This is a genomic window from Pseudomonas serbiensis, assembly GCF_030580745.1.
Classification (GTDB): domain Bacteria; phylum Pseudomonadota; class Gammaproteobacteria; order Pseudomonadales; family Pseudomonadaceae; genus Aquipseudomonas; species Aquipseudomonas serbiensis.
The window spans coordinates 1-57,671 of record NZ_JAUQOO010000007.1; the positions used below are offsets into that span (position 1 = coordinate 1).

The following is a 57,671-nucleotide window of genomic DNA, read 5'->3' on the forward strand; positions in this document are numbered from 1 at the left end:
GCAAGCGGGCTTATCACAAGACCACTCATAGCCATCATCGCTTTCGCCGCCATCCCAACCTGCTCAAGGCAGGCCCGGACCAAGTAGTGGTCAGTGGACCCGAACAGGTCTGGGTTGCAGACATAACCTATCTGCCAACGCAGGAAAGTGTGGCCTATGTAAGCCTTGTAACCGATGCTTACTCACGCAAGATCGTTGGCCATCACGTGCATGAAAGCTTGCATACGGAATCGGTGATTAAGGCGCTGGAAAAAGCGGTTAGTAAGCGAGAGACCGAACAACTGCTGATTCACCACTCAGATCGTGGCGTCCAGTACTGCTCCGACCTGTATCAGCGGTTGCATGCGAAACACGGGATCAGGTGCTCTATGACCGATGGTTATGACTGCTATCAGAACGCTATGGCCGAACGAGTAAACGGGATTTTGAAAACCGAGTTTTTACTCCATCGGCCTAAAGATCTGGCTGATGCAGTGAAAATGGTGGATGAGTCAGTGCTGATCTATAACGAAGAGCGGCCTCATCTGGCCTTGAAATACAAAACGCCCGATGCGGTGCATCGGGCGTTTTGAGACTGAAACAGGTGTAAACCTATTTCAGGACTAGACAGTTCAGACTTAGAAGCGGAACACTTCAAGGTCTGTACGTATCGGTGAAGCCATCGGGATCTTCGGCTTGTCGGGCTCTTTGGCCTTCACAACCGGCACCTTCTTCGGCTCGTCGACGACTTGCCAGGAAATCGGCTTGACCGCGACGCTGACCTGTTCGGCAAGACGTTGCAGCAGAATACCCTGCGCCCTGACCTGATCGGCAGAGCCACCAGTGTGAACCTCTTCCAGGTGGACCAGACGGCTGTCGCGAACATTGCCCTTGCGGTCCAGCAAACGCCATTGCGCATCGAGCACGGCAGGTTGCTTGGCCCCCGAATCAAGGCGGGTGATCGACAACACGATCTGTACATCCGGCTTGAAATTCGCGACAGCAGGAGCGAGTACGACTCGCTGGCTATCGAGCTTCCAGGCCAGTTGACGCAGAAGAAGCTGGTCAATGTCCGAAGACAGGTTGCCAGCCCAACGGCCATCAGGTGAAGCCGTCAATGTACCGTCAGGTTGACGTTGCAGCAGGGTTTCACGTTGCAGGTAGTCAGCAACTGAAACCGGACCCAGCAAAACAGCAAGCCCCGTGCTCTGTTTTGGCTGGCCCGGGTCACCACTGTCCAGCTGATACAGCGCGGTAGGCTGATGCATACTGCAACCAGCCAACCCCAAAACGCCCGTCATCAACAAGACAAAGGGAAGGCGTAGAAAATTCATCGTCCCATCCAGGTGGCCGCCTCAGGCGGCCACAGTGTAGATACTTATAGGCTCATGCAGGCACTGCGCCACGCCGAGACCCCAAGACACCATATCATCCGTGAATATTCGCCATGACTCCAGCGATTATGCGTCGATCTTCATGGCGAAACGAAGACCGCTGGCTCTAAATGAATATTCCTAGCTGTTTTCCACCAACAGGGCATCCACACGCTGGAAGCCTCTTGGCAGTTTGTTCCCTCGTCGACCACGCTCTCCTTTGTAATGTTCAAGGTCTTCGGCCTTGAGCGACAGAGTACGCTTGCCAGCCTGAAGCACCAGCGTAGCGCCTTGCGGGATTACCGCCAGATCTGTCACATACTCTTCCCGGCTCGCAACACGCTCGCCTGGAATACCGATGATCTTGTTGCCTTTGCCTTTACCCAACTGAGGCAAGTCGCTGACTCTGAAAACCAGTAATCGGCCTTCAGTGGTCACGGCTGCCAGCCAGTTATGTTCACGATCTGCCACAGGCCGCGGCAGAATGACTTTCGAGCCTGTCGGCAGGCTCAGCAATGCCTTGCCAGCCTTGTTCTTGGCCTGCAAGTCTTCACCTTTTACCACAAAACCGTAACCGGCATCCGACGCGATAACGTACAGCGCTTCATCTTCCGGCAACAGCACGCACTCGAAGGTCGCGCCTGGCGGTGGTTGCAGTTTGCCGGTCAATGGCTCGCCCTGACCACGCGCATTCGGCAAGGTATGGGCTGCCACCGAGTAGCTGCGCCCGGTCGAGTCGATAAAGACGGCAAACTGGTTGGAGCGCCCGATGGCCGAGGTCTTGAAGCCATCGCCTGCTTTATAGGAAAGCCCTGTGGCGTCGACATCATGGCCCTTGGCGCAACGCACCCAGCCTTTTTCGGACAATACGACCGTCACCGGTTCGGTCGGCATCAGTTCGTTTTCGGACAACGCTTTGGCTTCGGCACGCGCAACGATAGGCGAGCGACGGTCATCGCCATAGGTTTCGGCGTCGGCAATCAGCTCGCTACGCACCAGTTTGCGCAGCTTGGACTCGCTGCCCAGCAGGGCCTGAAGCTTGGCCTGCTCCTTGAGCAAGGCATCCTGTTCACTGCGCAGCTTCATCTCTTCCAGACGCGCCAACTGACGCAGACGGGTATCGAGAATGTAGTCAGCCTGGATTTCTGTCAGACCAAAGCGCGCGATCAGCTCTGCACGCGGATGTTCGGCGGTACGGATGATGTGGATAACTTCATCCAGGTTCAGATACGCCGTGAGCAAACCGTCCAACAGGTGCAGGCGATGCTCGACCTTGTCGAGACGGTACTGCAAACGACGGCGAACGGTTGCGATACGGAATACAAGCCACTCGTTGAGCAGTGCTTTCAGGTTCTTGAGCTGTGGCTTGCCGTCCAGGCCGATGATGTTGATGTTCACCCGATAGCTGGACTCAAGCTCGGTCGTGGCGAACAGATGCTGCATCAACTCGTCGAGTTCGACCCGGTTGGAGCGCGGGATAATCACGATGCGGCACGGGTTTTCGTGGTCCGACTCGTCACGCAGGTCTGCGACCATCGGCAACTTCTTGGCCTGCATCTGGGCCGCGATCTGCTCCAGCACCTTGGCGCCCGATACCTGATGCGGCAGCGCGGTGACCACGATGTCGCCATCTTCAACGCGATACACGGCACGCATGCGCACCGAACCGCGACCGGTTTCGTAGATTTTCAGCAGGTCGGCGCGTGGCGTGATGATTTCCGCCTCGGTCGGGTAATCCGGGCCTTTGACGTGCTCACACAGGTCTTCGATGCTGGCCTTGGGGTCATCGAGCAGATGCACGCAGGCACTGGCCACTTCACGCAGGTTATGCGGCGGCACATCAGTGGCCATCCCCACGGCGATACCGGTGGTGCCATTGAGCAGGATATTCGGCAAACGTGCTGGCAAGACAGCAGGTTCATCCAGGGTTCCGTCAAAATTCGGAACCCAGTCCGCAGTTCCCTGGCCCAGCTCGCTGAGCAGCACTTCGGAATAACGCGACAAACGGGCTTCGGTGTAACGCATGGCCGCGAAAGACTTGGGATCGTCCGGCGCACCCCAGTTACCCTGCCCGTCCACCAGCGTGTAGCGATAGCTGAATGGCTGGGCCATAAGGACCATGGCTTCGTAGCAGGCCGAGTCGCCGTGCGGGTGAAACTTGCCGAGCACGTCGCCCACGGTACGCGCCGACTTCTTGTGCTTGGAGTCAGCACCAAGGCCCAACTCGCTCATGGCGTAGACAATGCGTCGCTGTACAGGCTTGAGGCCGTCACCGATATGCGGCAAGGCACGATCCATGATTACGTACATGGAGTAATTGAGGTAGGCCTGTTCGGTGAAGTCAGCCAGTGATCGGCGTTCTACGCCATCCAGGCTGAGGTCAAGGGAATCGCTCATGCGGGCCTCATCATTTTGTCGTCTGACGCAGCAGCAAGGTGCCGCCGCGCTGGGTAAATTCGAGTTGTTTCATTGCACTCATGCCAAGCAATATCTGTTCGCCCTCAAGGCCGGGCGCTACAAAGGCACGCACGTTGCGCAGGACGATATCGCCCACTTGCAGGCTGTCGAGCACTGCCCGATAGCCACGGCTTTCGCCATTGGCGGTGCTCACCGTAACCGGTACGCCTCGTGACAGGCTCAGCTTATCGGCCACCTCAGAGGGTATCGCCACATCGGTCGCACCGGTATCGATCATGAACTCCACTGGCCGACCGTTGATCTGCCCGGTACTGACGAAGTGCCCCTGACGATTGGCCAGCAATTGCACTTCTATATAACCCTTGCCGTGTTGCGAAGCGACATGGGTATTGGGGTTCTGTTGCCGGTCTTCCCAGTCGCCGAAAAAGCGCGTGGCCAGAAACAGCCCGGCGCCCCAGGCAAGGAACATCAGGATCTTGCCAGCACGCTTGCCGGGAAGCGGCTGATTCATTGCGTGGCGCTCCAGCCACCAGCCGGCGCTGCAAAGCGCCAGACAATCGGGCGTTTCTCGCCGTCGGCACGGGCGCTGAAGTTATTGTCGATACCGATCCAGGCACCGGTTTCATCCACCACCAAGGCCTCAGTCAAACCATAAGGCTGATCGTAGACACGCTTAGGCAGCAAGGCTTCACTGGCGAAGGACCAGCAGCGCTCGACCTTGGCCGTTTCCAGCGTCCGGCGGCAGATGCGATAGACCGAGCGCTCAAGGGTGTACAACTTGCCGTTGAACAGTGAAATATCCGAGAAATCCTTTGTGGATAACTTGTCGCCCTTCAACTGCGGTGGAGGGGTGACTTGTCCGGGATCTGCAAGCAACACGCAGCTTTCCTTGCAGCTCCACTTATCCTGTTCACGCCGCACTACTAATAAGCCGCGACTCTCGCGTTCGGCCGCCAGCCAGATCCGGTCACCCGCCGCATTGACGGCAATGCCTTCGAATATTGCATTGAAACGTTGCAGCATGCCTTGAGCGCGAGCCTGATCCACCATCGCTTCTGGCAGATCGAGCCAGACAGGCTCACCCGTGACAGGCACTTTCAAAACCGTGCCGTGAGCTTCACTGACCAGATAGCGATTACCAGCGGCATCGCAGCTCACGCCTTCAAAGTCCATGCTGCCGCCACGCACTACCGACGACAGGCTGGCCATGGAGCGCAGATTCAAGGGCAAATAGCTGACCGGCTCAGGCACGACCATAGTGTGCGGCTCAGCCACCCAGGTGGTCTTCGAGGTATCGAGACTATAAAGCAGGGTGTCGTCACGATCCGAGACAGTCCACAGCCGCCCATTGCACATCGCCAGCCCTGACAGATTGCCACCAGTCATGCCATCAACCGGATGCTCGGACACCAGTTTCAGCTCTTCAAAGGGCGCAGCAAAAGCCGGTGCAGTCACCAGCATCAGGGCGGCAAGCCAATTTCTCGTCAAGTCAGGACCTCGGCAAGGTTGCCTTTGGATTCAAGCCAGGTCTTGCGATCGCCAGCGCGTTTCTTGGCCAGCAGCATGTCCATGATTTCAGAGGTCGCGGCGAAGTCATCCAGCGTGAGCTGCACCAGACGCCGGGTGTTCGGGTCCATGGTGGTTTCACGCAGCTGTGGCGGGTTCATCTCGCCCAGGCCTTTGAATCGGGTGACCTGTGGCTTGCCACGTTTCTTCTCGGCCACCAGACGATCCAGAATGCCGTCACGCTCGCTTTCATCCAGGGCATAGAAGATTTCCTTGCCCAGATCGATGCGGTACAGCGGCGGCATGGCGACATACACATGACCCGCATCCACCAGAGGGCGGAAATGCTGGACGAACAGCGCACACAGCAGCGTCGCGATGTGCAGCCCGTCCGAGTCGGCGTCGGCGAGGATGCAGATCTTGCCGTAACGCAACTGGCTGATATCGGCAGCCCCCGGATCGACACCGATGGCAACCGCGATATTGTGGACTTCCTGGCTGGCCAATACTTCGCCACCATCGACTTCCCAGGTGTTGAGGATCTTGCCGCGCAACGGCAGGATCGCCTGGAATTCCTTGTCCCGCGCCTGCTTGGCTGAACCACCTGCGGAATCACCTTCCACCAGGAACAGCTCGGAACGCGCCGGGTCCTGTCCGGCACAGTCGGCCAGTTTGCCGGGCAGCGCAGGCCCTTGAGTGATGCGCTTGCGCTCGACTTTCTTGCTGGCTTTCAGGCGACGACCGGCGTTGTTGATCGCCAGATCCGCCAGTTGCAGGCCCAGTTCGGAGTGAGTGTTAAGCCACAGGCTGAAAGCATCCTTCACAACGCCGGAAACAAAGGCTGCCGCCTCACGGGACGACAGACGCTCTTTGGTCTGGCCTGAGAACTGCGGCTCCTGCATCTTCATCGACAGCACGAAGGCAATCCGCTCCCAGACGTCTTCCGGTGCCAGCTTCACGCCACGCGGCAGAAGGTTGCGGAACTCACAGAACTCACGCATCGCGTCCAGCAAGCCCTGGCGCAGTCCGTTGACATGGGTACCGCCCTGCGCGGTCGGGATCAGGTTGACGTAGCTTTCCTGAACACTGTCGCCACCCTCGGGCAGCCAGAGCAAAGCCCAGTCCACGGCTTCCTTGTTACCCGCGAAGCTGCCGCAGAACGGCTCGTCCGGCAGGCGCAGGAACTCGGTGACCGAATCCTGAAGATAGGAACGCAGGCCGTCTTCATAATGCCACTCGACCTTTTCGCCAGTGGACTTGTCCTCGAAGCTGACCAGCAGCCCCGGACACAGTACCGCCTTTGCCTTGAGCACGTGCTTGAGGCGGCTGACGGAGAATTTGGGGCTGTCGAAATACTTGGGGTCCGGCGCGAAATATACGCTGGTGCCGGTATTACGCTTGCCCACAGTGCCGACAACGGCCAGTTCCGAGGCCTTGAAGCCGTCGGCAAAGGTCATCTCGTACTCATTGCCATCACGCTTGACCCGAACCCGGACCTGAGTCGAAAGCGCGTTGACAACGGAAATCCCGACACCGTGCAGGCCGCCGGAAAACTGATAGTTCTTGTTGGAGAACTTGCCCCCGGCGTGCAGCTTGGTGAGGATCAGTTCAACACCGGACACACCTTCTTCGGGGTGAATGTCCACCGGCATGCCGCGACCGTCGTCGGACACTTCCAGCGAGTTGTCGGCGTGGAGGATCACCTGGACCGATCTGGCATGGCCAGCCAGCGCTTCGTCGACACTGTTGTCGATCACTTCCTGGGCAAGGTGATTCGGCCGCGCGGTGTCGGTGTACATGCCCGGACGCTTGCGAACCGGGTCGAGGCCCGAGAGGACTTCGATGGCGTCTGCGTTATAAGAGCTAGCGCTGGGATTGGCCATGGGTTCTCATCATCAATAATTCATGGATATGCAGGAGCGCGTTTGCTTGCACAACAGCGCGGTGTCTGGGACACAGCGCAATTTCCTGCGATTACAACCTGGATAGATCAATTGCCCGCAACAGATCGGGCGCAAATCCGGCAAAACTCAGCAAAGCCGGCATCTGCTCGGCAAAGCCTTGATAACTGTGGTCGCCACCGGCCTGGATACGCAGTGCGCAGGCGCGGTAAAACGCTTCGGCGCGGCGGTAATCAAGGGTTTCATCACCGGTCTGCAACCATACCTGAATACGCTCAGGGTCCAGTGGAGCCGGTACTTCAAGCTCCGCCAATGCCGTTATGTGGTCGCGGGTCAATTCCCAGCTCTCACCGGTATACAGGTTTTGCTGGGTACCGAGGTAGCCATCGAACAACTGGTGCGGATTGACAGCCGGATTGATCAGGACCGCCTTGAGGCCGTGCCGATGCGCCAAATGAGTCGCATAGTAGCCGCCGAGCGAGCTGCCGACCAGCAAAGGCCGCCCAAGCGCCTGGATTGCGGACTCCAGTTGAGCCATGGCCTGACGTGGATGGTGGTGCAGTTCAGGTACAAGCAGTTGCTCCCCCACACCCAATGAGTTCATCAGGGCGATCAACAGGGTGGCCTTTTTCGACAGAGCCGAGCTGTTCAGGCCATGAATGTACAGCAATGTTGGTGTGTCGCTGATCAAGCCGTCTCTCCCGAAGCCCGGAACAAAACCACGTAGTTTACAGGGATGTACGACTCAAGGCCTTACTGGAATGCGTCGTTCGACAGCGCTCAATAGCCGGTGCCGCCATAGTCGACTTTGAATTGCATGCCGACAACACGGGAAACGCCGGTTTCAAGCTGCCCGTCATCATGCAGGCGCAGCCAGCGATAGCCCGGCGCGGCGGTATCGAGGGTGAAATCCACACTGCCCGGCGCGAACTGGATACAGGTGGACGGCGAAGCCAGTAGCCTCACCCCGTTACGCTGCTGATCGAACGCCTGATGCACATGCCCCCACAGCACGGCACGTACCTGGGGAAAGCGGTCCAGCACTGCGAACAGTGCGTCGGCATTACGCAAACCGATAGGCGCCATCCAGTCACAGCCGATTGGCACCGGATGATGGTGCAGGCAAACCAGATGATGTCGATCCGGCGCCTCGGTCAAGGACTGCTCCAGCAATTGCAATTGCTGTTCCTGCAGGAAACCGGGCACCGAGCCGGGCACCGCCGAATCCAGCAGCGTGACTCGCCAGCGGCCGACATCTACCACAGGTTCCTGAAGGTCACTGTGCTGCGCGGCATGAGCCATTTGCGGCAATTCATCGTGATTACCGGGAAACCAGCGCGCAGGGGCTGCGATCTGTTCGCTGATCTGACGAAACGCCTGATAGGACTCCACGCTGCCGTCCTGGGAAACATCGCCACTGGCAATCACAAGGTCGATGCCTTGCTGCTCGGCCAGTACCAGCTCAACGACCTTTTCCAGACTATCGCGGGTATTCATGCCCAGCAACGTACCGTCCGTTTCAGCAAACAAATGGCTGTCGGACAGTTGCACCACTAAAACTGATGATGATCGGGATGCGCTCGGCAAGGCCGTCTCCTTGAGCGAATTCAGCGCGATTATGAGATGCGGGAAGAGGCAGGTAAATCAGGAAAATGGACCTGGATCACATTTGGCAGAGCAGGCAGGTTTCAGCGTACCGCTTCAAACTCGTGACCACACGCCAGACAGTGGCTCAGCCACTCGCCCAGAAAGAGGTTGAGCTGCGCCTTTTCGTCAGGTTGATGCATGTCGGCATTGGGGTACGGATAAATCCCCCGAAAACGTCGGGCATGCTCGGCACCGATGACTTCGGCCATACGCGCATCGTGGTAGACCTGGACTTCAAGGCGCGGGACCGGCAGCCAGGGCAGGCTGTGTTCCTGGCGGACTTGCAGGGTTGTGGTGTACGGGCAGTCGAGCAGCACTTCGACAGCCAGGACGCCAAGCATCTGGTCGCCCTGAGTCACCGCCACCCGGCGCGAGCTTTTCTGGTTACGCATGTCGGGAAGCAGACGCATCAAGCGCGCGTAGTTGGCCTCGCACGCCGCCTGTAGCCCGGCAAGATCGACACGGTAGCGCTCGCGCAAAAGATTCACGACCATAACCCCCTTATTTCAGCGCGGTTCAACGCCAGCCATTGCAAAGCAATGATCGTTGCCGCATTCATGATTCGTCCGTCAGCCACGGCTTGTATCGCATCGTCGAACGACCAGACCGTTACGCGGATATCTTCGCCCTCGGACTCAAGCCCGTGCAATCCGCCTGCCCCATGACTGTCACACTGCCCCATGAACAGATGAACGAATTCGTCACTGCCACCGGGCGAAGGGAAGTACTTGGTTATCGGCCATAACGCGCTGAAGACAAGCCCAGCTTCCTCCTCTGCTTCGCGATGAGCAACTTCTTCCGGCTGTTCATCCTTGTCGATCAATCCGGCCACCAGCTCGATCAGCCAGGGGTTGGTACTCTTTTCAAGTGCGCCCACGCGAAACTGCTCGATCAGCACCACTTCATCACGCCTGGCGTCATAAGGCAGCACGCAGACGGCATCATGACGAACGAACAGTTCGCGGCTGATTTCCTTGCCCAGGCCACCGGCAAACAGCTCGTGGCGCAGGTACAACTTGTCGAGCTTGTAGAAGCCCCGGAAGCAGCTTTCGCGCCGGGTGATCTCAAAAGCCGCTGGCGTTGATCGGGTGTTCTGAGGCATAGGTTTCTCGCTTACGACCATCTTTGACTTCGGGCCATCCTAACGCGCATCGACTCCCGGATGCAGCCCCCTTGAAGATGCAGGGTAGACGGCCATGGCCTAAAACACTTCTAATCCGCCAAGTGGCGAACCGAAGACGTTGTTTGCAGTCCAAGCAGCCTGCATGCGAACAACGCAACCGCCTCCATTGATATCGCCAAGGACCAACATGTCGTTATTGAGGATCACTTCACTGGCTTGTCTGGGCCTGATGCTGGCTGCCTGCCAAAGCATTTTCACGCCCAACATGCGCACCCCGCTGCAAGTCCAGCGCGATGCTTCCGAGCTGATAAAGCCAGGTTGCACCACCACCGATTGCCCGCTGGTCAATGTCGACACCGTACACTTTCCCGATGAGCCAAGGCTGGACGCCATTGTCCAGAAGACCTTGCTGCAACTGACCCGCACGGATTCAGGCGCACCGCTGCCGGCCTCGATCAAGGATTATCAGGAACAGTTTCTGAGCCGCGCCACAGGTCGCAACAGCAGCTATCTGCAAGCCAAGGTACGCGAACAGCATGACGGTATCGTGGTGGTCGAGCTGTCGAGTTATCTGGACACCGGCGGTGCCCATGGCAACCCTGGCAGAGCGTTCATCAACTACTCACGCCAGCAGCAGAAAGTCCTGACCCTGGCCGATATGGTAGTTCCAGGCAAGGAAAACGAGTTCTGGGAAAAGGCCGAGCTGGCCCATCAGGCATGGCTGGTTTCTACCAAGATGAATCAGGACAGTGAGTTCATGCAGACCTGGCCGTTCAAGAGGACGCCCAACATTGCCCTGACGTATGGCTCGGTGATTCTGAAATACCCGGTGACCACCATTGCGCCCTACTCCATGGGCCATATCGAGCTGAAGATTCCTTATCCGCAGCTCAATGGGGTTATCAGGCCGGATCTGTTCCCCGGCCGCGGCTGAAAATCTGTAGGAGCGACTTCAGTCGCGAAAATTCGCGAATGAATTCGCTCCCACCAGTTGATCAGACTTTCTTGTAAAGCTGGCTGCCTTCCTGCTTGAAACGCTCCGCCTGCTCACGCATTCCTTCTTCCACGGACAGGTCGACCGCCGCGATTTTCTGGTTGGCCGCGTACTCGCGCACTTCCTGAGTGATCTTCATCGAGCAGAACTTCGGCCCGCACATGGAGCAGAAGTGTGCGACCTTGGCCGAATCCTTGGGCAGGGTTTCGTCGTGGTACGAACGAGCGGTGTCCGGGTCCAGGCCGAGGTTGAACTGGTCTTCCCAGCGAAACTCGAAACGCGCCTTGCTCAAGGCATTGTCACGGATCTGCGCGCCCGGATGACCTTTGGCCAGGTCCGCCGCGTGGGCTGCGATCTTGTAGGTGATAATCCCGGTTTTCACGTCATCCTTGTTCGGCAGCCCCAAGTGTTCCTTGGGCGTCACGTAGCACAACATTGCGCAACCGAACCAGCCGATCATCGCCGCACCGATGCCGGACGTGATGTGGTCATAACCGGGCGCGATATCCGTGGTCAGCGGGCCTAGGGTGTAGAACGGCGCTTCGTCGCAGCACTCGAGCTGCTTGTCCATGTTCTCCTTGATCAGTTGCATCGGCACGTGGCCCGGGCCTTCGATCATGGTCTGGACGTCGTGCTTCCAGGCAATCCTGGTCAGCTCGCCCAAGGTCTCCAGTTCACCGAACTGGGCTTCGTCGTTGGCGTCGGCAATCGAACCGGGGCGCAGGCCATCGCCCAGCGAGAAGCTGACGTCATAGGCCTTCATGATTTCGCAGATTTCCTCGAAATGCGTATAGAGGAAGTTTTCCTTGTGATGCGCCAGACACCACTTGGCCATGATCGAACCACCACGGCTCACGATCCCGGTGACGCGCTTGGCGGTCAAAGGTACGTAGCGCAGCAACACGCCGGCATGGATCGTGAAGTAATCGACGCCCTGCTCGGCCTGCTCGATCAGGGTGTCGCGGAACAGTTCCCAGGTCAGGTCTTCGGCCACGCCGTTGACCTTTTCCAGCGCCTGATAGATAGGCACGGTGCCAATCGGGACCGGCGAGTTACGGATGATCCACTCACGGGTTTCATGGATGTGCTTGCCGGTGGACAGGTCCATGACCGTGTCCGACCCCCAGCGAATGCCCCAGGTCAGCTTGGCCACTTCTTCTTCGATGGAAGAACCCAGCGCGCTGTTGCCGATATTGCCGTTGATCTTCACCAGGAAGTTACGGCCGATGATCATCGGCTCCAGCTCGACGTGGTTGATGTTGGCCGGGATGATTGCGCGACCACGGGCGATTTCTTCACGCACGAATTCAGCGGTGATTTCCTTCGGGATGCTGGCGCCGAAACTGTGGCCGGCGTGCTGTTGTTTCAGCAGCCCCGCAGCGCGTGCTTCCTGAAGCTTCATGTTTTCGCGGATGGCGACGTATTCCATCTCGGCAGTAATAATCCCCTGACGCGCATAGTGCATCTGGCTGACATTGGCGCCCGCCTTTGCACGACGCGGGTTACGCACGTGGGCGAAGCGCAGGGCTGTCAGCTCGGGATCGTCCAGGCGTTGCTGGCCGAAGTGGGAACTCAGGCCGGCCAGACGCTCGGTATCGTTGCGCGAGTCGATCCAGGCCGAACGGACGTCGGCCAGGCCTTTGCGCACATCGATGACCACATTGGGGTCGGTGTAAGGGCCTGAGGTGTCGTAAACCGTGACCGGAGCGTTGATTTCGCCGCCGAAGTCAGTGGGCGTCACATCAAGGGTGATCTCGCGCATCGGCACGCGGATATCGGGGCGAGATCCCTGGACATAGACTTTCTGCGAGCGGGTAAAAGGTTGTACCGATCCAGAATCGACCTGGGCGGACTCACTCAAGTGGGGGGCGTTTTTTGCTTTTGTACTCATCACGGCTCTCCAGACGGTTTTATTGTCGGAGTAACCTGATAAACGGACGGACGCACCCTGACAGGTGCTGAGTATCGACGGGCGTGTTACTGTTCATTTTTTGAACAGCCGACCCCGGACGACACTCAAGAGGACTCGCCGGGAGACGAGAAATCTTGTTCCCTACGCAGGCGCTAACCTGATCAGGTTCAACGGGATCCGGTTTAACCGATCTCAGCCTCACAGCAAGGCACCCCGACAAGAACGTCGCAAGTCTATGATGGTCGGCCCTGCAAACACCAGCCTATTTATGCCGCCAGCGATAAATGGCCAATAGCCGATTGTTGCAGTCAAGTTCTGGCTCTACACTCGCTAACCCGGTTTTGCATCAAACCGGCATCATTACCATGAACAGGGAATGCATCATGTTGCGCAAACTTTCGTTGGTCATTGCCGTGTCGTGTGCCTGCAGCGTACAGGCACGGGCAGCGGATGCGCCTCTTCCGACCAAGACCGGGCTGGTGAATGTCTACCAGCAAGCCGTGGACAACAACGCCGACCTTGCAGCGGCACGCGCCGATTACGACGCCCGCAAGGAAGTGGTGCCCCAGGCCCGCGCCGGCTTGCTGCCCAACCTTTCAGCCAGTGCTCAGGCCAACAACACCCGCACCAGCATCGACCAGCCCAGCGCCATTGCCACCCGCAGCGGCACGGTCTATCAGGCGACCCTGAGCCAGCCGATCTTCCGCGCCGATCGCTGGTTCCAGTTGCAGGCCGCCGAAGCCGTCAATGAACAGGCGGCCCTTGAACTCTCGGCCACCGAGCAGAACCTGATCCTGGAGTCAGCCCAGAGTTATTTCGCGGTATTGCGCGCCCAGGACAACCTGGCGTCGACCAAGGCTGAAGAGGCGGCTTTCAAGCGCCAGCTGGATCAGGCCAACGAACGGTTCGATGTCGGCCTTTCCGACAAGACCGATGTCTTGCAGGCCCAGGCCAGCTACGACACCGCACGGGCCAACCGGATCATTGCCAAGCGTCAAGTGGACGATGCCTTCCAGGCGCTGGTGACGCTGACCAATCGCGAATACAACTCCATCGAAGGCATCGTCCACACCTTGCCGGTACTGGCCCCGATCCCCAACGATGCCAAGGCCTGGGTCGATACCGCCGCCCAACAGAACCTGAACCTGCTGGCCAGCAACTATGCCGTCAGCGCCGCCGAGGAAACCCTGCGCCAGCGCAAGGCAGGTCACGCGCCGACACTTGATGCGGTCGCTACTTACCAGCGCGGCGACAACGACGCACTGGGCTTCAGCAACCCGAACTACACGGGCCGCAACTATGGCGGCGATGTGGAACAACGCAGCATCGGCGTGCAGTTGAATATCCCGATCTACAGCGGCGGCCTGACCAGTTCGCAAGTACGCGAAGCCTATTCCCGCCTGACCCAGAGCGAACAGCGCCGTGAAAGCCTGCGCCGTCAGGTGGTGGAAAACACCCGCAACCTGCACCGGGCCGTGAACACCGATGTGGAACAGGTGCAGGCTCGCAAGCAGTCGATCATCTCCAACCAGAGTGCTCTGGAAGCCACGGAAATCGGCTATCAGGTCGGGACCCGCAATATCGTCGACGTGCTCGATGCACAGCGTCAGCTCTATGCCTCGGTGCGTAATTACAACAACACCCGCTATGACTACATCATCGACAACCTGCGCCTGAAACAGGCGGCTGGCACCCTGAGCCCGGGAGACTTGCAGGACCTGTCACGCTACCTGAAATCCGACTACAACCCGGACAAGGATTTCCTGCCACCGGATCTGGCTGCAGCGGCGCAGAAGAATTTCGAGAAACCGGCACAGCGACAGTAAATGCCAAGCTCGGGTGTAGGAGCGAATTCATTCGCGAAGGCCAAATTCGCGAATGAAGTCGCTCCTACAAACGCAGGGCAACTCCATCCAGCAGGCGCTGCAACGCGCCTTGATTAGCCTTCATAACTCCCGTCCCGGCATCGGCCATGGTCCGCGCCAGTTTTGGCTGATCGAACAGACGCTGCACCGCTACCGCCAGCGCAACCGAGTCACTCACCTCTTCCAGCGCCCCGGCCTGACGCAGCAAGGCGGCAATTTCCAGGAAGTTGAACAGGTGCGGACCGCTCAGCACGGGCTTGGCCAGTGCCGCGGGCTCCAGCAGGTTGTGTCCGCCATTGGGCACCAGGCTGCCGCCGACGAAGGCGTTGTCTGCCAGCGCATACAGAAACAGCAGTTCACCCATGGTGTCGCCCAGCAGCACTGACGTATCAGGCGTGACTGCCTGCCCGGATGAGCGCCGCACGGTTGTGAAACCTTGCTGCTGACACAAGGCATGCACGCTGTCGAAACGCTCGGGATGGCGCGGCACCAGAATCAGCAAGGCATCAGGATGGCTCGACAGCAACTGACGATGGGCCGCCAGTACGCTTTCGTCTTCGCCAGCATGGGTGCTTGCTGCAATCCAGACCGGCCGCTGCGTCGCCTGCCACTGCTCGCGCAGTTGTGCAGCCTGAACGGGAAGCTGCGGATCGATAATCAGGTCGAACTTGATCGAGCCGGTCACCGTCACGCATTCAGGACGTGCGCCCAGATCACGAAAGCGCTGGGCCTCCGCTTCGGTCTGCACGGCAAACCAGCTCATGGCTGCCAGCATCGGGCGGGTCAGCCCTGCAAAGCGAGCGTAGCCACGAGCCGAGCGCTCCGACAGCCGCGCATTGGCGAGCACCACGGGAATATTGCGCCTGGCACACTGGTGAATGTGATTGGGCCATAACTCGGTTTCCATGATGATGCCGAGGCGAGGCTGCACATGATCCAGAAAGCGTCCCGCCGCCCAAGGCAGGTCATAAGGCAGATAACAGTGCTGGATCCGTGGCTCATTGGCGAACATCGCCTTGATCCGCTCCGAACCTGTCGGAGTCATGCAGGTCACAGTAATCGGCAACGCCGGGTATTGCGCCAGCAAGGCACGAATCATGGGAGCCGCGGCGATGCTCTCGCCCACCGACACCGCATGCACCCAGATGCCACCACGCTGCATCGCAGGCAGGCCGATAGCAAAACGCTCGCCGATTCGCTGGCGATACGCAGGCGCCTTGCGTGCTCGCAACCACAGCCGCAGGGCAACCAGCGGCAAGCCAAGATGAAACAACAGGGTATAAAGAGTTCTATTCATGGGCGCGGAGTTTATCAGCACGCCTCATCAAAGCCACGACCTCGTGCAGGCGTGAACACACTTGCCCGTGGCGCACGCAATGCCATGGCCGCCGGAAGAAATCGCTAAGATACGCAGCCCCCAAGGAGAGACACCATGACTGCCTACTATCTGCTGGCCATCGCGATCTGCGCCGAAGTCATCGCCACCACATCCATGAAAGCCGTCAAAGGTCTGAGCACACCGCTGCCTTTGCTGCTGGTGATCGCCGGCTACGGCATTGCCTTCTGGATGCTGATTCTGGTGATGCGCACAATTCCGGTGGGCATTACCTATGCCATCTGGTCAGGCATGGGGATCGTCATGGTGAGTATCGCGGCGTTCTTTATCTATGGTCAGAAACTGGATCTTCCGGCCTTGCTGGGCATGGGAATGATCGTGCTCGGGGTGGTGGTCATCCAGTTGTTCTCGAAAACCGCCGGGCATTGAAATCGCGATCCCCTATAATGGCCCATTCTTCACGCCACTGAGGTGTCCATGCCATCTGTTATTTCCACTGACGTCCTGATTGTCGGAGGCGGTGTTGCCGGTCTCTGGCTCAATGCCCGGTTACGTCGTCAAGGGTTCTCGACAGTCCTGGTAGAAAGCGCGAGCCTGGGTGGCGGGCAAAGCCTGAAGTCACAGGGCATCATCCATGGCGGTGCCAAGTACGCTCTGCATGGTGCGCTGTCAGGTGCCTCCGAAGCGATTGCCGACATGCCGCGCCGCTGGCGTGAATCCCTCAATGGCACAGGCGAGCTGGATCTGTCGGGTGTTCGTCTGCTGTCCGAGGCCCACTATCTATGGTCGCCCGGCACCATCGCCGGCAACCTGACCAGCTTCTTCGCCAGCAAGGCTGTGCGCGGGCGCGTGGATCAGGTCAAGGGCGAGCAACTGCCGCCCGCGCTGCAAAACCCGAAATTCAAAGGCAAGGTGTATCGACTGGCCGAACTGGTGGTCGATGTCCCCAGCCTGATCGAGCGTCTTGCCGAGCTGGCCGGTGACAGCCTGCTCGCCGCTCAGCAGATCGAACCCCTGCATGACAATGGCGAGCTGGCAGGCTTGCGTGTGGATGGTCGCGAGATCCGCGCTCAGCGAGTGGTGCTCAGCGCCGGTCCGGGCAATGCGGACCTGCTTGAAACCCTGGGCATTTCCCAGCCCAGGATGCAGCGCCGCCCCTTGCATATGGTGCTGGTCAAAGGCCCGACCCTGAAGCCGTTGTACGCTCATTGCCTGGGCGGCGGCCCCAAGCCGCGCATTACCGTCACCACTCATCCTGCGGCCGATGGTCAGTGGGTCTGGTATCTGGGCGGCGACCTTGCCGAAGCCGATGGCGTGGCCCGCGAACCCGCCGCCCAGATCGCAACAGCCCGCAAGGAGCTGGAGTCGCTCCTGCCATGGATCGACCTGAGCCAGGCGCAGTGGGCCACCTTGCGTGTCGATCGGGCAGAACCGGCTCAATCAGGCCTGGTGCGTCCAGACAACGCCTTTCTGGATGTCCAGCAGCGCCTCATGGTCGGCTGGCCGACCAAACTGGCCCTGGCACCGGACTTTTCCGACCGCGTCCTGGCAGCCCTGTCGAACGATGGCATCCATCCGACGCCTCAGCCATCCACGACCGACCTGCCCAAACCGCCTCTGGCGATACCTGTCTGGGATCAACTGCTGCCATGACCGTCAAAACCCTGCATGACCTGCATCGCCCGTTGGGCAGCACCGGCCTGAGCATTTCGCCACTGGGCCTGGGCACCGTCAAACTGGGCCGCGATCAAGGCGTGAAGTACCCCAATGGCTTCACGATCCCCGACGATCAGCAAGCACAAATGCTGTTGAAGATGGCCCGCGACATGGGCATCAACCTGATCGACACGGCACCGGCCTACGGCACCAGCGAAGAACGCCTTGGCCCGCTGCTACGCGGCCAGCGTCAGGACTGGGTGATTGTCAGCAAGGTCGGAGAAGAGTTCGAGAGCGGGCAATCGCGCCATGACTTCAGCGCCGGGCACACGCGACTGTCGGTGGAGCGCAGCCTGAAACGTCTTGAAACCGATTTCATCGATCTGGTTCTGGTGCATTCGGACGGCAACGATCTGGCGATTCTCAACGAAACAGAGGTCTATCAGACGCTGGCCGATCTCAAGCGCGAAGGCAAGATTCGTGGCTTCGGCTTTTCCGGCAAGACGGTCGAAGGAGGCCTGCTGGCATTGCGCGAAGGCGACTGTGCGATGGTCACCTACAATCTCAATGAGCAGGGTGAAAAGCCGGTTCTGGACTACGCTGCTGCCCACGGTAAAGGGATTCTGGTGAAGAAAGCATTAGCCAGCGGTCATATATGCCTGAGCCCCGGAGTCGACCCGGTCCAGGCCAGTTTTCAGTTGCTGTTTGAACATCCGGGTGTTGCCAGTGCTATTGTCGGGACCATCAATCCCCTGCATCTGGCCCATAACGTTGCAAGTGCAGCTGCTGTGATTCGCCGTCAAGCCTGATGTAGGCGGCCGACCCCAACGCAAGAAGGAGCCGATATGCCGCGAACCCTGATCCGCAAAAACCCCAGCGACTTCAAGACCCTGCCGTTATTCGTCGAAGCGACTCCCGAGAGCCTGAGTTATCAGAGCGTCGGGATGCCGTTGAATTTTTCCCAGACCTTGCAGCGGCGCCGCAAGATCGAAGTGCCGGACAACGAGCGCTTTGCAACCGAACTGGCCAACCTGGGCGTGTCGATACGGCTGACCCTGCACTGGCAGAACCGTGATTACTGGGTATTGGTCAGGCAGCGACGCCAGGACCGTGGCGACGTGGTGCTCAAGCTGATTTCCGGTTATGTACCGGCTCACGAAATCACCCTGCCGCTGCACACTGCCATTCAGGAAGTCGCCGAAGAATGCCTGATAGAAACGCCTCAAGGCTGGCTGAGCGGGCGCTTCAACGACACCTGGTTGCCGGCGCCTTATGCCGCAGCGCTGCATTATCGCGAGGCCATGCCTTTTCGCCTGAGTTCTCTGTCGGGTGCGGCACGACCGGTGCGTTGCGGCAGCATGACCCTGATCGAACGTCCTCGCGCCTACGTGCATTTACCGACAGCGTCACTGCAACTGATCTACGACATGCGCCTGGAGATTCCCAAGGAAGCACGCCCTCTGAGCCTGTTTCATGTGGATGAAACCCTGGAAAAAGAGCAACTGGTCGCCCGCCTCAATCGCAGCAAGCCCGATCTGTACCTGATGCCTCTGGAAAACGGAGTGCCGCTGCCCGAGCTTTATACCCTCAAGCAGGACAAGCTGGCGCCGGTCAGTACACGCGGCCTGTACCTGGCAGAAAGCTTCGCCGCCCAGGATGGCTGGGTGGTGCATGAAGAGCGGATTCGCTGGAAAGACTGGCTTCGGCAACAAGGCCTGACGCCACCTCCCAGAAAGAGCAGCCTCAACAACCTGACCGGCAAGGCCAAGGAGTTACTGCAAATGGCGCGCAAGAGCCTGAGTAAATAAGCCGTAGGAGCGCATTCATTCGCGAAATGGCCTTTCGTGAATGAATGCGCTCCTACGGGTGGTCCGCGTCACTGACCGCGGATTTTCTCGACAATGGCGGTGGTCGAGCTGTTTTCCACCAGCCCCAACACCTTCACTTCACCGCCATAGGCCTGGACGATTTCAGCGCCGACCACCTGGTCGATCCCGTAATCCCCGCCCTTGACCAGCACGTCCGGTTTGACGTGGCGCAGCAGGTTTTCAGGCGTGCCTTCAGGGAAGCTGATCACCCAGTCCACAGCACCCAGACCGGCCAGAACGGCCATGCGGCGGTCAACGCTGTTGATGGGGCGGCCCGGCCCCTTGAGGCGGCTGACGGATGCATCGTCATTGATCGCAACGATCAGGCGATCACCCTGAGCACGAGCCTGTTCCAGATAGGTCACATGCCCTGCATGCAGAATGTCGAAACAGCCATTGGTGAAGACGATCTTCTCCTGATGGGCGCGAGCGTCGTCGATGGCCAGCAGCAGTTGCTCCAGCCCCAGGACACCACGCTCGGAGCCTTCTTCACGCTGGATAGCACGCCGCAGCTCCGGGGCGCTGATCGCCGCAGTACCCAGCTTGCCGACAACGATGCCCGCTGCCAGATTCGCCAGAGCCACGGCATGGGGCAGATCCTCGCCAGCAGCGATGGCAGCCGCCAGAGTGGAAATGACCGTATCTCCGGCACCGGTCACATCGAATACTTCACGGGCCCGAGCGGGCAGATGCAAGGCCGGGTGCTCAGGGCGCAGCAGGGTCATGCCATGCTCACCGCGTGTCACCAGCAGAGCACCAAGTTCCAGGTCGTGCATCAACTGCGCGCCCTTGGCGACCAGATCACCTTCGTCGACACAATGACCGACGATAGCCTCAAACTCGCTCAGGTTCGGAGTAATCAGGCTGGCACCGCGATAGATGGCAAAGTCCTTGCCCTTGGGATCGGCCAGCACCGGAATGCCACGATCACGCGCAGCCTTGATCAGCACCTGATGGTTTTTCAGCGCGCCTTTGCCGTAATCGGAAAGCACCAGCACCTTGATGCCATCGAGCAAGGTATCGACTTCCACGCTCAAGGCCAGAGCATCGGTCATGAAGGGTTCTTCGAAGTCGATGCGCAGCAATTGCTGGTGACGGCTCATGACCCGCAACTTGACGATGGTCGGCTGATGGGCGATGCGCTGGAAGTGCGCACGCACGCCGGCAGCCTTCAAGCTATTGGCCAGACTGTTGGCAGCCTCGTCTTCGCCCGTCACACCGACCAGCGAAGCAGGTGCGCCAAGAGCGGCAATGTTCAGGGCAACGTTGGCAGCACCGCCTGGACGATCTTCGATCTGATCGACCTTGACTACAGGCACCGGCGCCTCAGGAGAGATCCGTGAGGTACCACCATGCCAGTAACGGTCGAGCATGACGTCGCCGACCACAAGGACAGGCGCTTGATCGAAACGCGGCATGGACAACTTCATGGAAACTCCGAGGGCAAAAAACGACGCGGATCATAACATAGCCAATTTGGCTCAAGACGCCAGCAAGCAGCTATACCTTTTCAGTGGAAGACCGGGGCTTTACGTCCTGCACCCAGAACAACTCATGCCGCCGTACAGCCTTGCGGAAAAACTCGTTATCTCCGGTAGCAGGCCAGCGCCGGCCAGCCAGTAACTGTTGTATCCACCGCCGGACCTGCTTTTTGAAAGGCAGCGGATCCTGCAGGTCATGCTGCATGGCCAGAGCCATTGCCTTGTCAATGCGTTGAGCATCATCCAGAAGGATGCTGCAGACAGGCAATGGCTTCACAGGAGCAGTCGCAGGTGGCAAGGCGATGCCATACCCCGCAGGTCCCATGGGCCAGCGATCATTGTCATGCAAGTGATTGGCATACAACAACAACGTAGCGGGTCGCCACTCACTCAACTCAATGGCCTGCAGCAACGCTTCGGTCGCCGCGACATGGTCACGGTGAGGATCCAGCTCCAGATGCGGCGTGACAACTACTTGCGGTCTGAAATGTTCCAGAACACGCACAATATCAGCCACCAGATTCGTCCAGGTGGGAAGGCCATCGGCCTCGGAGGGCAAGGCAAACGCCGAAGCCTGGCGCCAGAGACGAATATCGCTTTCTCCAGACTCACGGGACCCGAACGGCACTGTCGGCTGCTCCTGCATTTCGGCAAGGCGCAGGCAGTAATAACCCAACTGGACACAATGGTCCTGAGCCACACCGCCCCATAAAGGCACAGCCAGGCTATCCCAGGTCCGCAAGCGCCCCTTGAGCACCGCAGCTTGCACAGGGTCCAGCCCCAAACGACGATAACTGTCGGCTTCTATCTCGCCCTGAGTCAGGGTCATGATCGCAGCGTCAGGTGCGCGACTGTAAAGGCCGAAGGCAGCAAGCTCTGCATCATCGGCATGAGGTGCCAGCACCAGGAGCGACTGAGCGCTGTAATCGGGGTTGCTCATGGCATAAAGCGTGAGCGAGCCGACGGACTTGCAGCGGCATGGCGCAAAAGAAAGCGTCCCTTGCAGCAAGGCCGCTTCCTGGCCGGACAGGTTCAAATAGCGCTTGCCTGCGACACCCCGCTCAAAATCCTGACGATCACTGCCCAGCCGCACGTAAGGATCAAGCCAGCGTCCCAGCCAGCTGGCTTTCAACTCGACAGCCAGAATCAGTGTATCGCCGCCTGACAGCGATGTGCCGGCCGCCAGTTCCAGCGTGCCATTGCGCAATCCGACTTCGAGGGTTCGGGCACTGTCAGGGAAGTCGTAGCAGTAGTCGCTGTCCGGCTCGTAGAACAAGTGATCTGCAAACCAGGCTTCGTGAGCCAGCCACGCCAGAAACACAAGCGCAGGCGGCAACCACCATGCCACAAGAACCCCTACCAGAATCAGTACACCCAGCACCAAAACGGCCAGGTAACGCTTGCGTCGCCTGTGGCGTTTAAGCAACTCGTCCTTACGCCCGCTCATGGCAGCCCTCATCTTTAAATCTGATACACCGGATGAGTGTTACACCACCGGCTTTTGTATTCCCGATCAGCGCGCCCAAACGAATAACGCAAGGGTTTGCCTAGGGAATCTGCATATTCCCATTGAGCCTGAGTGTTCACAAAACTCAGAACACTGCCTGGGCTCAACTCATTGAACTGCGGATCGACACCGCCGTTCACGTACTCAAGACTTACCCATTCAGGAGCCTCGACACGGTACAGAACCTGTATGGCCGCAGGACGGTCGGCAACGTACACGACAGAACCTGTCATGAACTCCCGCAGAAGGGAAAACACCTCGACCAGATGGTCCTTGCCGGGCACATCAAACCCCCAGCGCTTGTGAAACAGATCGGCGTAGATCGACGCCTGTTCCTGGGAGGTCAGTTCACTCATCGGGCGGATCAGCCCGCCAGCTTCCTCCAGCAGGCGTTGTTCACGGCGCTGGTTATAACGGAACTTCTTGCTGTACTCCTCGGGGCGACGGGCCAGCGCCAGACCTTCGGACTGGATGCGCAGGTTGCCGATCCGGCCACTGTTGAGCTCCGAGACATAGCGCATGCGGTGCCGCACTGGCACGCTGCAATCCTGGGCCACGGGCAGGATGATCTCGGAGTTACCCAGATCGAACATGCCCCGCAACCCTTTGCGCTTGGTGACATCACGCGAAAGGGCAATATGACGCCCCCAGGAAGGCAGCGCGGCAATTGTCTGGCCATCGCGCACTACGCCCAGATAACGCACGGGAATACCGACCAGCGATGACAATCGTTCTATGACCTGAGGATGGGTGGCAACGCTGCCACCATAGCGCGCCCAGACCTGGGCATACTCGTCTGCATCGATAGGGGTCCAGCCACGTTCACGCCAACTGCGAAGATGCCCGAGAATCAAAGGGCGCCTCCTGTAACGCCCTCGCTTTCTTCCTTGAAATCCTTCTCGTGAAGACGCGCGTAGTAACCATTGAGAGCAAGCAATTGCTCATGGGTACCGCGCTCGACAATCTGGCCACGGTCCATGACCAGGATCAGATCAGCCTTCTCGATGGTCGTCAGGCGGTGAGCGATGACCAGAGTCGTGCGGCCCTTGACCACTTCATCCAGTGCAGCCTGGATATGGCGCTCGGATTCGGTATCGAGTGCCGAGGTCGCTTCATCGAGGATCAGCAGCGGCGCATTCTTAAGCAGGGCACGAGCAATCGCCAGACGTTGACGCTGACCACCGGAAAGCAGAACACCGTTCTCGCCCACCAGGGTCTCGTAACCCTGAGGCATCTGTACGATGAACTCGGCGGCATAGGCGGCTTCGGCGGCCTTTTGCACATCTTCGATGGGCGCACCGGCAAGATCACCGTAGGCGATGTTGTTGGTGACGGTATCGTTGAACAAGGTGACCTGCTGGTTCACCAGCGCGATGTGCTGGCGCAGATTGTTCAGTTTGTAATCTTCTACATCGACACCATCGAGAAGGATCTGCCCTTCGCTGTGGTGATAGAAACGCGGAATCAGGTTGGCCAGTGTGGATTTCCCGCTACCCGAGCGTCCCACCAGCGCGACCATCTGCCCCGGCTCGGCAGTGAAGGAAATATCCTTGAGCACCGGCGTCTCGACATTGGGATAGGCGAACGTCAGGTTACGCACTTCCAGACGACCGGAAACATGTTCCTGCTCGCATGTGCCGCTGTCCACTTCAGGCTCTTCGTCCAGTTGCTCGAAAATGTTTTCGGCAGCCGCCAGGCCTTTCTGGATGGTCGCACTCACTTCCGAAAGCTGACGAATCGGCTTTGGCAACAGGCCTGCCGCAGTGATGTAAGCGATCAGTTCACCAGCAGAAGCATCGCCACGCATGTACAGCACCAGATACATCAGAATCGCCATCGCCACATAAATGACAAGCTGCAGCATGGGCGTGTAGATGGACTGCGTGCGGGTCATGCCGAGGCTGCGGTTCATGTTGCTGGCGCTGGCATCCTGAAAACGCTGCTTCTCGTAGGTCTCTCCGCCGAAACTGCGTACAACCCGATAACCCTGAATCGCCTCTGAGGCGACATGGGTAACGTCGCCCATCGCTTCCTGGATTTTCTTGCTTTGCTTGCGAAATTTCTTGCTGGCGCTGCTGACCATGACCGCGATGATCGGCAGGATGGCCAGCATGACGAGGGTCATTTTCCAGTTGCTGTACAGCAGGTAACCGATCAGGAATACAACCGTGAACCCTTCACGAATCACCACTTTGATTGCATCGGTGGCCGCACCGGTCACCATGGTCACGTTGTAGGTGATACGTGAAATCAAGTGGCCGGAATTGTGGTTATCGAAATAACGGTTTGGCAGGGTCAGCAGGTTATCGAACAAGGAGCAACGCAGGTCATGAACAACCCCGCGAGCCACTTTGGCCAGGTAATAGTTACCCAAAAATGAGCCTATGCCTTGGTAGACCGCAATGAGTACAATCAGCAGCGGCACCCCGAGGATCAGCGACACACCGAGAAACTTGGTGCCGTCCGGCTCCTGCAAGGCGTTGAGAAAGTGTTTGAGCATGTCGGCCAGCATCGGCTGACTGGAGGCGAACAAAAGAAAGCCAATGATACTGACGGCAAACGCCCTCCAGTAGGGGAGCACGTATTTCAACAATCTCAGATAGATTTTCATGCTTGACTGCTGGGTAGAACTGGCCATTAACGCGCCCCGTACCATTCAAAAGAGAGACAGATGCGCATTGTAACAGCGAACCAAATGCAAGATTGGCTAACCGAAGGGACCGTACTGGAAAAAGACAGCCATGGCCCCAAGGTCATCAGCCTTGCCAGCGGTGAGCTATTGAAGATTTTTCGCAGCAGGCGCCATCCACTGCTGGTTCGCCTGAACCCCGATGCACAGCGCTTTTATCAGCAAAGCTGTCGCCTGCGCGAACGAGGCATCAGCACGCCACAGGTCAATGATGTTTTCTGGGTAGAACCTGCAAAAGGTATCAGCGCATGCCTTTATCAACCCTTGCCAGGCACCCCGCTGGACTCACTCTACAAGCAGTCGTTTGAAGCCTTCATGAATCTGCTGCCCGAGCTTGCCCAGTACATCCATTTCCTGCATCAACGTGGCATCTATTTCCGCTCATTGCACCTTGGCAATGTGCTGCGTACGCCCGACCAGGGTTTTGGGCTGATCGACTTCCTCGACACCCGCTTCAAGAGAAAGCCGCTAAGCAAATCGATGGTCAGACGCAACTTCCAGCATCTGCAGAACTACCTGCGACGCAGCAAGATTTCCGACTTTCCGTGGGAAGAGCTGATGCGCTCTTATGAGCTGGCAGCGACCAAGACAGCCGCCTGAGACAAGCCCTCTCCCGATGCGAGAGGGCGGATCAGCAAGTACGGTTATCCTTTAGAGAAAAGCTTAAGCACTAACCGGTCAAGAAGACTCATCGGGCCGCCCGCCGAAAACTCACCCGATAGATGCTGAAAAACAACTTCAGACTGCTTGAAGTAATCAAGATGCTGCCTCGCGAAAAGCATCCCCTGTTCCGCTATACGGGCAAGTAGTGCGGGGTCGTTGCGTAACAAAGCCAGCTTCTCCGAGAACTCGTTATCGTCACTGTAGAGCATGACGTTGACGCCATCCTCAAGCCCAAGAGCCTGCTCTTCACCGTGCCCTTGGCGGTAGGCCAGCAATACACAACCGCAAGCCATGGCCTCGAAGTTTTTCGCCATATATTCGCCAAGCCCGATATCGGCACTGACAAATACTCGAATGCGATTGAGCGCTTCACGATACTCATCGCCGGGCGCAGTTCGCATGAGCTCAAGCTGATAACGATCAACAGCCTGCTGCAGGAAATCACGCCGCTCACGGTATGTATCACTGCCCAGACGACCGATGAACCCTAGTTCGATATCGCGCTCGGCACCATTGGCATACAGCGAGGAAGAGTTATAACCCTTGGCCAGAAAACGGGTATCAACGCCCAGTTCCCGAAAGCGCTCGGCCACCCAAAAGCCCGTCATGATTATTTTGGCGTGGGGAATCTTGCGATAGAAAGCAGAGAATTTTCCCTGCCACCGAGAGCCGGAAATGAATTCCTGGCAGGCGTCTTCCTCGTAGATCAGCAACCCTGAAATACGCTTGAGCTGGCGAGCCTGCTTGCACAGGTATCGGAAGAGCAGATCAACCACGACCCTGTCATAGAGCGAGAAATCGATCGCACTCAATACACGGCCCAACTGTTTGTGCTGGTCACGGTCAACGTGGCGCACTTCCACATCGGCAAAGCGCTTGAGCCCTTCCCACAACTGGCGGTTGTCGGGTTCTCTCGGAGTACAGGTCAGCACCAGAATGCGCATCAGCGCTTCCCGAACTTGAGCGCCTTGCGCAAGTAACTCCACTTCAGAGCCTGCAAGGGACTGAAACGAAGAGCACGCAGATAATAACGACGCGCTACGGAGTAATCGCCAGCCAGTTGAGCGGCACGGAACAACGAGAGATAGACCTGAGCCGAATAGCGAGGCAGAAGAGACCTGCACTCGTCCGGCAGGTGCGCAAATACTTCCTTGATCAACCCTGTGGCCACGCTTTCTTCATCGGCACGGCTATGGCGCAAGCTATCGGCGTGCTTATAGATACGCGCTATTGGCTGATGAACCAGAGCAACCGGAGCACTGACCAGGGCATAGGCAAACACCGGTATATCCTCGCCCGAGCGCAGGCTTTGCGGATAAGGGCGCTTGAGCAGAAGATCGCGCCGCAGCAGGGTGCAGCAATGGGAAACAGCGATTTTCTTCTGCAACAGATACCGGCGAACCAACTGCTCCGGGCTGCCCTGGGCCGGCGTCGGCTGGCGAACCCGCTCACGCCCGTCCGGGTAGACCGAGATCTGGCCTCCCAGCACCAAACCCGCGTCAGGGTTGTCAATCACCGCCTTGCGCATCGAAGCCAGCGCATCCGGCAACAGCTCGTCATCGGCGTCCAGCATCAGGGCATAGCGCCCCCGAGCCAGGCGCACACCATGATTACGCGCTGCCGCCGCACCCGCATTGGCTTGATGCACAACGGTCATGCCACTGCCATGGCGGGCCTGATAATCATCAAGCACCCGCTGGGTATCGTCGGTGGAACCATCATTGACGACAACCAGCTCAACATCGTCGGTCAACTGAGACAGCACTGAATCAATCGCTCGCGGCAACAACAAGGCATAGTTGTAAGCGGGGATGACGACGCTGATCAGTGGCTCAGGCATTCTCGTACGTATCCACGCCGTCCTTGACGACCAGAATGTCTTCCATGATCAGGTACTGCAGATCCGACCCGAAGAACATGTTCAGCGCATCGGTGGGCGAGCAGATCATCGGCTCACCGCGACGGTTGAGCGACGTGTTGAGCGACACACCGTTGCCGGTCAGGTTTTCCAATGCCTTCATCATGTCGTAGTAGCGCGGGTTGTATTCGCGCTTGAGTACCTGGGCACGGGACGTTCCGTCTTCGTGAACGACTTCCGGCACGCGGGTCTTCCACTCTTCAGCCACTTCGAAGGTGAAGGTCATGAACGGCGCCGGGTGATCGATGGTGATCATCTGTGGTGCCACGGTGTCGAGCATCGACGGGCAGAAAGGCCTCCAGCGCTCGCGGAACTTGATCTGTTCGTTGATGCGGTTGGCAACGCCCGGAATGCTTGGGCAACCGATGATCGAACGACCACCCAGCGCACGCGGACCGAACTCCATGCGGCCCTGGAACCACGCCACCGGATTGCCTTCGACCATGATTCGGGCGATGCGCTCGGGGGTATTTTCGATCTGGCGCCAGACCGGCTTGTCCGGGTGACGGGCGCAGGCTGCGATCACGTCCTCGTTGCTGTAGGCCGGGCCGAGGTAGACGTGCTCCATCTTCTCGACCGGCACGCCACGAGCGTGAGAGACATAAGCCGCTGCACCGACCGCCGTACCGGCGTCGCCGGAGGCTGGCTGGACGAACAGTTCTTTCACTTCCGGACGGGCAATGATGCGCTGGTTCAGCTTCACGTTCAGCGCACAGCCGCCCGCGAAGGCGATCTTGCCGGTTTCCTTGAGGATGTCACCCAGGTAGTGATCCATCATTTGCAACGCCAGTTTCTCGAACAGCGCCTGCATGCTGGCGGCGTAGTGGATGTAAGGCTCATCGGCCACATCGCCTACACGTTTCGGACCCAGCCATTCGATAAGTTTCGGCGAGAAGTAGAAGCCCTTGCCGTTCTCTTTATAGCGACGCAGGCCGATGACGTTGGCCAGCTCGGTATTGATGATCAGCTCGCCGTTTTCAAAGGTCGCCAGACGCGAGAAGTCGTACTTGCTGGCATCGCCATACGGCGCCATGCCCATGACCTTGAACTCGCCGTCGAGCATCTCGAAACCGAGGAATTCGGTGATCGCGCCATACAGGCCGCCGAGGGAGTCCGGGTCGAAGAATTCCTTGATCTTGTGGATCTTGCCGTTTTCGCCATAGCCGAAGAAGGTCGTGGCGTACTCACCCTTGCCGTCGATACCCATGATCGCGGTCTTTTCCTTGAAACCGGAACAGTGGTAGGCGCTGGAAGCGTGGGCCAGGTGGTGCTCGACCGGCTCGATCTTGATCTTTTTCGGATCGAAGCCCAATTGCTCGAGGCACCAGACGATCTTGTTGCGGTAGCGCTTGTAACGGCGGTTGCCCATCAACAGTGCATCGAGTGCGCGGTCAGGTGCGTACCAGTAACGCTTGGCGTAGTGCCAGCGAGCCTTGCCGAACAGGCTGATCGGCGCGAACGGAATCGCCACCACATCGACGTCCGAAGGCTTGATGCCTGCCTGCTCCAGGCAGAACTTCGCCGACTCGTAGGGCATGCGGTTCTTTGCATGTTTATCGCGAACGAAACGCTCTTCTTCAGCCGCCGCAATCAGCTTGCCGTCGATATAAAGCGCTGCGGAAGGATCATGGCTAAGGGCGCCGGACAGGCCAAGGATCGTCAATGCCACTAGGGTCTAGCCTCTTTAGTCTGCATGCAGGCGCATCGCGCCCGATAAAAGGTGTGCCCCCCGCACTGCGGGCCAGGGACAGCTAAAGCGCGCGATTATAGCGTAATGACCGGGGATTTGGCTCGGGGACTGAAAGCCGATCCGAATATATAGACAGGCTTTGCATCCAATAACTATCTACGCCCTCGCTGCGCACTGCTTCTGATTGATTGAGCCCATCACTGTCGGCCCGACGGCCCTCAATCAAACCTCAGCGCTTGAAGTGCTCAACGGAAAGTAGACACATGGAAACATTGCCCCCTCCAACCGGGCTCCCCGACGATACATTGCCAGCAGCCTCGGCCGCCCTCAAAAGGCTCGCAGAGCTGAGTACCAGCCTGCAGACAGAGTTGGGCGAACTGCCTACAGCGCAGGATACCTTGCTGGATGCAATCACGACCTCGGACACCTCACAGCGAGAGCTGGAAGTAGCCCGCCTGTTGCAACGCATCGATGATTACTGGGATTCGCCCAGCGCGTCAGACGGAACCCGTTACGAGAAATTCCTGACCGGCATGCAGCAAACCCTGCGTGACGAACTCAGCGTCAAGATCCACGAACGAGATCTCACCACACAATATCTGGCGTGCCTGCCCGCCTCGCGCCGTCGGTCGGACAGTCCGACGGCGGTTCCTCCCAAAATCTTTTCTCTGCATGTAAAGCTTCAGGAGCAAGAGCAGGTCGAAGTGGCTGGCGCTCTGGTAATGAGCCAGGATCAGGGTCATACCTTGCTGATAATGCCGGGCATCGGCGCAACGGGTTTCACCAGCCAGGCACAGATGCTTGAAACCCTGCCCGACTGGCTAAACAGCCCGACCTTGAGAGATGCCCTGTTCAACTGTATCGAGCAGCGCCATCAGGACGTGCTGACAGAGATCGGCAACGATCCTGATCTGCATCTTGAGCCGTTCACGGCAGCCGACCTGCTGCTCACGCCCATCAGCGATTCTCCCTACGCTCACGCCATGGACAGGCTGATCGACAAACAGCGCAAAGATGTCCGCTACGCCTCCATGTTGACGAGCGTCGATAACCGGGAAAAACATCAGGCACTGATCCAGAATGCCATTGGCATGCGCGGCCTGTTCGGCCCCGGAGCCCTGCTGGAACTGCGCGAACTGGCCTCTCTGGAAAGCCGCTATCGCCGCAGCCTGCCGGACTGGATCAAGATGGCCAGCCAGGATGACCGCAGCACCTATGCCGAGCGCCTGCAGCAGTATGATCAGGCACGCGCAGTCACGGTGAGCGCCCTCAATGCGGCGGCATCCCCGGAGCAGTTTGCCAGGGCACAACTGCGCATACGGATGGCAAACGATCTGGGTTACGACCTGGACCCGAGCACCATCAAGGCCAACACTCAGCGCACACTTCCAGTGACAGGCGAAGCCTACACGGTGACCCGCTCATTGACGGAACTGGCGCTGTACGGCCTGCATCCGGGCGACGGCAAAGCCGGTTCGGAATTTCTCGGGCACACGACGCTCAGCCTTGAAGACGCGCCGCTGGCAGAAGAGCACTCATCCTTGACCCCGGCCTATCTGGTCAAGGTCATCGAAGAACTCGACCTGCGGCTGACCTTCGCAGCCTTTCAACAGGCGCAGTACCGTAAAGAACACAATCAGCAACTCATGCACTTGCTGACTCGCAGACAGATAAGCGCCCTGGCTTACGCCGCCAAAATGCAAGGCCATATCCGGCCCGAGGATTTCACGATTGTCGAAACGGTCACGAATCCGGCACAGGGCAACACGGATTTCCGCCTGATCGTCCAGCAGGTCAAACTGAACCGCCAGGTACTGAGCAAATTGCTGGTCGTTCGCCAGGAAACGACAACAGGTCAGTTGGAGCGCCTGATCATGGTTGCAGTGGACGCTCCGCAGACTCAGTGTTTCTGGGCCTTCGACAATCAAACCCAACTGCGCAATGAACTGGTCGGCTGGGTGGTTTCGGACAAGCTGTGCGACTACCTGCTCAATCAGGTGGAGGTTGCGGCTCGCGCCGGGCTTGCAGCGCAACTGGCGGCTTTGAAACTCAAACCCTACCCGCCCGAGGGCTTCCTTGAACTGGTCAGCCTGTCAGGCTTTGATGCTGGCCTGCGCATTCTCGCCGAACAGCACATTCGTGTGGCGTTATCCGAGCAGCAGCGACACACGCCTGACTGGTATCGGCATGCCACCCCGGCACAACGCCAGGAACTGGTGGCTCTTGAGGATGCAGCCAACGGCGCACGCAAGAATTACGACGCCAAACCGCATACCCATATGCAATCCTTCAAGGCCTACACCCATGAACGGGCAAGCAGGCAGATCAGCAAACTGCTCGACGTACCGGTAGGCCGCGTAGATCCCGACCTGATTGTGATCAGCAGCGAGCGCGAGACGCTGACCTACACCGACATGCTGCTCAATGGCTACGACGACAGCATCGGCATCATCCGCAGTACCGCCGACACCCAGGCAACCTTCCGTGGCCCGGAGGGCGTGAACCTGAGCGCGCTGTCGCCTGTGAAAGTCGCCGAGTCGGTACGCAACCAATGGCTGGCCGACGACTACATCGCTCTCGTGAAAAACACCCTGCTCAATACCGGCTCGCAAGGTTATGAATACCGTCGCAAGACCAGCCTGCTGATGACACAGCTACAGATGAAAGCGGCGGCCTTGCGCAGCCTGCTCAAGGGACATATCAGCGCGACGCAGTATCAATGGCTTTGGGATTCCATCGACCACGCCCATCTGAGCGATGCCAGGACGCGCGAGCAATACCCGCTGTATCCGTTACAGATCCATGTGGATAAACCCTTTATCGCCTCAGGCGTGGGAGGCATCGATCAACTGGTCATACCCGACACCAACCTGATCCATGTCGAGACCGTGCAAGGTTGCGTGGCCATTCTCCCCATGTCCATCAGGCAGGCCGCGCTTCTCTATACGCATCAGGCACCGGACGGTATCGAATTCCGCCTGTTCAGCAGCTTCACCGATTCGCTCGGCACACCCGGCATGATCGATTACTACAAGGATCGCTGCCGCATCAAATCGCGCAAGACCCTGTCGTTCTTCCTGAGAGACATGCAACAGGGCAACGCCAACAAAGCGCCCTTTCTACCCAAGGAATCCATTTCCGACTTCGCGGACACCTGCTTCAATCGCCCGATCCTGCGCAAACTGCGCGATGTGGAAGAAACCACCACAGGGCGCAATGACATGCTCGCCAAGCTGATCTGGGTCAGCATCGAAGTGATAGCCACCGTTGTCACTCTGCCCTTTCCACCTGCCAGCTTTGCCGTTGGAGCCCTGTTGTCCCTGCATGACACCGTCCGCGCGCTTCAGTCCTTGCGTGAAGGCGACAGCGAAACCGCCAGCGCTTATATCCTGACCGCCATGCTCAACAGCTTCGGTGCCGCGGGCGACCTGCATTCGGGCCTGAAGGGATTCGGCGGCGTGGTACGCCAGATCGGACCACCACCGCCCTCTCATTCAGCATTGCGGCCAGTGCAGCGCTCTTCTTCTCTGCCTCGCTACGAAGACATGTATCCGATAAACCTGTACGACGAACCCTTTCTGGTCGGCAAACCGGATGCCAACGGTTACTTTCCGGTACTACGAAATGTCAGCGACGCCTCGACAAAGGTCGATGCTACCGGGCAGTTCGTCAGACCTGGAGCCGGCGGGACATGGCAGCCACCGGGGCACGCACTCGATATTGCATCGCCTTCCGCAGCGGGCCTGCGCGACGGGCTGGAAGTCCACCTTTCATTGAGCAATGTACCGCGCATCAGCGACGGTCACGCCAAAGGTGTCTGCACAATCAATGGCAGACAGTACATCGAGTTTTCCGGCAAGACCTTCGAGGTGCAATACGACACACAGATACGCAGTTGGCAGATCATCGATCCGGGCAACCCGTTCGCCTTTTTCGGCAAACAACCCGTGAGCCTGGATGAACAGGGCAAATGGCAGCTCGTCGACCGCCAGCAGTTGCGTGGCGGCGGGCGAGACAGCCCGCAGGACTACAGGCCGCTGCCAGACACCGAAGCTGCCGGCACCGGCACGAACCTCAGCGATTACGAGCTACCGGGCCAGATGCAACCCCACATGGAGCTCATTATCAGTGGGGAAGGTTACGACCCGAGCGGGCTGGGCATGATGCAATACTTTGAAACCTACTTCATGGAGATGCGCCTGAAATTCACCGTACTGCGGGAAAAGCTGTACCACGATGCCCATGCCTTTTTCAGCGCTCCATCCTTGCCGCCACGCCCTTCATTGCCTGCCCTGGAGTCCGGGGCAAGCATCGACACGCTGTTCGAGAGCCTGCTTGCCCACAGCAGCGGCCTGGTCCTGAGCGAAGCGCCCAGGTCGGTCGCCAGCAAGCGCCTGCTCATCCAGAACATGCCTTTGCTGGTCAAGGAGCGGGTCGAGATTCTGTACATCGAGCATCTGTTCAGCGACAAGCACCTGCCAAAACTTGCCCGCTATCGCCAACTGGGCAAGAAGACCCGCTCCGGTTCCCATGAAATCAAGGAGCATCTGGAATACATCAACGATAAGGCCCTGAATAACCAGACGACGGAGTACGACTATTACCACCTGATCAAGATCGCCCACAGGCATGGCATCGAAGTGCGCCCGTTCAGTTCTTCGATCAGCTATCCGCTCATCAGTCATCCCGTAGCACCGGCCGCTGGCGATACAGCCGCCAGCCAGAAAATGAGCAACTTCTTTGGCCATAAGCTCATCAGCGGCGACGTGGCAAGCGACCCATCAAGACGCTGGATAGCCCTGCTCGATGAAAAACTGGCGAGCACCCACAACCAGCTTCCCGGTATTGCCGAGCTGGAAGGCGTACCCAGCATTCATATCCAGGACGTTGCGAGCGGGAGCCCGACGCGGATCAAAGCCACTGCCGGCGCGGCATCAACCGACTCGGCAACCCACTGCGACTTCACGATAGAGTTCGCCAACCCATTGACCATCGCCCCTGCAAAACCATTGCCCGAGAGCACCCTGCTGGACATGGCTCTGTTCAAGGATCTGGGCAACAGACAAAGCATCGAAAACGCACAACTCTGGTCGGGCGAATACGGTTTTCGCTGGGGTGACACCAAGGGCTGGTTGCGTATAGAACCCGATCACTGGACGCCCAACAGCCCATCGAGCGCCATCCAGAAGTCGCTGGCAGACGCCACGTACGAAGTCCCGCTGGAGAACAGAAGCACCCTGTACCAATTGGCGAACTTTGAACACAAAGGGCTGGATCAACATTACTTTTTCCTGGACCCGGAACTGAGCGTGGTACGGGGCAAATTCTTCAAGGTGCGCACGAAGCTGCAAGCCGATGCCCGAAATATCGCCGCCGTTGAACTGCCGCCGCGTCCGACGTTGCCCAAGGTAGAACCCCAGGCCCCGCTGCCAGACTTTCTACAGACGCTTTATCAGCACACCGACGGCATAGTGATTGGCGAAGTTCACTCTTCCGTGGCCAGTAAAAAGCTGATTATCGACAACCTGCCACTGCTGTCGCAGCAAAAGGTCAAGACACTGTATCTGGAGCATCTGCTGGCTGATCTGCATCAAGCGGACCTGGACCGCTTTTTCGAGACGGGGCAAATGAGCAAGACACTGCTGCATGACCTGAAAAGGCTCGACAGAGGACACCATACAGACCCGAACAGGATCCATACCTTCGAGCAGTTGGTGCTCAAGGCCCAGCAGCATGGTGTGGAAATCCGCGCAATCGACTGCTCGGCGAGCTACCACCTCAAGGGCATCCTGGGAGACGCCCCAACCACCCGCCAGCAAATGATGAATTACTTTGCCCACATCACCATTCGCAAACATCAGGAAGTCATGGGCTCACACAAATGGATCGCTCTGGTGGGCAACACTCACGCCAACACCTACCAACAGATCATACCGGGCATCGCCGAACTGGAAGCCGGGATCGGCCTGCGTGTTACCGATGCGCCACCCGGCAACGCCAGAGGCGTGATCCCCGACCCAGGAGAGCGGATCAAACGCGGCCTGGGCACTGAAACCGTTCCGATCAAAAGCGACTATCTGGTGGAAATGGAAATCACGGGAGCAACCAGAGCCCTCCCTGTCCGCCCTCCTCAAACGCTACCTGCAGAGCAGCGACTGACCCGACCCGGAATGTTCCTGATCGAACAATCGGAGGACGGCCAGCAAACCATCGTCCACCGCTCACGGGACACCTTCATTCACCGCACGCCCGTGCAGGTCAATGCAGAAGGCAAGCTCTACATCGACCGCCCGACATGGACAAACGCCCACCTGACGCCATACAACAATATGTTCGCGCTGGTGGAAGCACTTGAGGAACTTAATCTGATGCGCGTGACCTGACCGATGGCAGGCAAGTAAGCAGGGGTCACAATCCGTGGGAGGGGCCTTGGCCGCGACAGCATGTTCAGGCACTGCAAATGTGTTGCCTCAAGCTGGTTGTCGCGGCCAAGGCCCCTCACATTTCATGGCATGTACGCCCTGAGCGATCGGCACTAGCACTTGCCGGGCAAGCGCTCATCCAGCAACTTGTGCAGCGTACTTCCCGCCGGCCAGTTGCGCATGAAACGCGCCCGGTCGCGGGCGAAGGCTGCTGCAAAAGACGACTGGGAGCTGTGTTGCTGCATGGCGTCCAGATCGATCAGCGCCCAGCGATCTTCATTCCAGAACAGGTTATGGCCCTTGAAGTCGCCATGGCTGATGCGCTCACTGACCAACTGCTCGAAAAGCCGGTCCAGCGCCAGCAATTCATTCTCCGGCACATCACCCGATTCAAGATAAGGCGCGAACCGCTTGATGATGTCCGGCCCCGGCAGAAACTCGGTGACCAGGTACGCCTTGCGGCGCAAGCCAAGTACACGCAGTTCCAGCACCGCCAGCGGTCTGGGCGTGGCAATGCCCAGGAACTCCAGCCGATTGGCTTCACGCCAGGAGTGCCAGGCACGGCTCGGACGCCAGAAGCGTTTGAGCCAGTGGGTGAAATTCTTGATGTTGTAGCGCTTGATGACCAGCGTACGGCCATTGGCTTCGACCCGGCCTACGCTGGCCGCGCCACCGGTCTTGTATAGATGGCCCTTGTCGAGCAAGGCGTCGGCCTGCTCCAGCACCGGCAGCAGGGCAGGCTCTTCTTCGCGGCGAATCGCCCGGAACTGCGAGGCGCTGTCTTCGACGCTGAACAGGCTGCAATCACGGCCGGTCTTGTTCAGGTAATCCTTCAGGCGCCAGCTGCGCACCTTGTCGATCTGCTTTTGCAGGGCTTCCATGGGCAAGGCGTGTTCGGCGTTACTCAACAGGTAATGCACCAGCAGCTCTTCGGTAAACGGCTCCAGCGACTTGGGCAACTGGGCGAAAAACACACCGAGATTTTCCAGCACGGCCTGTCTGGACAACGGCTTGCCGGCCTCTTCGACACGAATGCCTGCACCGTCGATCAGGTGCAACTGGCCGTTATGGCGCAGCAGGTTGTCCAGATGCAGGTCTTCCTGCCACAGGCCTTTGGCATGCAGCAGGGCAATGGCTGACAGCGCTTCACCCAGCACAAGCTGTTGCTCATCGGCCAGCGGCGGCAGGTTCTGGACCTTGTTCCAGGCGTCGCCCAGGCTCTGGGCGTTATCCAGAAACTCGAACAGCAACCAGCCACCCTCGCCTTCTTGCAAGCCATCGGCCAGCAGAAGAGGCGTGGTCAACCCTTGATCGGCCAGCAGCCGAACACCGTCCAGTTCGCGCTGGAAATGCCGGGCGGCCTTGCTGCCGACCAGTAGCTTCGCCAACACTGTGCGACCACGCCAGACACCCGCGCCGACATAGCGCTGCCCTGGCAGCACGCGCAAAAGCGTCAACAGTTGCAGATCGGCAGAGCCAATGGCATCGGCCAGGGTTACGTTCAGGGGCAGCTCAGGCGTGCGTCCGGCATTCTTGAGTTCAGACAAACGCATCAGCGCGCCTCTTTGTTGTCACGGTGGTGAAGGTCGCGCTTGTGCTTGCCACGCTTGCCCAGACGCAAACACCAGGCATCGACCTGGGCGCTGTCGGGAGCCGCCTGCAGATAGGCAGCCAACAATACCCGCAATTCGCTATCCCCCCACGCCGTCGCACGTCGCAACAAGGGCTCCAGATCCTTGATCAGATCACGCTTGCCGAAGAAAACCGGGCGGGTCTTCTCCAGATCGATCAGTTGTGCCTGATAAACGTCGCCCTGAGCCTGCAGAAAAATATGCTTGGGGTAGAAGCAACCATGAACCTGTCCGGCCTGATGCAGCTTGCGAGCCAGTTGCCCGCAAGCCTGAAGAATCGCATTGTGCTGACTGGCACTCAGCCTGGACCATTGCTCAAGCAAGACATACAGGTCAGTCCAGCCATCCAGAGCACGGGTCATCAGAATTGCACGGTGTTCGCCATTGACCTTGCTATCGCCATAGAACACGGCCTGCAACGCTGGAATACCCAGCTTCCGATAGCGGCTGATATTGCGAAACTCGCGGGAGAACGATGGTTCACCGAACGGATGATGCAGCGTATAGGTCAGGTAATTGCTCTGACGCTTCAGATAAAAGCCCTGACCTTCCAGCTCCAGGCGAAACACACTGCTCCAGCCGCCGCGACCGGTATTGGGTTCATCAACGGCGTCGAGCTGTATGTTCCATAGCGACTGAAAGTCGATCAGACCATGACGCTCAAGCAGGGCACGGTCGGAATCGGCAATGAAAACGCTCATTCACGCCCCTCGAAAAAACTGACGACATGACGGATGCGCTTCTTGTCGGAAGCGTTCAAACGATCCCGCTGACGGTACTGCAAGTAGAAGCGCAGACGTTGGGTCGCGGACAAATGGTATTTGGCGACCTTGTCCAGGCAGGCCAGATCCTTGGTGATTCGATAGCGAAGCATGAAGCTCCACCAGAACGCACCGTTGGGGCAATCGATGAAAAACAGCCTGGACTGGTCGTCGACCAACAGATTGCGCCACTTCAAATCGTTATGGGTGAAATGCTGGTCATGCATGATGCGGGTGCAGCGCGCCAGTTGCCGACTGATGACATCGACCCAGGCACGATTCGACAACCGGGCATCCTTGTGCCGCGCCAGCTCGGACAGGTCTTCGGTACGGGGAAGTTCGCGTGTGATGAGCGCGCCGCGATCATAGGCCGCGCCCTTGCGCTCCAGGCCCCAGGCCACCACGTCGGCAGTCGGGATACCCCATTTGGCGAAACGCTTGAGGTTTTGCCATTCGGACTTGACCCTCGGGCGGCCCAGATAGCGGCGCAGGCCTTTCCCTGCGCCGGTGTAGCGCTTGACGTAATAGGTCACGCCGCCACGCTCCACACGAATCACTTCAGAGAGCAGATCGCTGGTCAGTTGTTCGCCCTGCAAGGCAAAAACCGCGTCCAGACTGCCGAAGTCCTCAGCCAGGAAGGCGTATTCCGGCTCAAGATTCCAACCAGCCATCAGAGCGCATCTCCGTAACGCAATTTACGCTGATACAACTTGTCCGCCTTTTTATCCAGCCAACGCAGCAATGAGGCTTCCCGAGCCAGTACTTCACGTAATGGCTTCTGGAAATACCCCTTGAGAAAACGCAATTTGTCGCGTTTGGTAAGACCTATGTCCAGCGCCGAGAAATACAGCGCGGCCAGATCCTTGTTACGCCAGCGCGGCGTGATTGCACGGCGGGTCTGGGCACGGTGCAGGTCGATGACTGACAGTTTGAAATCATCGGCCGTCACCGGCTTGTCGGTATGCAACAGGAAGTGGCAGATGTAGCAGTCCCGATGGTTTACACCGGCGCGGTGCATCATCCCGACCATCCGTGCGACTTCGGCGATGAACGCCCGCTTCAAGCGCGGCTCGGGCGGCTCGTTGCGCCAGTTGATGCTCACATCTTCCAGGCTTTCGGTGGGTGCCAGCTCTTCGGTGACGATGAACGAATGCTGAGCCGCCGGATTGCTGCCACGCTCGCCATAGGCCACGGCGGTCATGGTCGGCACGCCGACTTCCTTGAGACGCGCTATCGCGTCCCACTCCTTGCCCGCTCCCAGCACCGGCAGCTTGGCGGTCACCAGATTCTTGGCGATTTCACCCCAGCCGATACCACGGTGAATCTTGACGAAATAACCGCGGCCATCGACTTCGGTACGCAGCGTGCGACGACCTTCCAGCTCGCGATAGACCTGTCCATCCAGAGCCTCGACCTCGTCAAATGCATCTCGCCCGGCCCACCGGCTCTTGAAGGGTTCAGCGAGGAACAGCTTCATTGATAGTGCTCCGCCAGAATCACATCGGCAGCGTGCTGCGGCATGCTGTAAAGGTCAGCCGTATCGGCGAACGCCAGACCATTGAGGCCCCAGGAGCGGCGCGCCGCATCGTCTTCGAGCATCTTTACCAGATATTCGTTGAGCTGCGCCTGCTCGAACGGGTCATCCAGCACCAGACCGCTGTCGGCTTCGGCAATGTAATGAGCATAACCACAGACCGCACTGACCAGCACCGGCAAACCGGCCACCAGCGCTTCAAGCAGCACAGTGCCAGTGTTCTCGTTATAGGCCGGATGAATCAGAAGATCGGCGCCGAGCAGGAAACGCGGAATATCGCTACGCCCTTTCATGAAGGTCACCTGTTCGCCCAGCCCCAATGCTGTGCTTTGCAGCTGGAATACTTTGGGGTCGTCCTGGCCGATTACAAACAGGCGCGTGCGTTTTTTAAGTTCGGCAGGCAAGGCGGCCAGCGCCTTGAGGCTGCGATCCACGCCTTTGGTCTTGAAACCCGATCCGATCTGCACCAGCAGCAGGTCGTCGTCGGCCAGCCCGAATTCCTGACGGAACCCGGCACGAATATCCAGCGCATCAGGTGGCGCACGACGGTCCTGGGAAATCCCCGGCGGCAGCAGGTGGAAGCGCGACAATGGCGTGTCGTAGTGCTTGATGAACAGCGGCTGCTGCACTTCGGAAATCATCAGCACCTGAGTTTTCGCGTCTTTGGCGAATACCGCCCGCTCGTATTCGGCAAAGTGGCGATAACGGCCCCATTTGCGATACAGGGAGTTGCGCAGGTTCTGCGCCTTGTCCTCGAAACAGCCATCGGCGGCGTAGTACACATCCAGGCCGGGCATCTTGTTGAAGCCGATCAAGCGATCCACCGGGCGTTTGGCCAGGTCCGCTTCCATCCAGGCGCTGAGCTTTTCGTTGCGCCGATGGTTGAAGAACGCCTTGACCGGCGCGACCAGCACCTCGAAGCCAGGCGGCACATCGCCTTCCCAGATCAGGGTGTAGACCCGGATCTGGTGCCCGCGCTCCTGGCATTCCAGCGCAATACGCATGAAGTCGCGTTGCAAGCCGCCGAACGGGAAATATTTGTAGAGTACGAAAGCCAGTTGCATCAGTTGTGTTCCTTTGCCAGCAACAGCGCGCCCAACTGGCTCGCTACCCGCTCGGGATTCAAACGAGTGAAGCACATGGGCCACTCGCGTTTCAGGTCGAACCGCAACTGATCGTCAGCCGTCGGTTGATAAGTACATTTCTTTTGCAGGCAAGGAGCACATGCCGGGTAATCACCGGCCAGATGCACCTGGGACTTGCCGTAGGCACCGGTAAGGCCCGGATTGGTCGGCCCGAACAGGGAAATGGTCGGAACATCCAGCGCCGCAGCCAGATGACCGATGCCGGTATCCACCGCCACGCAGGCCTGGGCACTGGCCAGTACACGGGCAACGCCCGCCAGATTCAGCTTCGGCAAGACCTGCGCATTGCCCAGGCCTTCGGCGATACGCTCGGCGCGGGCCTTTTCAGCCGGGTTGCCCCATGGCAGGCGCACGTTCAGGCCTCGCGCAGCCATCAGTTCCGCCAGTTGCCGCCAATAATGCTCGGGCCAGTGCTTGGTTGCCCAGGTGGTGCCATGCAGAAACAGCACGAATGGCGCCTCAAGCGTTTCATCCAGTGCCGACAGACGCTTGAGGCCATAATTGCCAAGGCCCGCAGGCAGTTCATAGCCCAGAGCCTGAGCGAACAACTGCCGCAACCGCTCAACCGCGTGCTGCCCACGTGCCACCGGGTAAGGCCGGTCGTAGAAACGGCTGGCAATGGGCTCGCGTGCCGAGTGTTTGTCCAGGCCAGCAACCGGAGCGTTGACGTAACGGGTCAGCCAGGCGCTCTTGAACAGGCCCTGGGCATCAATGACCACGTCGTAATGTGTCTCGCGCAGACGCTGCTTGAAACCCTGCCACTCACCGGTCTTGAAGGTCTGCCACAGGTTCTTGCGCCAGCGACGGATCGCCACCGGAATCACTTTGTCCACCGCCGGGTGCCAGGTCGGAATCTCGGCAAAGCCTTCTTCCACCACCCAGTCGAACTGAATGCCCGGCAGAGCCTGCGCCGCATCGGTCAACGCTGGCAAAGCATGAATCACGTCGCCCAGCGAAGAAGTCTTTATCAGCAATACCCGCAAAGTCAGGCGACCTCCACCGGGGTGCCGCCCAGACGGCCCAATGCCTGGACCACGGAGTTCGGCTCAAGCAGGCGCATGCAGTTGTAGTGACCAAAACGGCATGTGCGCTCGAAACAGGGGCTGCATTCGATCCCCAACTGCACGATCTCGACCTCATCGGCCAGAGGCGGCGTGAAACCGGGCGATGTAGAGCCGTAGACCGCCACCAGCGGACGATTCAGCGCAGCCGCCACGTGCATCAGCCCGGAGTCGTTGGACACCACGGCATCGGCGCAGGACAGCAGATCAATGGCCTCGGCCAATGAAGTTTCACCGCTGAGGTTGACCGCCTCTTCACGCAGGCCGGGGATCAGATAGTCGCGAATGCTCTCGCCGACCGGATGATCCTTCTTCGAGCCGAACAGCCAGACTTGCCAGCCTTCACGAATGCGGGACTCGGCCACCTGTGCGTAATGCTCGGACGGCCAGCGCTTGGACTCACCGAACTCGGCCCCCGGGCATAGCGCCAGCACCGGTCGGTCCAGCGTCAGGCCGAACTTGGCCAACGCGGCATCACGAACAGCGGTGTCGATTTGCAGGCTTGGCTTCGGATAAGGGCGCGGCAACTCTGCGTCCTTGTCGAACGCCATGGCCATGAAACGCTCGATCATCAGTGGATAGCGCTGTTTGTCCAGAATCCGCACGTCATTGAGCAGGCCATAGCGGAACTCGCCACGCCAGCCGGTGCGCTTGGGAATGCCCGCAAAGAAAGGCACCAGCGCGGACTTGAGCGAGTTGGGCAGCAAGATGGCCTGATCGTACTGACCGGCCAGGGACTTGCCGATCCGGCGTCGGGTCGACAGTTCCAGCGCGCCATGCCCCAGCGGAAAGCTCAGGGCGGCACGCACTTCAGGCATGCGCTCCAGAAGCGGACGGCTCCACTCCGGAGCCAGCACATCGATTTCGCACTCAGGATGACGCTGCTTCAGACACTGGAACAGCGTCTGCGCCATCACCATGTCACCGACCCAGCTAGGCCCAACGATCAAAATTTTCATGCTCGATCCAAAAACAGCCAGGGAGGCTTGTCAGGTTGCGTGACCTTCCCACACAACCTGACGCCTCCCTGTCATAGCTATCTATATATAGCGTTCGATAAACCGTAGGAGCGAATTCATTCGCGAAGGGGCCTGAAACATTTCAAAGCACTTTCGCGGATGAATCCGCTCCTACAACATGGGTTCAGGTCAGTCCCAACCCTGCCCAGATCCGCATCACTTCGCGCCGCTCGACTTCAAACTGATCACCGGCCACTGTTCCGGCCTGGTTCTGCAATGCCTGACGGTGCGCCGCTGCACGGTATGCCTTATAGGCTTCGCGCAACAGGCTGGCATCGGCATCAGGCAGCAACCCGGCCTCTTCCAGGCCTTCGAGAATACGAATGTTATCGGTGTAGCGCAGCAAGGCGGGATGCTCTCTGGACCACGCCAAGGCCGCGTATTGCACCATAAATTCGATATCGACGATACCACCGGCATCCTGCTTGAGGTCGAACGACATTGCCGGATCGAAAGCATTGGCCGCCGTTCCTGCTGCGGTCAGTCGAGTCCCCAGGTTATCGCGCATCTTGGCGCGCATCTCGCTGACTTCCGAGCGCAGTTTGTCCAGATCGCGCTCGCGGCCCAGAACCGAGGCCCGGACTTTGGCGAACTCGTTCCCGACATCCGGGCTGCCGATCAGTACCCTGGCACGCACCAGCGCCTGATGTTCCCAGGTCCAGGCTTCATTTTCCTGATAGCGAGCAAAAGCCCCCAGCGAGCTGACCAACAGGCCTGACGCGCCGGATGGCCTCAGGCGCATATCTACTTCATAAAGCTGGCCGGAGTTGGTCTGAGTCGTCAGCAGGTGAATGATTCGTTGACCAAGCCGGGTGAAGAACTGCGCGCCATCGATAGGCTTGGCACCATCGGTTTCAGCCTGCGGATCACCATCATGGATAAAGACCAGATCCAGGTCCGAACCATGCCCCAGCTCGATACCTCCCACCTTGCCGTAACCGACAATCACAAAGCTCGGGTTGCACAGGCTGCCATCGGGGCGCGAAGGCGTGCCGTGCCGGGCAACGGTATGTCGCCAGGCAAGGGCCAGAACCTGCTCCAGAATGGCCTCGGCCAGCCAGGTCAGGTAATCGCTGACCTTCATCAGCGGCAAACTGCCAGATATCTCGGACGCCGCAACCCGCAGACGGTGGGCGAGCTTGAAATGCCGCAAGGCTTCCATCTGCTGCTCAAGATCGTCCTCGGGAATACGGATCAGCCTTTCACGCAGCTCGGCCGCCAGCTCGGGCGCCAACGGGGGATTGAACAGGCGTCCTTCGTTGAGCAACTCGTCGAGCAGCAACGGGAAGCGCGCAATCTGTTCCGCGATCCACGGGCTGGCAGCACATAAAGTCAGTAAACGCCGCAGCGCATCGGGGTTTTCCGTGAGCAGCACCAGATAAGCCGAACGCCGCGCTACCGCTTCGACCAGCGGCAATACTCGCTCAATGACCAGATCCGGGCTTTGATGTTCTACGGCCTGGGCCAGCAGACGGGGAATGAAGGCATCCAGACGCTCGCGCCCCAGGCGCTGCATCGAGCGCAACTGTGGACTGCCGCGCAGATTGGCCAACTGGCGGATGGCCTTGTCGGCATCGACAAAGCCGGCTTGCGACAACTGGCGACAAGCCGCCTCTTCATCCTGAGACTCCTGCCACAGCGGCAACCACTCACCGCCAACGATGACTTCGCCTTCATCCTGCTGCTCGTCATCGGCATCAGAGTCCGGATCGGCAATGACCTGGCGGAAATGCCATGAAACCCGGCTACGCCAATGCATCAGTTGCTCATGGAACGTCGCCCAGTCGGCAAAGCCCATCATCAAGGCAATGCGCGCCTGATCCTGCTCGTTGTCCGGCAGCATCTGCGTCTGGCGGTCGGCAATGGCCTGGATCGCGTGCTCGGTGTAGCGCAGAAACTCGTAGCCTTCGCGCAATTCGTCGATCACGGCAGAAGGCAGATAGCCCTGGCCTTCCAGGGTTTTCAGCACCTTGAACAATGGCCGCTGCTGCAAGCTCAGGTCACGGCCGCCGTGAATCAACTGGAAGGCCTGGGCAATGAATTCCACTTCGCGGATGCCGCCAGCGCCAAGCTTGATGTTCTCGGCCATCCCCTTGCGCCGGACTTCCTGCTGGATCAACTGCTTCATGGTGCGCAGCGCTTCGATGGCAGAGAAATCCAGATAACGGCGGTACACGAACGGCCGCAGCATTTGCAGCAATTGCTCGCCAGCCACCTGATCGCCGCCCACCACCCGCGCCTTGATCATGGCGTAACGTTCCCAGTCACGGCCCTGATCCTGATAATACTGCTCCAGCGCATTGAAGCTCAGCACCAGCGCCCCGGATGAACCGTAAGGCCTAAGACGCATATCGACGCGGAACACGAAGCCATCGACTGTCACCGGGTCCAGTGCCTTGATCAAGCGCTGGCCCAGGCGAATGAAAAATTCCTGATTGTCCAGCGCCCGCTTCGCACCGACTGTCTCGCCGCCTTCGGGATAAGCGAAGATGAGGTCGATATCCGAAGACAGGTTAAGCTCCACGGCACCCAGCTTGCCCATGCCGAGGATCACCATCTGCTGCGGCTGGCCGGTACGGCGCCCGGTCGGCGTGCCGAGCAACTGGCAGTGACGCTCGTACAGCCATTGGTACGCCAGGTCGATGGAAGCATCGGCCATCTCGGACAAGTCACGGCAGGTTTCGATCAGATCTGCCTGACGAGTAAGGTCACGCCATATAATCCGCACTTGCTGACGCATGCGCTGGCGACGTAGATTACGCCCCAGTTCATCATCGCTGCTGGCAGCCAGTAAGGCGGCAGCTATTTGCCCGCGCAGTTCGCCCACATTGAAACTGCGCTCCAGCTCGCCCGATCCGGCCAGCTCCAGAAGCATGCGGGGATCGCGGCAGACCTGTTCGGTGACGAAATCACTGGATGCACAGACGCGATCGAATGCATGGCGGCGCGACTCGGGCCAAGCCTCGAAAGACGTCAGTACATCACTTGGCAAACCTGCAAGCGCTGTACGAAATGTCTGTTGTGCGCGGGTAACTAAAGGCAGCAGGATGGCCGGAAAATCGGCCAGCGAAGGTAGGCTCATGGTCTATCCTTGATCGGCGTGCAATGGGCTACCTGCAATGTCCGCAAGTTTCATGCGCAACCACCGAATGTAGAACAAAGGTTATAAATTGCTGAAAAATTTGATTCACTAGCAGCAGACACCAATTTTTCACCAAGAATTATAAATCTCACATCAACGGTAACGTTTTATCTCACAACACGACAGGAGCGATTTGGTCGCTTCTCTGTAGTTTTACTACTGGGTATGTAACTCGAAGGGCTGAAATGGTCGTCGATTTGTAGTAAAACTACACGCCGCCGGAACAACCCTCCGGTAATCCAAGAATTTTATGTCGTCTGCCCAAAAGGCCAGTCGCAAACTCAGGCAACCGATTCTGGAAGCCTTTCCGCCCTGGAGCAAGCCATGCAAGACCTCGATCCCGTCGAAACCCAGGAATGGCTGGACGCCCTGGAATCGGTTCTCGACAAAGAAGGCGAAGACCGTGCTCATTACCTGATGACCCGTATGGGCGAACTGGCCACTAGAAGTGGTTCGCAGCTGCCTTACGCCATCACCACGCCATACCGCAACACCATTCCAGTCACCCACGAAGCACGCATGCCTGGCGACCTGTTCATGGAACGCCGCATTCGCTCGCTGGTACGCTGGAACGCATTGGCAATGGTCGTAAAGACCAACCTGAACGACCCGGACCTGGGCGGTCACATTTCCAGCTTCGCTTCCAGCGCAACGCTGTATGACATCGGCTTCAACTACTTCTTCCAGGCTCCAACCGACGAGCACGGCGGCGACCTGATCTACTTCCAGGGCCACGCATCGCCAGGCGTCTATGCCCGTGCGTTCCTTGAAGGTCGCATCAGCGAAGAGCAGATGAACAACTTCCGTCAGGAAGTCGACGGCAAAGGCCTGTCCTCGTACCCGCACCCATGGCTGATGCCTGACTTCTGGCAGTTCCCGACCGTATCCATGGGTCTGGGTCCAATCCAGGCGATCTACCAGGCACGCTTCATGAAGTACCTGGAAAACCGCGGCTACATCCCGGCAGGCAAGCAGAAAGTCTGGTGTTTCCTGGGCGACGGCGAGACCGACGAGCCGGAATCCCTGGGCGCCATCGCCCTGGCCGGTCGCGAGAAGCTGGACAACCTGATCTTCGTCATCAACTGCAACCTGCAGCGCCTTGACGGCCCGGTTCGCGGCAACGCCAAGATCATCCAGGAACTCGAAGGCGTGTTCCGCGGTGCAGCATGGAACGTCAACAAGGTCATCTGGGGCCGTTTCTGGGACCCACTGCTGGCCAAGGACACCAACGGTGCCCTGCAACGCCGCATGGACGAAGTCATCGACGGCGAGTACCAGAACTACAAGGCCAAGGACGGAGCGTTCGTTCGCGAGCACTTCTTCAACACGCCTGAACTCAAGGCCATGGTCGAAGACCTGTCCGACGACGAAATCTGGAAACTCAACCGTGGTGGCCACGACCCGTACAAGGTCTATGCAGCCTACCATCAGGCGGTCAACCACAAAGACCAGCCGACTGTCATCCTGGCCAAGACCATCAAGGGTTACGGTACCGGTGCAGGCGAAGCCAAGAACACCGCGCACAACACCAAGAAGGTCGATGTCGACAGCCTGCGTCACTTCCGTGACCGCTTCGACGTGCCGATCAAGGACGCCGACCTGGAAAGCCTGCCGTTCTTCCGTCCGGAAGAAGGCAGCGCCGAAGCCCGTTACCTGGCCGAGCGCCGTAGCGCCCTGGGTGGTTTCGTGCCACAGCGCCGCGCCAAGAGCATCAGCATCCCGACGCCACCTCTGGAAACGCTGAAAGCGATCCTCGACGGCTCGGGCGACCGTGAAATCTCCACCACCATGGCTTTCGTGCGCATCCTGGCGCAACTGGTCAAGGACAAGGAAATCGGTCAGCGCATCGTTCCGATCATCCCGGACGAAGCCCGTACCTTCGGTATGGAAGGCATGTTCCGTCAGTTGGGCATCTACTCGTCCGTCGGCCAGCTCTACGAGCCAGTCGATAAAGACCAGGTGATGTTCTACCGCGAAGACAAGAAGGGCCAGATCCTCGAAGAAGGCATCAACGAAGCCGGCGCCATGTCGTCGTTCATCGCTGCCGGTACTTCGTACAGCAACCACAACCAGCCGATGCTGCCGTTCTACATCTTCTACTCGATGTTCGGCTTCCAGCGCATTGGCGATCTGGCATGGGCCGCTGGCGACAGCCGTACCCGTGGCTTCCTGATCGGCGGCACCGCCGGGCGTACCACGCTCAACGGTGAAGGCCTGCAGCACGAAGACGGTCACAGCCACATCCTGGCCTCCACCGTACCTAACTGCCGCACCTATGATCCAACCTACGGCTACGAGCTGGCGGTGATCATCCAGGACGGCATGAAGAAGATGACCGAAGAACAACAGGACATCTTCTACTACATCACCGTGATGAACGAAGCCTACACCCAGCCAGCCATTCCGGCCGGTGCAGAGGAAGGCATCATCAAGGGTATGTACCTGCTTGAGGAAGACACCAAGGCTGCTGCGCACCACGTCCAGTTGCTGGGCTCGGGCACCATCCTGCGTGAAGTCCGCGAAGCAGCGAAGATCCTGCGTGACGAGTTCAACGTCGGCGCCGACGTCTGGAGCGTCACCAGCTTCAACGAACTGCGCCGTGACGGCCTGGCGGTAGAACGCTCCAACCGTCTGCATCCTGGCCAGAAGCCGAAGCAGACTTACGTCGAGCAATGCCTGGGCGGCCGTAAAGGTCCGGTCATCGCATCCACCGACTACATGAAGCTGTTCGCCGATCAGATCCGTCAGTGGGTTCCATCCAAGGAATACAAAGTGCTGGGCACCGACGGCTTCGGCCGTAGCGACAGCCGCCGCAAGCTGCGTCACTTCTTTGAAGTCGACCGCAACTTCGTGGTGCTGGCAGCCCTGGAAGCCTTGGCTGACCGTGGCGACATCGAACCTAAAGTCGTGGCCGAGGCCATTGCCAAGTTCGGTATCGATCCTGAAAAACGCAACCCACTGGACTGTTAAGAGTCTGCTTCAAAATCGGTAACGTGCGCCGATCAAAGGCGTGAAACAGCCGAGGATGCGGAATTTACACCTGTAAATGAGCATCCAACGCTGTTTCGTTGCAACTGGATACGGCGCAATCGAGAATGAACAGGTTCTGCGAAGGAGAAACATTGTGAGTGAGTTAATTCGCGTACCCGACATCGGCAACGGTGAAGGTGAAGTCATTGAGTTGCTGGTCAAGGTCGGTGATCGCATCGAAGCCGACCAAAGTATCCTGACCCTTGAATCCGACAAGGCGAGCATGGAAATCCCTGCTCCCAAGGCCGGCGTCATCAAGGTTCTGAAGGTCAAGCTGGGCGACCGCCTGAAAGAAGGCGACGAGCTGTTTGAACTGGAAGTCGAAGGCGAAGCTGCTGCTCCGGCCGCTGCTGCCGAACCTGCACCGGCTCCTGCCGCCGCCGAGAAACCGGCCGAAGCTCCAGCCGCTGCACCTGCGCCAGCACCAACTGCCAGCGCCACCGTTCAGGACATCCACGTTCCGGATATCGGTTCGTCGGGCAAGGCCAAGATCATCGAAGTTCTGGTCAAGCCAGGCGACAGCATCCAGGCCGACCAATCGCTGATCACTCTGGAATCCGACAAGGCAAGCATGGAGATCCCGTCTCCTGCCGCTGGCGTGGTCGAGAGCGTCGAAGTCAAGCTGGAACAGGAAGTCGGCACCGGCGACCTGATCCTGAAACTGAAAATCGCAGGCGCCGCGCCTGCCGCTGCACCAGCTCCGGCTGCCAGCGCTCCGGCAGCGGCCCCGGCCAAGGCTGAAGCAGCTCCGGCTGCCGCGCCTGCTGCCAAGCCAGAAGCTGCTCCAGCTCCAGCAGCCGCTCAAAGCGGTGCCAAGGTTCACGCAGGCCCGGCAGTTCGCCAACTGGCTCGCGAGTTCGGCGTCGAGCTGAGCGCTGTCAGCGCAACTGGCCCACACGGCCGTGTGCTGAAAGAAGACGTACAGGTTTACGTCAAGGCCCAACTGCTGAAGGCCAAGGAAGCACCAGCCGGCGGCGTAAGCGGCGGCACAGGCATCCAGCCGATTCCGGAAGTCGACTTCAGCCGCTTCGGCGAAATCGAAGAAGTACCGATGACCCGCCTGATGCAACTGGGCGCGAGCGGTCTGCACCGCAGTTGGCTGAACATTCCGCACGTCACGCAATTCGACCAGGCCGACATCACCGACCTGGAAGCTTTCCGTGTTGCGCAGAAGGCCGCTGCAGAGAAGGCTGGCGTCAAGCTGACCGTTCTGCCACTGCTGCTCAAGTCCATCGCGCACCTGCTCAAGGAGCTGCCGGACTTCAACGCCTCGCTGGCACCAAGCGGCAAAGCGGTCATCCGCAAGAAATACGTACACATCGGCTTCGCCGTGGACACCCCGGAAGGCCTGCTGGTCCCTGTGATCCGCGACGTCGACCAGAAAAACCTGCTGCAACTGGCAGCCGAAGCAGCCGCACTGGCTGAAAAGGCACGCAACAAGAAGCTGACCGCGAACGACATGCAAGGCGCATGCTTCACGATCTCCAGCCTCGGCCACATCGGCGGCACCGGCTTCACGCCGATCGTCAATGCACCGGAAGTTGCGATCCTGGGCGTTTCCAAGGCCACTATCCAGCCAGTCTGGGACGGCAAAGCCTTCCAGCCGAAACTGATGCTGCCTCTGTCGCTGTCCTACGATCACCGCGTGATCAACGGCGCGGCTGCTGCCCGCTTCACCAAGCGCTTGAGCGAATTGCTGGCGGATATCCGCACAATCCTGCTGTAAGCCAGAGCAGGCCCGCCGCGTGGCGGGCCTTGCTACTTGTTTGCGAGCCCACGCTCGAACCTCACCCCGCCTTCAACAGTCTGTTCAAGCGGGGCTTTTTTTGCCTGTTGTCCCGGTTATATACCTCGGCAAAGCCCCCGTTTTCTGAACTGACCGTCTGTATTACCGAGCCAGGTCAACCGACCGACACTTTTATAGCACTAAGCCACCGCGCTCTCTTGTAAGCCCGCGCTGCATGATGCAACCTTGCTGTACGCGAAAGTGACAAGGGCCAATGCCCTCACGCGATCAGTATTCCGGAAGCGAGTTTGTTCATGAAAAGCCAAACCGATGCTGCCGGCAGAACGGCAGCCGAGGTAGTAACGCAATTGCCGGTGCCTTCGCGCCTGGGCATGCTGCGTTTCGAGCGGCTTAATGAAGCCAATTGGGCGCTGCTGTTTCTCGATCCTAACTGCGAAAAACAGTTCGGCCTGCCTGCCGTGGAACTCTGCGCCCTGATCGGTTCGCCCTACGCCAGCCTGATGGAGCCGGAGGCGCGCTATCAGCTGCATGACGAGATCCAGCTACAACTGGCATCCGCTCCGTTTTATCTGGTCCGCTATACGCTGCACACCCCCAAAGGCCCGCTGGGTCTTCTGGAAATCGGTGAAGCCTACAAACAACACAATCGTCATCTGCTGCGCGGGTATTTCCTGGTCGTCGAAGGGCTGCTTGCCGAAAGTGAACAGACGTTCGGCCCGGATCTGGAAACCCAGAACTCACGCCTGCAGATTGCTCTGGAACTCAATCAGCGTGCGCAGCGTGACCAGCTCGCTCATCTGGAGCGTGTCCGCGCTCAGCAAGAGCTGATCCTGCGCCTGACACGCCATCGCTACAACACTGCCAACTCGGTGCTTGAAGCCGCAGAACTGATCACCAAAAGCGCCTGTGATATCTACGATGTCGACCGTGTCGGTATCTGGAGCCTCCACGAGCAGCGTATGGAGTCGATTGCCGACTATCACCGGCAAAGCTGCGATTATCAGGTGCGAAAACCACTTGATATCAGTCAGTACCCCAATTATCTGGACGCCTTGCACAACAGCCGGGCAATCGATGTCAGCAACGTGCAGAACGATCCACGCACTCGCGAGATCGCCGACACTCTCTTGCCACAAGGCATCAATGCCATCCTGGACGCCAGTATCCGCATCGATGGCCAGGTCGTCGGTGTTCTGTGCCTTGAGCAGACCGGCTCGACCCGAGAGTGGCAACCTGACGAAATAACCTTTGCCGGCGAGCTGGCCGACCAGTTCGCGCAAGTCATCAACAACCACAGCCGACGTGCCGCAACCAACGCGCTGTACCTGTTCCAGCGTGCCGTCGAGCAAAGCGCCAACGCCTTCCTGCTGGTCAACTGCGACGGCGTGGTCGAGTACGTCAACCCAAGCTTCACGGCCATCACCCAGTACAGTTCCGAAGAAGTTCACGGCCACAAGCTGTCGGAACTGCCGGCGCTGGAAAACCTCAATGCATTGCTGCTCGACGCCAACTCCAGCCTGACCAAAAGCAACAGCTGGCAAGGCGAGTTCAAGAGCCGTCGCAAGAACCTGGAACCCTACTGGGGCCAGTTGTCGATTTCCAAGGTCTATGGCGACAACCGCGAGTTGACGCACTACATCGGCATTTACGAAGACATCACCCAGAGCAAACTCGCGCAGCAGCGCATCGAGCGCCTGGCTTACACCGACAACCTGACTAACCTGGGCAACCGGCCAGCCTTCATCCGCAATCTGGATGAGCGCTTCGCCAGAGACAGCGATACGCCCATGAGCCTGTTGCTGGTGGATATCGACAACTTCAAGCGAATCAACGACAGCCTGGGCCATCAGACGGGCGACAAGCTGCTGATCAGCCTGGCTCGCCGCCTGCGCAATACCCTCAGCCCGTCCGATATACTGGCGCGGTTTGCCAGTAACGAGTTTGCCGTGCTGCTCGACCAGAGCGGGCTTGAAGCCGGGCAGAACGTTGCCAGTCAGGTGCTGGCGACTCTGGACAAACCGATGTTCGTCGATAACCAGCTCATCAGCGTCACCGGTTCAGTCGGCCTGGCCTGCGCGCCGCTGCATGGCCGGGACCCGCAGACCCTGATGAAAAACGCCGGTCTGGCGCTGCACAAGGCCAAAGCCAACGGCAAGCATCAGGTTCAGGTCTTCACCGAAGCGCTCAACGCCGAAGCCAGTTACAAACTGTTCGTCGAGAACAACCTGCGTCGAGCCCTGACCCAGAATGAACTCGAAGTCTTCTACCAGCCCAAACTGTGCCTGCGCAGCGGTCGCCTGCTGGGCATGGAAGCCCTGTTGCGCTGGAACCACCCGGAAAAGGGCATGATCCGGCCGGACCAGTTCATCAGCGTTGCCGAAGAAACCGGCCTGATCATTCCAATCGGCAAGTGGGTGGCACGCCAGTCCTGCCGCATGAGCAAGGCGCTGACTGCTGCCGGATTCGGTAACTTGCAGGTGGCGATCAATGTCTCGCCCAAGCAGTTCTCCGACCCGGACCTGGTGTCTTCCATCGCCTCGATTCTTGAAGAAGAAGCACTCGATGCTTCTCTGCTGGAACTGGAACTGACCGAAGGCCTGCTGCTGGAAGCCACCGAAGACACTCGCCAACAACTCGACTCGCTGAAAAAACTGGGCCTGTCGCTGGCGATGGATGACTTCGGTACAGGCTATTCGTCCTTCAGTTACCTGAAGAAATTCCCCATCGATGTGATCAAGATCGACCGCAGTTTCATCCGCGATATTCCGGATGACGAGGACGACATGGAAATCACCTCGGCGGTGATCGCCATGGCCCACAACCTCAAGCTCAAAGTCGTGGCCGAAGGCATAGAAACCGCTGCTCAATTGAAGTTTCTGCGCCGCCATCGCTGCGACGTGGGCCAGGGCTATCTGTTCGACAAGCCGATCCCCGGCGAAGAACTGATCGAAAAACTGCAACGCTACCCGCGCCGACCGTCGGCCTGACCCCCCTTCCCTGTACACCGGACTCTCGGGCACACTGTCGGACTGTTTATCCCTCTAATCTGTTTTCACTTATCGAGAGGATATGGTTCATGACTCTTCGCTCGGAAATTCTAGTGAACAAAAATGTACTCCCTACCGCCCAGCAAGCACTGCCAGGCCGTGAAACACCTATCGCCGTTCCAGAACAGCACTTCGTCAACGGCAACCCATTGCTGGGGCCATTCTCGGGCACGGTTGAATTCGCGATCTTCGGCATGGGTTGCTTCTGGGGCGCGGAACGACGCCTCTGGCAACAACCTGGCGTGGTCAGCACCGCTGTGGGCTATGCAGGCGGCATGACACCAAACCCTACCTATGAAGAAGTCTGCTCGGGCCTGACCGGCCATAGCGAAGTGGTTCTGGTGGTGTATGAGCCAGAGGAGATCAGCTACGAATCGCTGCTCAAGATATTCTGGGAAGCGCACAACCCGACCCAGGGCATGCGTCAGGGCAACGATATCGGCACTCAGTACCGTTCGGTGATCTACTGCACCAAGCCAGAACAGCTCGATGCAGCCAAAGCCAGCGAAAAAGCCTTCCAGGCCGAGTTGAGCAAAGCCGGGCTGGGCGAGATCACCACCGAAATCGACCAGGCTCCGACCTTCTACTACGCCGAGGCGTACCACCAGCAATACCTGGCAAAAAACCCGCAGGGTTATTGCGGGCTGGGCGGGACAGGCGTCTGTTTGCCGGCATGATGAAGCTTCGCGAATAAATTCGCTCCTACCGTAGGAGCGAATTCATTCGCGAAAGACGCGCTTGAAGCTTGCCGCTTATAGCTTGCAGCTCCCCCCTATTCCGCTATCAACCAATCCATCTTCCAGCCACCCTGGGTCTGTCCCAGTTTCGCGGCCAGGTAAGGCATCAGTTCGCGCAGTTCCTCTTCAAGCCCCCAAGGCGGGTTGGCGATGGCGAGACCTGAGCCGTTTAGGCTTGCGGGGGTGTCCAATGGGTGAACATACAACTCGACGCGCAGGAGCTTCGGCGCGCCGGTTTCGGCCAGGTCCTGGTAGAAGCGCTTGAGCTGGCGCTGGTCCTTGACGGGATACCAGATCGCAGCAACGGTCTGGCGCATGCGGCCGATGGCTTCCTTGAGGGCGACCGCACAGCGTTTCATCTCATCAAGCTGCTCGAAAGGCGGGTCAATCAGCATCACCGCACGCTTTTCGGCAACCGGCAGCAAGGCTCGCGGAACATGCCAGCCTTCACCCAGATGTACGGCAACCCGACGATCACCCTTCATGTTTTCCTTGAGCAACTGCCCGTCCTGAGGGTGCTTCTCGTTGAGCAGCACGCGCTCACGTTCACGGGTCAGGCGACGGGCCAGTTCCGGTGATCCGGGGTAATAGCGCAGTTCGCCATCGGGGTTCATGTCGTGCAGCACTTGCAGGTAATCGGCGGCCAGCGCAGGCAGGTCCGGCGCGTTCCACAGGCGCCCGATACCTTCCAGCCATTCACCGGTGCGGGTGGCCTGATCGCCCTTGAGATCGTAAAGCCCCAGCCCCGCGTGGGTGTCGAGGTAGGCGAAAGGTTGCTCCTTGCGCGCCATGAGGGCGATCAAGCGAGTCAGGGTCAGGTGTTTGAACACATCGGCATGGTTGCCAGCGTGGAAGGCGTGACGGTAATTCATGGCAGCTCCTGGAAGGCTGCGCAGTTTAGCAAAACTCGGGCGGGAACAAGACAGTGCTTTCAAGGGTAAGGGTGAATGGCTTTAATCACCCTTCCGGTAAGTTGCGCTTTACAAGATCCAGCATTGCCACACTACAAGGCATAAATGGAAATCCACTTCCTGTCAGGATGAGTGGTATAGAGACGATTACCCTGACGGTTCAAGACAGCGTCCCCTACAGAGTGAAAGAAGTCGATGCGCGTCGCTGTTTTCTCCGCCGTATCGACTCTATACAAATCAAAATTACAGGAATGAATGGCGTACACATACTTATCATCCGCTGTTCCCCCGATGATATTGACCGGGTAACCCCGTGAACCAAACTCCAGTGTGTACAGGATCTTGTGAGTTGCCGTGTCCGTCACAAACATCTCATCAAAACCGCCGACATAAAGCTGTCTGCCATCCGAACTGACTGCCATGGAGCAGGGATTTCTGAAACCTGGAATATCCACTTGCGAATAATCCCGTGTATCAATCATCGCTACGGCACTGTCGGGATCATCGGCAAGTTCTGAAGCATAGATGTAGTGCCCATCCGGGCTGACTGCCATGACCAGAGCCGCATTCGACATTCTGCCCAGGTCAAAATTACTCTCGGCATTGTAATCAACGGCATCCACCATGCGGATAAGACCGCCCGGCGCGTAACGGAAAGACAAGCATATAAAACTCCCGTCCGGGCTGGCCGCAATTCTATCGACCCCCTCCGAATCGAGGATAGCGACGAGCTTGTTGCGCTGGATATCAATGACAGAGCATTCATCTTCCCCGGCCACATAGAGCTTGCGTCCATCCGGGCTGACAGCCACATCGCCCACACAGCCTCTCTGCAGGCTGGATACAACTTCACGGCTGTCAATATCAATAAAACTGACCCGACTCCCGTCTTCATGAGAGACAAAAAGCATCGTGTCATCAGGGCTTACATCTATCTCCTTGGGTGCGAAACTCAAAGGAATACTGGCAAGAAGTCTTGCCTCATGCGGAGGTGATAGCGGAAAGGGAAACTCTGTTCTTTGGCTTGGAAAAACCGTGCCTGGAAATATTTTTCTTTGCATTTAACCCACCAATCCCTTGGCCTGTTCAGACCATCATTCGAGAAAACAGGTGCTGCCTTTAAAGCGTCAAGCATTAGCCAATCAATCATGTGCTTCACTGGATGAGTCATTACCCAGTCGAGCCCTCCTTTTTAGCCAGAAATAACAGGGGATTATTGAATACCCAAGGCGATAAGTTGGGTACTGTCAGAAATGACAGGTGAAACGAAAAAAACCGACCATTGATCGACTTTCCTCTGATAGAACCTGACTGAAAACGACATGCTCGTAGGTAATCGAGCCATTCACTGCAAGCGGGGTTGATGCGGCAGCAGCGCACTACCAGAATCGAGGCCTTACCCGATCAAAGGAACACTCGTCATGATGCATGCGGATTTGATTGATCAAGAAGACTTGCTGAGCCAGCTCAGGGCACTGGGGTTTGAGATGCCCAGTGGCGCAACAGCCGAGCAGGCCTGTACGCAAGCGGTGTGTGGCCTGACCGATGAACGCGCAACAGCCTTGCGGCGTCTGGTCGAACAATTGCTGACCGGCAGTGCAACCATATTGCCAGCGGTACGTCAGGCCATCGATCAGCAATTGCTGCCAGCACTGGCGACCTATAAACAGAATCACGGCTAAAGCAGGAAAGAAACCGGGCGCATGCTCGATGCGCCCTCTGTGGAATCAATACTCGATCCGCACATCCCCCTTGGGCACGCTACAGCACGACAGGATGTAACCTTCTTCGACATCCTCGTCGGTAATCCCGCCATTGTGCTCCATCTCTACTTCGCCACTGAGTTTCATGACCTTGCAGGTTCCGCAGATGCCCATGCCGCAGGCCTTGGGAATCATCAGGCCCAGCTTGGAAGCCGCTGCATGGACGGTTTCGCCCGGCGCGACGCGGATACTCTT

43 protein-coding genes and 1 riboswitch (1 of these 44 running past the window's edge) are annotated in these 57,671 nt (G+C 58.6%); of the genes, 14 read left to right on the forward strand and 29 right to left on the reverse strand.

The window, feature by feature from the left end:
• The coding region (locus Q6A51_RS10855; RefSeq protein ID WP_304574786.1) for an IS3 family transposase at nucleotides 1–572 on the forward strand (572 nt) is incomplete at its 5' end.
• Between the two features lie 45 nt (nucleotides 573–617).
• On the opposite strand, the gene Q6A51_RS10860 is transcribed toward Q6A51_RS10855, so the two are convergent.
• The 9 genes from Q6A51_RS10860 to Q6A51_RS10900 form a co-directional block, all read right to left on the reverse strand.
• A complete protein-coding gene (locus Q6A51_RS10860; RefSeq protein WP_304574787.1) occupies nucleotides 618–1,313 on the reverse strand; it encodes a PqiC family protein in 696 nt (231 codons plus the stop codon).
• A 180-nt stretch (nucleotides 1,314–1,493) separates the two neighbouring features.
• Nucleotides 1,494–3,749: a DNA topoisomerase IV subunit A gene (gene parC, locus Q6A51_RS10865; RefSeq protein WP_201001747.1), complete on the reverse strand. Its 2,256-nt coding sequence runs from the start codon at nucleotides 3,747–3,749 to the stop codon at nucleotides 1,494–1,496.
• A 10-nt stretch (nucleotides 3,750–3,759) separates the two neighbouring features.
• Complete coding sequence (locus Q6A51_RS10870; protein WP_201018203.1) at nucleotides 3,760–4,281, reverse strand: retropepsin-like aspartic protease family protein; 522 nt, start codon at nucleotides 4,279–4,281, stop codon at nucleotides 3,760–3,762.
• Nucleotides 4,278–5,258 (reverse strand): esterase-like activity of phytase family protein, encoded by a 981-nt coding sequence (locus tag Q6A51_RS10875; RefSeq protein ID WP_405046138.1) that lies wholly within the window; start codon nucleotides 5,256–5,258, stop codon nucleotides 4,278–4,280. The genes Q6A51_RS10870 and Q6A51_RS10875 overlap by 4 nt, the downstream gene beginning before the upstream one ends.
• The gene (gene parE / locus Q6A51_RS10880; protein ID WP_025258276.1) at nucleotides 5,255–7,159 is read right to left on the reverse strand and encodes a DNA topoisomerase IV subunit B; all 1,905 of its coding nucleotides are present in this window, start codon (nucleotides 7,157–7,159) and stop codon (nucleotides 5,255–5,257) included. Before parE ends, Q6A51_RS10875 begins: the two co-directional genes overlap by 4 nt.
• A gap of 91 nt (nucleotides 7,160–7,250) precedes the next feature.
• The gene (locus Q6A51_RS10885; protein WP_304574788.1) at nucleotides 7,251–7,868 is read right to left on the reverse strand and encodes a YqiA/YcfP family alpha/beta fold hydrolase; all 618 of its coding nucleotides are present in this window, start codon (nucleotides 7,866–7,868) and stop codon (nucleotides 7,251–7,253) included.
• Nucleotides 7,869–7,957: 89 nt separating this feature from the next.
• Nucleotides 7,958–8,764: a 3',5'-cyclic-AMP phosphodiesterase gene (gene cpdA / locus Q6A51_RS10890; RefSeq protein WP_304574789.1), complete on the reverse strand. Its 807-nt coding sequence runs from the start codon at nucleotides 8,762–8,764 to the stop codon at nucleotides 7,958–7,960.
• Between the two features lie 101 nt (nucleotides 8,765–8,865).
• Complete coding sequence (locus Q6A51_RS10895; protein ID WP_201001738.1) at nucleotides 8,866–9,318, reverse strand: DUF1249 domain-containing protein; 453 nt, start codon at nucleotides 9,316–9,318, stop codon at nucleotides 8,866–8,868.
• The gene (locus Q6A51_RS10900; RefSeq protein ID WP_201001736.1) at nucleotides 9,309–9,926 is read right to left on the reverse strand and encodes an NUDIX domain-containing protein; all 618 of its coding nucleotides are present in this window, start codon (nucleotides 9,924–9,926) and stop codon (nucleotides 9,309–9,311) included. Before Q6A51_RS10900 ends, Q6A51_RS10895 begins: the two co-directional genes overlap by 10 nt.
• 208 nt (nucleotides 9,927–10,134) lie before the next feature.
• Between Q6A51_RS10900 and Q6A51_RS10905 the strand changes: the two genes are divergently transcribed.
• Entirely contained in the window at nucleotides 10,135–10,881 is a 747-nt protein-coding gene (locus Q6A51_RS10905) for an RsiV family protein (protein WP_304574790.1), read from the forward strand.
• 61 nt (nucleotides 10,882–10,942) lie between these two features.
• On the opposite strand, the gene thiC is transcribed toward Q6A51_RS10905, so the two are convergent.
• Complete coding sequence (gene thiC / locus Q6A51_RS10910; protein ID WP_201001733.1) at nucleotides 10,943–12,832, reverse strand: phosphomethylpyrimidine synthase ThiC; 1,890 nt, start codon at nucleotides 12,830–12,832, stop codon at nucleotides 10,943–10,945.
• Between the two features lie 142 nt (nucleotides 12,833–12,974).
• Nucleotides 12,975–13,079: riboswitch (TPP riboswitch) on the reverse strand.
• A gap of 157 nt (nucleotides 13,080–13,236) precedes the next feature.
• Between thiC and Q6A51_RS10915 the strand changes: the two genes are divergently transcribed.
• Nucleotides 13,237–14,679, forward strand: a complete 1,443-nt coding sequence (locus Q6A51_RS10915) for a TolC family outer membrane protein (RefSeq protein ID WP_201001731.1) — start codon at nucleotides 13,237–13,239, stop codon at nucleotides 14,677–14,679.
• Nucleotides 14,680–14,743: 64 nt separating this feature from the next.
• Here Q6A51_RS10915 and waaA read toward each other — a convergent pair whose 3' ends face one another.
• Nucleotides 14,744–16,015: a lipid IV(A) 3-deoxy-D-manno-octulosonic acid transferase gene (gene waaA / locus Q6A51_RS10920; RefSeq protein ID WP_201018211.1), complete on the reverse strand. Its 1,272-nt coding sequence runs from the start codon at nucleotides 16,013–16,015 to the stop codon at nucleotides 14,744–14,746.
• 135 nt (nucleotides 16,016–16,150) lie between these two features.
• Here waaA and Q6A51_RS10925 point away from each other — a divergent pair, with 135 nt between their 5' ends.
• The 4 genes from Q6A51_RS10925 to Q6A51_RS10940 are packed head-to-tail and all read left to right on the forward strand — an operon-like array spanning nucleotide 16,151 to nucleotide 19,518.
• Nucleotides 16,151–16,483, forward strand: coding sequence for a DMT family transporter (locus Q6A51_RS10925; protein ID WP_025258267.1), 333 nt, complete (start codon nucleotides 16,151–16,153; stop codon nucleotides 16,481–16,483).
• 48 nt (nucleotides 16,484–16,531) lie between these two features.
• Nucleotides 16,532–17,707, forward strand: a complete 1,176-nt coding sequence (locus Q6A51_RS10930) for an NAD(P)/FAD-dependent oxidoreductase (protein ID WP_304574791.1) — start codon at nucleotides 16,532–16,534, stop codon at nucleotides 17,705–17,707.
• Entirely contained in the window at nucleotides 17,704–18,519 is an 816-nt protein-coding gene (locus tag Q6A51_RS10935; protein ID WP_201001725.1) for an aldo/keto reductase, read from the forward strand. The genes Q6A51_RS10930 and Q6A51_RS10935 overlap by 4 nt, the downstream gene beginning before the upstream one ends.
• A 36-nt stretch (nucleotides 18,520–18,555) precedes the next feature.
• Nucleotides 18,556–19,518: a metal ABC transporter ATPase gene (locus Q6A51_RS10940; protein WP_201018213.1), complete on the forward strand. Its 963-nt coding sequence runs from the start codon at nucleotides 18,556–18,558 to the stop codon at nucleotides 19,516–19,518.
• A 68-nt stretch (nucleotides 19,519–19,586) separates the two neighbouring features.
• On the opposite strand, the gene hldE is transcribed toward Q6A51_RS10940, so the two are convergent.
• The 4 genes from hldE to msbA form a co-directional block, all read right to left on the reverse strand.
• Nucleotides 19,587–21,008, reverse strand: coding sequence for a bifunctional D-glycero-beta-D-manno-heptose-7-phosphate kinase/D-glycero-beta-D-manno-heptose 1-phosphate adenylyltransferase HldE (gene hldE, locus Q6A51_RS10945; RefSeq protein ID WP_201001723.1), 1,422 nt, complete (start codon nucleotides 21,006–21,008; stop codon nucleotides 19,587–19,589).
• A 70-nt stretch (nucleotides 21,009–21,078) separates the two neighbouring features.
• Nucleotides 21,079–22,506, reverse strand: a complete 1,428-nt coding sequence (locus tag Q6A51_RS10950; RefSeq protein ID WP_304574792.1) for a PIG-L deacetylase family protein — start codon at nucleotides 22,504–22,506, stop codon at nucleotides 21,079–21,081.
• A 14-nt stretch (nucleotides 22,507–22,520) separates the two neighbouring features.
• Nucleotides 22,521–23,417: a GNAT family N-acetyltransferase gene (locus tag Q6A51_RS10955; protein WP_201018367.1), complete on the reverse strand. Its 897-nt coding sequence runs from the start codon at nucleotides 23,415–23,417 to the stop codon at nucleotides 22,521–22,523.
• Nucleotides 23,417–25,204 carry a lipid A export permease/ATP-binding protein MsbA gene (gene msbA, locus Q6A51_RS10960; RefSeq protein ID WP_304574793.1) on the reverse strand — a complete coding sequence of 596 codons (1,788 nt, stop codon included), beginning with the start codon at nucleotides 25,202–25,204 and terminating at the stop codon, nucleotides 23,417–23,419. Before msbA ends, Q6A51_RS10955 begins: the two co-directional genes overlap by 1 nt.
• Nucleotides 25,205–25,261: 57 nt before the next feature.
• Here msbA and Q6A51_RS10965 point away from each other — a divergent pair, with 57 nt between their 5' ends.
• Nucleotides 25,262–25,855 carry a BUD32 family EKC/KEOPS complex subunit gene (locus Q6A51_RS10965; protein ID WP_304574794.1) on the forward strand — a complete coding sequence of 198 codons (594 nt, stop codon included), beginning with the start codon at nucleotides 25,262–25,264 and terminating at the stop codon, nucleotides 25,853–25,855.
• A gap of 44 nt (nucleotides 25,856–25,899) precedes the next feature.
• Here Q6A51_RS10965 and Q6A51_RS10970 read toward each other — a convergent pair whose 3' ends face one another.
• From Q6A51_RS10970 to Q6A51_RS10980, 3 genes are read right to left on the reverse strand one after another with little or no spacing between them, the layout of a single operon-like run.
• Entirely contained in the window at nucleotides 25,900–26,862 is a 963-nt protein-coding gene (locus tag Q6A51_RS10970) for a glycosyltransferase family protein (RefSeq protein ID WP_304574795.1), read from the reverse strand.
• Entirely contained in the window at nucleotides 26,862–27,758 is an 897-nt protein-coding gene (locus Q6A51_RS10975) for a glycosyltransferase family A protein (RefSeq protein ID WP_201018218.1), read from the reverse strand. Before Q6A51_RS10975 ends, Q6A51_RS10970 begins: the two co-directional genes overlap by 1 nt.
• Nucleotides 27,751–29,505 (reverse strand): carbamoyltransferase family protein, encoded by a 1,755-nt coding sequence (locus tag Q6A51_RS10980; protein WP_201018219.1) that lies wholly within the window; start codon nucleotides 29,503–29,505, stop codon nucleotides 27,751–27,753. The genes Q6A51_RS10975 and Q6A51_RS10980 overlap by 8 nt, the downstream gene beginning before the upstream one ends.
• A 284-nt stretch (nucleotides 29,506–29,789) precedes the next feature.
• On the opposite strand from Q6A51_RS10980, the gene Q6A51_RS10985 reads away from it, so the two are divergent.
• Nucleotides 29,790–35,909 (forward strand): membrane-targeted effector domain-containing toxin, encoded by a 6,120-nt coding sequence (locus Q6A51_RS10985; protein WP_304574796.1) that lies wholly within the window; start codon nucleotides 29,790–29,792, stop codon nucleotides 35,907–35,909.
• Between the two features lie 152 nt (nucleotides 35,910–36,061).
• Here Q6A51_RS10985 and Q6A51_RS10990 read toward each other — a convergent pair whose 3' ends face one another.
• From Q6A51_RS10990 to glnE, 8 genes are all read right to left on the reverse strand, one after another.
• Nucleotides 36,062–37,501 carry a lipopolysaccharide kinase InaA family protein gene (locus Q6A51_RS10990; RefSeq protein WP_304574797.1) on the reverse strand — a complete coding sequence of 480 codons (1,440 nt, stop codon included), beginning with the start codon at nucleotides 37,499–37,501 and terminating at the stop codon, nucleotides 36,062–36,064.
• Nucleotides 37,501–38,280, reverse strand: a complete 780-nt coding sequence (locus Q6A51_RS10995) for a lipopolysaccharide kinase InaA family protein (protein WP_304574798.1) — start codon at nucleotides 38,278–38,280, stop codon at nucleotides 37,501–37,503. Before Q6A51_RS10995 ends, Q6A51_RS10990 begins: the two co-directional genes overlap by 1 nt.
• Nucleotides 38,277–39,011 (reverse strand): lipopolysaccharide kinase InaA family protein, encoded by a 735-nt coding sequence (locus Q6A51_RS11000; protein WP_201018223.1) that lies wholly within the window; start codon nucleotides 39,009–39,011, stop codon nucleotides 38,277–38,279. Before Q6A51_RS11000 ends, Q6A51_RS10995 begins: the two co-directional genes overlap by 4 nt.
• Nucleotides 39,011–39,817: a lipopolysaccharide core heptose(I) kinase RfaP gene (rfaP, locus tag Q6A51_RS11005; protein WP_304574799.1), complete on the reverse strand. Its 807-nt coding sequence runs from the start codon at nucleotides 39,815–39,817 to the stop codon at nucleotides 39,011–39,013. Before rfaP ends, Q6A51_RS11000 begins: the two co-directional genes overlap by 1 nt.
• Nucleotides 39,814–40,938, reverse strand: coding sequence for a glycosyltransferase family 4 protein (locus Q6A51_RS11010; RefSeq protein WP_304574800.1), 1,125 nt, complete (start codon nucleotides 40,936–40,938; stop codon nucleotides 39,814–39,816). Before Q6A51_RS11010 ends, rfaP begins: the two co-directional genes overlap by 4 nt.
• Nucleotides 40,938–42,002, reverse strand: a complete 1,065-nt coding sequence (gene waaC, locus Q6A51_RS11015) for a lipopolysaccharide heptosyltransferase I (protein WP_025258250.1) — start codon at nucleotides 42,000–42,002, stop codon at nucleotides 40,938–40,940. The genes Q6A51_RS11010 and waaC overlap by 1 nt, the downstream gene beginning before the upstream one ends.
• A 2-nt stretch (nucleotides 42,003–42,004) precedes the next feature.
• Entirely contained in the window at nucleotides 42,005–43,039 is a 1,035-nt protein-coding gene (gene waaF, locus Q6A51_RS11020; protein WP_095067242.1) for a lipopolysaccharide heptosyltransferase II, read from the reverse strand.
• A 184-nt stretch (nucleotides 43,040–43,223) separates the two neighbouring features.
• Nucleotides 43,224–46,181 (reverse strand): bifunctional [glutamate--ammonia ligase]-adenylyl-L-tyrosine phosphorylase/[glutamate--ammonia-ligase] adenylyltransferase, encoded by a 2,958-nt coding sequence (gene glnE / locus Q6A51_RS11025; RefSeq protein ID WP_304574801.1) that lies wholly within the window; start codon nucleotides 46,179–46,181, stop codon nucleotides 43,224–43,226.
• Between the two features lie 384 nt (nucleotides 46,182–46,565).
• Between glnE and aceE the strand changes: the two genes are divergently transcribed.
• From aceE to msrA, 4 genes are all read left to right on the forward strand, one after another.
• Complete coding sequence (gene aceE / locus Q6A51_RS11030; RefSeq protein ID WP_201018227.1) at nucleotides 46,566–49,211, forward strand: pyruvate dehydrogenase (acetyl-transferring), homodimeric type; 2,646 nt, start codon at nucleotides 46,566–46,568, stop codon at nucleotides 49,209–49,211.
• A 154-nt stretch (nucleotides 49,212–49,365) separates the two neighbouring features.
• Nucleotides 49,366–50,997 (forward strand): dihydrolipoyllysine-residue acetyltransferase, encoded by a 1,632-nt coding sequence (aceF, locus tag Q6A51_RS11035; RefSeq protein WP_304574802.1) that lies wholly within the window; start codon nucleotides 49,366–49,368, stop codon nucleotides 50,995–50,997.
• Nucleotides 50,998–51,311: 314 nt separating this feature from the next.
• Nucleotides 51,312–54,005, forward strand: coding sequence for a sensor domain-containing phosphodiesterase (locus tag Q6A51_RS11040; protein ID WP_201001700.1), 2,694 nt, complete (start codon nucleotides 51,312–51,314; stop codon nucleotides 54,003–54,005).
• An 89-nt stretch (nucleotides 54,006–54,094) separates the two neighbouring features.
• Complete coding sequence (gene msrA, locus Q6A51_RS11045; protein ID WP_304574803.1) at nucleotides 54,095–54,742, forward strand: peptide-methionine (S)-S-oxide reductase MsrA; 648 nt, start codon at nucleotides 54,095–54,097, stop codon at nucleotides 54,740–54,742.
• Nucleotides 54,743–54,837: 95 nt separating this feature from the next.
• Here msrA and Q6A51_RS11050 read toward each other — a convergent pair whose 3' ends face one another.
• Complete coding sequence (locus Q6A51_RS11050; RefSeq protein ID WP_201018230.1) at nucleotides 54,838–55,674, reverse strand: 23S rRNA (adenine(2030)-N(6))-methyltransferase RlmJ; 837 nt, start codon at nucleotides 55,672–55,674, stop codon at nucleotides 54,838–54,840.
• 131 nt (nucleotides 55,675–55,805) lie between these two features.
• Nucleotides 55,806–56,774, reverse strand: coding sequence for a WD40 repeat domain-containing protein (locus Q6A51_RS11055; RefSeq protein WP_304574804.1), 969 nt, complete (start codon nucleotides 56,772–56,774; stop codon nucleotides 55,806–55,808).
• A gap of 360 nt (nucleotides 56,775–57,134) precedes the next feature.
• Between Q6A51_RS11055 and Q6A51_RS11060 the strand changes: the two genes are divergently transcribed.
• Complete coding sequence (locus Q6A51_RS11060) at nucleotides 57,135–57,395, forward strand: hypothetical protein (RefSeq protein ID WP_095067247.1); 261 nt, start codon at nucleotides 57,135–57,137, stop codon at nucleotides 57,393–57,395.
• Nucleotides 57,396–57,440: 45 nt separating this feature from the next.
• Here the strand turns inward: Q6A51_RS11060 and gbcB are convergent, their stop codons facing one another.
• Nucleotides 57,441–57,671, reverse strand: partial view of a glycine-betaine demethylase subunit GbcB gene (gene gbcB / locus Q6A51_RS11065; protein WP_201018231.1) — the final stretch only. It continues 870 nt past the right edge of the window; 231 of the gene's 1,101 nt are visible here — the last part of the coding sequence; its start codon lies off the right edge, out of view; the stop codon is at nucleotides 57,441–57,443.

What these genes read in the sequence shown, in the direction of transcription:
- Q6A51_RS10860 (WP_304574787.1), bottom strand. Translation starts at nt 1,313, where the DNA reads ATGAATTTTCTACGCCTTCCCTTTGTCTTGTTGATGACGGGCGTTTTG.
- parC (WP_201001747.1), bottom strand. Translation starts at nt 3,749, where the DNA reads ATGAGCGATTCCCTTGACCTCAGCCTGGATGGCGTAGAACGCCGATCA.
- Q6A51_RS10870 (WP_201018203.1), bottom strand. Translation starts at nt 4,281, where the DNA reads ATGAATCAGCCGCTTCCCGGCAAGCGTGCTGGCAAGATCCTGATGTTC.
- parE (WP_025258276.1), bottom strand. Translation starts at nt 7,159, where the DNA reads ATGGCCAATCCCAGCGCTAGCTCTTATAACGCAGACGCCATCGAAGTC.
- Q6A51_RS10895 (WP_201001738.1), bottom strand. Translation starts at nt 9,318, where the DNA reads ATGGTCGTGAATCTTTTGCGCGAGCGCTACCGTGTCGATCTTGCCGGG.
- Q6A51_RS10900 (WP_201001736.1), bottom strand. Translation starts at nt 9,926, where the DNA reads ATGCCTCAGAACACCCGATCAACGCCAGCGGCTTTTGAGATCACCCGG.
- Q6A51_RS10905 (WP_304574790.1), top strand. Translation starts at nt 10,135, where the DNA reads ATGTCGTTATTGAGGATCACTTCACTGGCTTGTCTGGGCCTGATGCTG.
- thiC (WP_201001733.1), bottom strand. Translation starts at nt 12,832, where the DNA reads ATGAGTACAAAAGCAAAAAACGCCCCCCACTTGAGTGAGTCCGCCCAG.
- Q6A51_RS10915 (WP_201001731.1), top strand. Translation starts at nt 13,237, where the DNA reads ATGTTGCGCAAACTTTCGTTGGTCATTGCCGTGTCGTGTGCCTGCAGC.
- waaA (WP_201018211.1), bottom strand. Translation starts at nt 16,015, where the DNA reads ATGAATAGAACTCTTTATACCCTGTTGTTTCATCTTGGCTTGCCGCTG.
- Q6A51_RS10925 (WP_025258267.1), top strand. Translation starts at nt 16,151, where the DNA reads ATGACTGCCTACTATCTGCTGGCCATCGCGATCTGCGCCGAAGTCATC.
- Q6A51_RS10930 (WP_304574791.1), top strand. Translation starts at nt 16,532, where the DNA reads ATGCCATCTGTTATTTCCACTGACGTCCTGATTGTCGGAGGCGGTGTT.
- Q6A51_RS10935 (WP_201001725.1), top strand. Translation starts at nt 17,704, where the DNA reads ATGACCGTCAAAACCCTGCATGACCTGCATCGCCCGTTGGGCAGCACC.
- Q6A51_RS10940 (WP_201018213.1), top strand. Translation starts at nt 18,556, where the DNA reads ATGCCGCGAACCCTGATCCGCAAAAACCCCAGCGACTTCAAGACCCTG.
- hldE (WP_201001723.1), bottom strand. Translation starts at nt 21,008, where the DNA reads ATGAAGTTGTCCATGCCGCGTTTCGATCAAGCGCCTGTCCTTGTGGTC.
- Q6A51_RS10950 (WP_304574792.1), bottom strand. Translation starts at nt 22,506, where the DNA reads ATGAGCGGGCGTAAGGACGAGTTGCTTAAACGCCACAGGCGACGCAAG.
- msbA (WP_304574793.1), bottom strand. Translation starts at nt 25,204, where the DNA reads ATGGCCAGTTCTACCCAGCAGTCAAGCATGAAAATCTATCTGAGATTG.
- Q6A51_RS10965 (WP_304574794.1), top strand. Translation starts at nt 25,262, where the DNA reads ATGCAAGATTGGCTAACCGAAGGGACCGTACTGGAAAAAGACAGCCAT.
- Q6A51_RS10970 (WP_304574795.1), bottom strand. Translation starts at nt 26,862, where the DNA reads ATGCGCATTCTGGTGCTGACCTGTACTCCGAGAGAACCCGACAACCGC.
- Q6A51_RS10975 (WP_201018218.1), bottom strand. Translation starts at nt 27,758, where the DNA reads ATGCCTGAGCCACTGATCAGCGTCGTCATCCCCGCTTACAACTATGCC.
- Q6A51_RS10985 (WP_304574796.1), top strand. Translation starts at nt 29,790, where the DNA reads ATGGAAACATTGCCCCCTCCAACCGGGCTCCCCGACGATACATTGCCA.
- Q6A51_RS10990 (WP_304574797.1), bottom strand. Translation starts at nt 37,501, where the DNA reads ATGCGTTTGTCTGAACTCAAGAATGCCGGACGCACGCCTGAGCTGCCC.
- Q6A51_RS10995 (WP_304574798.1), bottom strand. Translation starts at nt 38,280, where the DNA reads ATGAGCGTTTTCATTGCCGATTCCGACCGTGCCCTGCTTGAGCGTCAT.
- Q6A51_RS11000 (WP_201018223.1), bottom strand. Translation starts at nt 39,011, where the DNA reads ATGGCTGGTTGGAATCTTGAGCCGGAATACGCCTTCCTGGCTGAGGAC.
- rfaP (WP_304574799.1), bottom strand. Translation starts at nt 39,817, where the DNA reads ATGAAGCTGTTCCTCGCTGAACCCTTCAAGAGCCGGTGGGCCGGGCGA.
- Q6A51_RS11010 (WP_304574800.1), bottom strand. Translation starts at nt 40,938, where the DNA reads ATGCAACTGGCTTTCGTACTCTACAAATATTTCCCGTTCGGCGGCTTG.
- waaF (WP_095067242.1), bottom strand. Translation starts at nt 43,039, where the DNA reads ATGAAAATTTTGATCGTTGGGCCTAGCTGGGTCGGTGACATGGTGATG.
- glnE (WP_304574801.1), bottom strand. Translation starts at nt 46,181, where the DNA reads ATGAGCCTACCTTCGCTGGCCGATTTTCCGGCCATCCTGCTGCCTTTA.
- aceE (WP_201018227.1), top strand. Translation starts at nt 46,566, where the DNA reads ATGCAAGACCTCGATCCCGTCGAAACCCAGGAATGGCTGGACGCCCTG.
- Q6A51_RS11040 (WP_201001700.1), top strand. Translation starts at nt 51,312, where the DNA reads ATGAAAAGCCAAACCGATGCTGCCGGCAGAACGGCAGCCGAGGTAGTA.
- msrA (WP_304574803.1), top strand. Translation starts at nt 54,095, where the DNA reads ATGACTCTTCGCTCGGAAATTCTAGTGAACAAAAATGTACTCCCTACC.
- Q6A51_RS11050 (WP_201018230.1), bottom strand. Translation starts at nt 55,674, where the DNA reads ATGAATTACCGTCACGCCTTCCACGCTGGCAACCATGCCGATGTGTTC.
- Q6A51_RS11055 (WP_304574804.1), bottom strand. Translation starts at nt 56,774, where the DNA reads ATGCAAAGAAAAATATTTCCAGGCACGGTTTTTCCAAGCCAAAGAACA.
- Q6A51_RS11060 (WP_095067247.1), top strand. Translation starts at nt 57,135, where the DNA reads ATGATGCATGCGGATTTGATTGATCAAGAAGACTTGCTGAGCCAGCTC.